Source organism: Nonomuraea sp. NPDC049421, assembly GCF_040677005.1.
Classification (GTDB): domain Bacteria; phylum Actinomycetota; class Actinomycetes; order Streptosporangiales; family Streptosporangiaceae; genus Nonomuraea; species Nonomuraea salmonea.
In genome coordinates, this window is record NZ_JBFAQA010000023.1 from 1 (window position 1) to 57,671 (window position 57,671).

Sequence of the window (57,671 nt, forward strand, 5' to 3'; positions counted from 1 at the left end):
TTCGCCGTCACCGACCTGCCAGGCCTGGTCCGGATCGTCAAACGCAAGCTGAAGAAGATCCAGTACCGGCCTCACCTGCTCACCGGCTGTCTGACCCAGACCGGGCTCACCCTCGATACCCCGGCAAAGCCATGACCGACTCTACGAATTCAACCTGTGTAGCAATCTGATCCTTCTTTGTAAAGGCCACCATAAGCTGATTGACACCGAACCTACTGCGAGCGAGTACACCGTTGAAATACTGCGCGGCTGGAAGGAGGAGCGCGAGGGGAACTATGTGTCGGAGCTCAATAGGCTGGGCTCCTTGACAGAAGAACGACTGCAAGAACTCATGCTCCAAGCGGTTAGTGACACCAGGCAAGATCTCTTGGCCGCTGTAGATGATCTAAGGTCCGTAAGTAGTGATACTGCAGAACGATAAGATCTCTACTGCTGGAATCCTTCGAGAGGCCATATATTCTTGACGCAGCTCAGCTCCTTAATGAAGCGGCCAGGAGGCTCGGGGATCTGGAATACAATGCCCATATGCTATACCGCGCTGCAGGAATGCTCGGAAATCTCGAACACAATACCCATCTCCTAGCGGATTCGGCAAATAAGCTTCGCCATCTAGAGGACAACGCGCAAACGCTCAATTGGGCCGCATCAAAAGTAGCGCACCTAGAAGAGAATTCTCACGCTCTCTCGCGGGCGGTGGACAAGATCGAGTGGGGCACGCTCAGGGCGATGTCGCAGCGCATTCAAGACGCAAACTATCTTATGCAAGGACAGCCAGAGCCGCCGACCACCAACGAAGCCTTTGCCTTGGTAGAGGTCGCACGAAAAGTGGAGCTTGCGGTAGGTGCACTTGAGGCCGAGAAAGCATCGTACGCCTCTGGAGGCGGTAAGCTTAGATGGCCTTCAAGTCGACTTGATTGGGATTTTCTCAAGCAGGGATTCTATTTTGGAGTAGGGTTCTCGGCGCTGGTGGCCCTTTTGGTCTTCCTCCTGGTGCGCCATAACCCTTGATTGGATTATTTAAGTTTCCTCCGTTTGGATATCGAATCAGTAAGATACTGGCATGTGGAAAAGCGGTTCTGTTCCGGACTCGGCCCGGCGTCCCTTCCCCTGCGTGCGGCGAGTTTGGCCGGGTGAGGGGCAGGCTGCCGCGCCGCTTCCGGTGCTCGGGCCTGGCGGCCCTGCGCTCCGGGTCGGCTTGCCACCGGATACGCGGGTTGCTGTGGTCTGCTGTACAGCAGGGAAGTACAGCAACGCCGTCTCACGCAGGTCCCGTACGGCGTCACACAGTTGAGCAGCGGCGCAGGCTCTCGACCACGGCTCTCCGCATGACTCGTAATAAAGTGATCACCTTCAATGCCCCGTGTCGCCGAATCTCCCGTAACCACGAATATGCGCACTGATCAGCCTCATGACCAGTCCTCCGCCGCCAATGGCGCCTCGTTGAGCTCATCGCGGCGAGCTTGCCAGTCGGGCATGAACTTGTCCATCAGCGCAACGAAGCGCTCGCTGTGAGTGCGCTCCAGGAAGTGGACCATCTCGTGGACAACGATGTACTCCAGGCAGCGAGGGTTCTTCTTGGCCAGTTCGGGGTTGATCCAGATTGCCCGTGTGACGGTTTGGCACGTACCCCACTTGGTCTTCATACGGCGGACGACGAAATTGGCGACATGCTCGCCGATGATTGGCTCCCACTTAGCAATGAGCTTGGGCAGCGCAGCCTTGAGCTCGCGTCGGTACCAGCGGTCAAGGATCGCGCGCTTGGTATCGCCATCGGCGCCGGCCGGGGCGGTCAACCAGAGGGTCTTGCCCTTGAGCTCGATGTGCGAGCGACCAACGCGTGACGAGTCGAGGCGGTAGCGCTCGCCCCATACGTAGTGGGTTTCACCGGAGACCATGCGGCGATCGGTCTGGCGGTCGGCGTCCTGGAGCTGCTGGCGCTGCTTCTTTATCCACGGCAGTCGCTGGATGATGGCGAGACGAATCGCGTCCTCATCCAGCCTCTGCGGGGCAGCAACACGAACCTGGCCCACCGGCGGGTAGACCGAGATGTGCAGGTTCTTGATATCCTTATAGACGACATCAACGGCGAGGCCAGCAACAGTGAGGTAGGCGTTAGCGGTACTCATTTCGCGCCTTTAGCAGGTCGAACAGTTCATCGAAGCGATCGAAGTCAGGCGGCAGAACTTTGTGCAGCTCGCGGGCAAGGGCACGCTCCTTCATACGGTTGCCGACCCAATCGTGCTCCTTCGCGTGACGTACAGTCTCATCAACTAATACTGCCAGGTTCGGGTCCAGGAAGTTGAAGTCGACCAGTGCCCGCTGCGCTCCATCCTTAACCCATTTCGGATACTTGGTGTCCCAGTCGCCGGTTCCGACCTTTTTGGCTATATCGAGGAGCCGAGCAAGGTACTCCTTGTAGTCTGTAGCTTCCTTGCGACGCTGTTCGATCAGAGCGTCGAGGAGTGCTGACATACGGTCGTAGTACTTCGGGTTCATCGCCCGCTCATCGACAATCGTCTTGCGGACATTGTTGACTATGGTCTCGGCTGCGGCATCGGGGTTCTTCCGAATGTTCGGAGGCAGGGTGTTGAGAGCACCCTCGCCTCGCTCGACGATCAGCTCGACTAAGCCCTTGTCAAAGGTCGCCACGACCTCAGACGGGTCGGCTTGGATGTAGGTATCGAGAAGGGCACGCATCCCAGCCTCGAACTTCTTCATGTCGATGTTCTCACGAGCACCCAACTTGACCTCGTCGCGAACCGCCACGTAGTGGGCGACTTCCGCCTTGATCGATAAGGCTTCGGCTGCCGCGTAGCCGGCCACTGCCATCTCGTTGGCAATGGCGCTGTAGGCACGGACCAGAGCCGAAACGGACTTGTAGAGCTCGACACGCTTCGGCTCATTGGCCTTGATCTGGGCAGCGTCACCCGGCACAGAGGCCACGAAGTAGTGCTGGTACTCCAGCGTTCCCTTCGGTGGTGCGACTGGCTCTACGAGGGCACGAATCCGCTCCAGTGCCTCGTCGAGATCCTTGCGACCCTGCTCTACGCGGTCCTTGAGAAGACCTTCGACGTCCCTCTCTTCGTAGCCGTCGAGGGCGCCTGAGGTGTAGTCAGTGATGGCGTTCTCAAGCGAGTTGAACAGGTCGCGGTAGTCGATGATGTAACCGTAGGTCTTGTCGTCGCCGTCGAGGCGGTTGACGCGACAGATGGCCTGGAAGAGCTTGTGGTCGCGCATCTTCTTGTCGATGTACAGATAGGTGGCGCTCGGAGCATCAAAGCCGGTCAGCAGCTTGTCGACCACGATGAGCAAGCGCATCTGGCCCGGCTCTTCGACGAAGCGTCGTTTGACCTCCTTCTCGAACTCCTCGATCCGGGCGACGCCCTCGTCCTCGCTCACGCCGAAGAAGTCGGCCAACATTTTACGGTAGATGTCGTACTGGCGGAGCTTCTCGGTAGCGCCTTCGCCTGAGTCCTCCTTGGAGATGTCGCCCGGGTTCGGCACGTAGCTCGTGACAATGGCAACCTTGTCCTTGAAGCCGGCATTGACGAACATCTCGTAGAACCTGCACGCCTGGTAGATGCTCTCGCCGACGAGCATGGCGTTACCCCGGCCGCTCATGAGGCGTGGCTCGGTCTCCATATCGAGCAGGATGTCCTGGACGATGTGCTTGGCCCGAGGCTCAGCAGATACGACCTTCTGCATCGTGCCCCACTTCTTCTTGAGCGTGGCCTTGCTGAGATCGGTGAGACCCTTGGTCTTGGCCTCGAACCACTTGTCGACCTTCTCGGGGCTGGTCAGGTCCTGGTCGATGTTGCGGGCCTCGTAGCGCAGGTCGACCACGACACCGTCGTCGACCGCTTCGTCGAACTTGTAGGTGTGGATGAACGAGCCGAAGGTCTCGATGCTGGTCGCCTTGTCAGCCTTGAGCAGCGGCGTACCGGTGAAACCAATGAACATCGCGCCAGGCAGCAGCTCCTTCATGGCTCGGTGCATCTTGCCCGACTGAGTACGGTGCGCCTCGTCGACGAAGATGAACAGATTACCCTTGGGCGCGAAGTTGGCCGGAAGGCGCGCGTGCAGTTCGGAGATGAATTCCTCGCCAGCCTCGTCGAGGTCCTTATCGTCATCGCCACCGCGGAACTTGTGGACGAGCGAACAGATCAGCCACGGGTCGTGCTTGTTGATCTGAGTGAGCAGATCCAAGCCCGAGGTGGTGCGGTAGATCTGTTCGTTGACCCCACCGAAGACCTTCTCGATCTGCTCGTCGAGTTCGGTGCGGTCGGTGATGATCAGGACACGGGGCTGGTCCTGCTGGTGCTCACGAATCCACTTGGCCAGCCAGACCATGGTCAGGCTCTTGCCCGAGCCCTGGGTGTGCCAGATGATGCCACCCTCGCGCTTGGCGATGCGGGCCTGAGCGGCCTTGACTCCGAAGAACTGGTTGTGACGCGCAGTCTTCTTGACCCCAGCGTCGAAGACCATGAAGTCGTGAATAAGCTCAAGGAAGCGGTCCTTTGAGCACATTTGCGCGATCGCCTGGTCTAGCCGGCCAGACACGCCCGCACCGACCGGGCTGTCCTCGGGTTCCTTCCACTCCAGCCAGTACTTCTCGGGCGTCTCGATCACGCCGTAACGCAAGCCCTCAACGTCGTTGCCCGCGAACACGAGCTGAACGGTCGAAAAGAACGGCCGGATGAAATGCTCGCTCTGATTGCCGATGCCCTGACGGATGCCCTCACTGACACTCACCCTTGAGCGCTTGAACTCAATGACGCCCAAGGCCAGACCGTTGACGTAGAGCACGACATCAGGGCGCTTGTTGTGCACGCCTGCTATCGAGACCTCTTCCGCCACGACGAAGTGGTTGGCCTGAGGATTGCCCCAGTCGATGAGCCAGACAGTCTCGAACTGCTCGCCAACACCACGCTTGACCTTCACGCCGTAGCGCAGCAGGTCATACACCTCATGGTTCGCCTCGTACAGCGAACGAGCACCACCGACCGATGCGGCCTTGCGTAGCTCGTTGACGGCTTTGCCGACGACCTCCTCATCGTAGCCACGAGCAAGCAGGGTCTGGCGAAGCAGAGCCTCCTCGATGTTCGAATTGTTGGCGCGATCCTCCCAGTTGCCGGCGTACTCGTAGGCGAGCTTCTCTCGGAAGAACTTGACGACGCGGTTTTGCGTCGCGCGCTCTAGTTGTCCTACGTCGCTCATGCTGCGCCCTCCGCTATCAGGCGAGTTCGTCCGGTCAGAAGCTCCTGCATCAAGCCCTGCTTGATGGCGCGAATGGCTTTGAGGCGGCGTTCAAGGGTTTCGATCTCGGCGTCGGCATCTTGAAGCACTGCAGCGATCGCACTCTGTTCGGCAACACCAGGAAGGTTTAGTTCGACGCTCGAGATGTAGCTTCTGGTGGTTGCGAGAACCTTGGTCCCTGCAGCCAACGCAAGGAGCTGTTGCCGGAAGATTTCAATGTTCTGCAAGTACGCCTTGAAGCCGTCAGCAAGGACACGCTTGTCGAACCGTGCGGCGATGGTGTGCAACCCCGGAACGACTCCGTCAATCGGGACCCCCGTGATCTCCACCGACTTGCCAACGCCGTCCGGGTCCTCTGATGCATCTGCGAACACGAGGTCGCCGACCTGAAGGAACCCAGCATTGCGAGCGAGTGCCTTCGGGGCACGCGGCATCTCCTCCTCTGAGGCGTTGAGTACAGGGGTGCTACGAGTGTGGATATCTCCATAGTGGAGGCAGCGCAGCGGTGATGACGAGTCAAGTTGAGCGCGCGAAAGCGCCACGTTCTTCACATAGCTGACGTGGTGCCCAAGCCTGACCACTCGCCACGGCTCCGAAAAGCCAGAAAGGCGTGTTCGGCCAGCAAGGAGTTCCTGCATCAAGCCCTGCTTGATCGCACGCTTCTTGACTATCAACGCGCCCAACGACTCGAGGAGCGAGTCCGCGTCTGCCAGGACACGCGCGATAGCGAGCTGTTCGGATTCGGGAGGGAGCGGGACTTGAATCTCCCGAATGAGGCTCGTGTTGAGGTTCGGCTGCCCATTTCCGGATGCGACTACGTCACGCAGGTACGTTGTCTGAGTGTTGAGGTAGTAGCAAAGGAAATACTTGTCGCCAGAGTGCTGATCAACGATTGCAGCGATGCCGTCGTTCGCACAGCACTTGATTCCTAGGACCTTTGCCACACCAAGGGTTGCGCCGCTATTCGATATAACCACAGTTTCCGGCTGAAGCGTGCGACTACGCTTTGCGCCTTCCTCAGTAAGGCCGCTCGCGGTTCGTTCGACACGCAATTGGCTCGCTGGGATCGCCGTGAGCGAAGCAACCGTGAGCCACGGTATGAACGTTCCGTTGAAGTACCGTGGGTCTCCTGCAGGTCTGGGTGAGGCCCCACGCACAACGCGGCCGAGTTGTCCGAGACTCTTGACTTCCCAATCCGCAGGCAACTTCGTGAGAGTCATCTTGCGATCCCCATGGCTGCCAAGTGCTCGGCGACCTTGGCACTGAGGTTCTCGACCTCGGCGTCCAGGTCGCTGAGGGTCTCGGCGTAGCGGTCGGCGAGCACCGTCAGGCGGTCTACGAGCTTGCGGATCAGAACGTCCAGCTCGGCCTGGGCGCCACGCACGAAGCGGGCCCCCCACTTGTCGTCGATGACGAGACTCTGGATGTCGTCGGTGCTCAGCTCGGCATACTGCTTGAGCGTCGCCTCGTCGAGCTTGGCCTGGGCTTCCTTGGCAGCCGTCTTGGCTTCGGCCTCGGCGTTGTACAGCCTGATGAGCTCCTGGAGTGCCTTGACCTCATCACTCTTCGGGTCCTCGTACTTCGCAACCTTCAGACGATCGGCAGCCAGCTTCTTGCTGATTTTGTCGTCGTCCATGGCGTCAGCAAGCAAGCTCTCTTCACCCGAGTTTTCTTCGATGAAGTCCTCGACGGCCTGGCTAGCCTGCTCGGTGAGGGCGTTCAGCTCGTCGACCTCGGCCTGCTCGCTGGCGAAGTAGCGCGCCACGATGAGGGTCGGCGGGACCAGGTCCATCTTGTACTTCTTGGCGCTGCGACCACTACCGATGACGAGGTCCGGCGTCTCGTTGAGCTTGCGCTCCTTGTGCTCGATGGTCGGGCGTGGCTTGGCTGCGTCGTACCAGCCCTCGGCCATGATCAGGGCGACGTCGTCATGCATAACGTCGTTCCAGTAGCTCATGAGCTGCTCGTACACGCCATACTCGTCGATGAGCGGGCGCTTGCGGAAGGCTTCAAGCAGGGTTTCGCCGAGTTCGTAAATCAGGTCTGCTGGTCGGGTGGTGGCCGTGATGCCCTCGAGCAGCTGGCGCTGGATGCTCCACCAGTGCTTGACCGTGTCTGTCGTGGTCGAGGCAAACGCCTCGTACTCGGGCGAGCCGTTGACCGTGCTCTGGATCTCCGTGCGCTCGACGGCCAGCTCACTGTAGCCCTCGCGCAGTGGCTTGAACAGCTCGGTGCGCAGGCCCGGGAAGGCATCCCAGTACGGCTGCAGGGCGTCGAGGTCGCGGTTAGGCACACCGCCCTTGATGTGCGCGCTAAGATCCTGGATGTCCTCGGGCTCTGAGCCGTCGATATAACGCGGGATGTTGAGATTGTAGTTGTTCTTGCTGTTGGCGATCTCGCCCAGCGGCACCATCCGACTGTAGCGCTCAATCTCCTTCTGGTTCACGAAGGCGTCGATGATCAGGTGCATGTCGCGTGGACGCAGGCGGTTCTTCGGGCCGTCCTTGGCGAAGCCCTTGCTGGCATCGATCATGAAGATGCCTGTGCGAGCCTGAGCATCATGCTTGTCGAGCACGATGATGCAGGCCGGGATGGTGGTGCCATAAAACAGGTTGGCCGGAAGACCGATGATCCCCTTGATGTAGCCCTTCTTAATCAGGGCCTTGCGGATAGTCGCCTCGACGTTTCCGCGGAAGAGCACACCGTGCGGCAAGATCACCGCACCACGGCCGGTGAACTTTAGGCTCTTGATCATGTGCAGCAGGAAGGCGTAGTCGCCGTTCTTCTCGGGTGGGCGACCATAGCCGTCGAAGCGCCCGTATTCGTTCTCCAGCCCGCTCGTCCAGCTCTTGACGCTGAACGGCGGATTCGCGACCAGGAAGTCGAAGGTACGCAGCTCGTCGTCCCGAATGAATTGCGGATTGGTCAGAGTGTCGCCCTGGCGGATCAATGCCGTCGCGTTGCCATGCAGAATCATGTTCATAACGGCCAGCGCCCGAGTGGCGTTGTCCTTCTCCTGGCCGTAGATCGTCAGGTTATTTGGCGCGGCATCAGCAACCTTGAGCAGCAACGAACCGGACCCGCACGTGGGGTCGTAAACGGTCGTCGAGCGTGGCGCGTCCTTCGGGATCTGTAGGAGTGCCGCCATCACACGCGAGACCTCGGCCGGCGTATAGAACTGCCCCTTGCTCTTGCCTGACTCGGTGGCGAAGTGCCGCATCAGGTACTCGTAGGCGTCGCCGAGCAGATCGTCGCCCTCGGCCCGCGAGCCCGTGAAGTCGAGATTCTGGAAGATGCCGACCAGCTTGGTCAGGCGGTCAACGAGCTCCTTACCACGACCAAGCTTGTCGGGGTCGTCGAAGTCAGCGTTGTTGATGATGCCCTGCAGGTCGTTGGCGTCTGCCAGCTTGCGGATGGCGATGTTGATCTTCTCGCCAATGTCCGGCTTGCCCTTGAGCTCGACGAGGTCGTCGAACGAACCACCCTCAGGCACCTCTATACTCGCGTACGGGTCAGCCTTGGCCTTGTCCGACACATACTTCACGAAGAGCAGCGTCAAGACGTAGTCTTTGTACTGGCTCGCGTCCATGCCGCCGCGGAGCTCGTCAGCACCAGCCCACAGCGAGCTGTATAGGTCCGACTTCTTCAGTGCCAACGCCACTACTCCAAGCTCTCGTGCGCGGCCCAGGTGCGCCGCCCTGCGTACTGTGCGTCGAGTTGGCTCATTGTAGTGCGCACCATCGTGGCCGTGGATCTCGTTTAGTGCGTCGCGTAGGTCGCCGGCAGAGGGCCGGCGCGGTCAGGAGGTGGTCGCCGGATCGCGGACTTCGGCGCCTATCTCACGGCCTGGGGCGATCGCCGCTAAGGCCCTCCTACGTCGGGCCTCGGCACTAAATATGGCGGGTGCTGTCGGCAACGCTGACGTCACTGAGCTTCCCGGCCCTGTTCCGTCGCTGTTCCGTGGGAGCGCCGAAACCGGCGAGAAGTGATGAGAGGCATCCGGAGACCTAATCCCTGCTCAACTCCATGATCGCCGTATCGCCGCAGGGTGCCGGATTGAGCATCGGAGAACACCCAGATCTACGAGGGCACCAACCAGATCCAGCGCATGGTCATGGCCCGCCAGCTCCTGAAGTGATGCGGGAACCCGGCGCTTCCTGCGGGGTGGGCCGGGTCCGTGATCTTTACACGGTGGTCCAGGGCTGCCAGCATCGCGGGGCATGGATCTCGACGAGTTCTGGGACCTGATCGAGCGTTCCGGACGTGAGACCGACACGCAGGAAGCGCGGGTCGCTTGGTTGGTGGACGAGCTCTCACGCCGCCCGGTCGAAGAGATCATCGACTATGACGTCTGGTGGAGGACGACTCAGAACCGCGGCTGCACCATCGATCTCTATGCGGCGTACTGGTTCGTGTTCGGCAGGGGATCTCTGGACGGCTTCGAGTACTTCGTGAGCTGGCTCATCAGTCTGGGGCGCGAGACGTTCGAGACCGTCGCCGAGTGCCCGGATCGGCTGATCGAGCAGCCTGAAGTGCTTCGCCTGCTGGACCGGGTGGCCATGTTCGTCGCCGTCATGAAGCGCCGGCAGCGGAATCTGGATGAGGAGTGGGAGGAGCATCCTGAGTTCGAGTTGCTCGCCTACGTGGGGTTCTACGCTTATGAACGGGTGACCGGGAAGGACGCGGACGGCCTCGGCGAGGCCGTGGCTGCTCGGGGCGTCTCAGGCGACTTTCTCCTGATCCCGGCGCTGGGCAGCGTTCCCCATGGAGAGCAGTGGGACTTCGACGACGAACGGGAGCTGGCTCGCAGGCTTCCCCGGATAGCCCGTTATCGGGATCAGCGATGATCCATTTTTGGAGGAGCTCTTCTCAACAGGCGCTCAACGGGTTCTCAACATCGGCCTGGCTACCTTCGCGGTGTCCGGTACGACGAGCACCAAGGAGAACGCGATGCGAACGCTCAACACGATGGTCCTCGGTGCGGCGGTGACCGCCGCGGCTCTGACTGCGGGCGCCCCCGCGCAGGCCTCCGTACAGACCGGTGCCCAGACCTCGTCCGCTGCCGTCACCACGGCCGCGGCGACCGGCTCGGCGGCCCTGGCCTGCCGTCAGGTGCGGGTGTACCGTCCCGAGATGCGCAAGGGGCACGTGGCCGCGACCGGCTGGGCCATCGGCTGCTCCCGCAACCAGCGCGTCAAGATCATGCTTCAGCGCAAGCGCTGGTACGGCTGGCAGACCATCTCCAGCGCCACGTGGTACGGGGCCGGCAAGAAGACGCTGTACAAGGGCTGCAAACGGGGGACCACCTTCACGTACCGCCTCCAGGGCCAGGTCGCCTACTACTCGGGAAGCAAGTACGTCGTCCACAACGGCTACAGCCCCAAGCGGCGCGCGAAGTGCCCGTGACGTGAAGGGAGACGGCCACTGCACGATCCTGTGTGCGGTGGCCGTGACCCACGCGGATCTTGGTTCTCCTACGCCGGCTGACCTGGCCGGAGAGATTTCCGGGCGGGTGGGGTCAGGGTGGCGATGGTTGCGGTGAGGACGGGGAGGGCCAGCAATAGGGCGGTTATGGTTGGCCAGGGGGTGTTGAAGGGGGCTCTTGGGGGTGGGTCCCAGGCGGAGGAGGTGGTTGCGGGCCAGAGCAGGAGGAGGCCGATGACCACGCCCGTCACGGCGCCCAGTGCGGTCGCGCACAGGGATGTGGTCAGGGTGCGGGTGGCCGTGAGGAGGCGCGGGGAGCTGGCGTTGCTCTTGCGGATGATGCGGTAAGCGGTGGGTGCGCGGGACGCCCATACCGTGGCGGTCGCGGCGGTCAGGAGGAGGGCGGCGACGGCGTACGTCCAGGTGGTCGTCGGGTGGAAGCCGCGTTCGACGTGCACGGTCGCCAGGCCGGCCAGGCGGGCTTGGAGGCGTTGCTGTTCCGCCGGTGTGAGCCGGTGGTGGGCGGGGTCGATGATGAAGCGGTCAGGGGCCGGGGTGACGCCCCGCTGCTGCGCCAATTCCTCGGGTACGAACAGCACCTCCCAGCGCGGCTCTGGCGGGGGTACGGCGATGACACGGAGGTCCGAGGCGGGGCCGGTGCTGCCGACCTGGGCTGTCGTTTCTCCCTTGACCTGCGACGACACCAGCACGGCCGCGGTGGCGTCGTACGTGATGGCGGGGTTTCCCGTGAGGTGGTGGAGCAGGGCTTCGTCGCCGACGTAGGCGTCGGGCGAGAACTCGAGCTCGCTGACGGAGAGGAAGAGGTCGTCGGTGTCGGCGGGCAGGAGGGGTAGGCCGGGTAACTCCTGTTCGATGGCCGCTCGTACGGATGTCGCCTGCTCGCCCGCTGAGACGTCGATGGTCGTGGCGCCTGCGCGGGCTTGCGGGCTGTAGCGGGCACTGTCCTGGGACTCCACCCCAGGGGCGACGATCAGCAGCGCTGTGGCGATGGCGGTGAGGGTCATGGCCGCCGTCATGCCCGCCGACGTACGGGCGAGGTCGCCGCCGAGCTGGCGGGTCGCCGGGCGGAGGGCGGGCGGGAAGCGGCGGCTGTGGCGGTCGAGGGTCGCGAGAGTCAAGGTGAGGAACGGGGCCGCGCCCCGCAGCAGCAGGGCGCCGGCGAACATGGCGACCAGCTCGGTCATCGCTGAACCGAAGTCGTCGTGGTGTCCGTCGTGGTGGGTCATCCAGGCGGCGCCCGAAAGGATCACCAGGCCTACCGCTGCGGTCAACGCTCCGTTGCGGAGGGGTTCCTTATACAGCTGGTACGGGCGGCGCACCGGGGCCGAGCGGGCGGCGAAGCGGATCCCCGATAACGCGAGGAGCACCGGCAGACTGAGGATCGATAAGAGGGCCACCATGCGCACATCGTGTCGCGTCAGGCCCGCTGGTTCCACCGAGCACGACCAGCCGCTCAGGCGTAGGGTCTCCCGCATGGTTGCGGGGATGGTGCATCACATCGAGGTCTGGGTGCCTGATCTGAAGCGGGCGGTCAGGAGCTGGGGGTGGTTGCTGGAAGCGCTTGGGTACGCGGTCTTCCAGGACTGGCCTGATGGGCGGAGCTGGCGGTTGGGGGAGACGTACCTGGTGCTTGAGCAGTCGCCGGCCATGACGGCCGATCGGCATGAGCGGCTGCGGCCGGGGCTCAATCACCTCGCCTTTCACGCGGGGAGCCGGGAGCGGGTGGATGAGTTGGTGGCCGGGGCAGTGGCGCATGGGTGGGTGGTGATGTTCGCCGAGCGGCATCCGTACGCGGGGGGTGAGCAGCACTATGCGGCCTACCTGGAGAACGAGGATGGGTTCGAGGTGGAGCTGGTCGGCTAGAGTGCGCGGCCGGTCGCCAGGGTGCGGGCCCCGGCGACCGGGGCGCTCGCGGCGTCAGCGGGTCCAGACCGAGGCGTACACGCCGTCCTCGATGTTCACCTGCACCGGCCGCAGGCCGCGGGCCGCCAGGCTGTCGAATCTGCGCTGGTAGGCGGAGGCGGAGGTGTCGATGTAGTGGTACCAGGGGCGGACGCCGTCCTTGCGGTAGACCGCGGCGAACCGGGTCCCGCCCGGGCCCACCGCGACCGCCGTCGGGCGGTAGCCCTCGGCGGTGCGCTGGTTGAAGAAGCTCTTGTGGCCGGCGAACGACTTTCCGTACGAGTAGTACCAGCCGCCGCCCCCGCTCTTCCGCCAGACCGCGACGTACCGGGGATCCGACGGTGTGCCGTACATATCAATCGAGACCGGTACGTATCCGTCCGCGTGGGCCTTCCGGTTCTGGGCGGCGAACTGGGCGCCGGTGAGCCCCATGCGGGAGAAGAACCGTTCTGAGCGCTTCTCCCACAGCGCGGCGAACGTCGCGCGGCCCGCAGGACCCGTCGCGGACACCGAGATCGGCTGGTAGCCCTGTGCGAGGTACTCGTCGAACCGCGCCTTGAAGCTCGCTTCCGACAGCCCGCTCCTGGAGATCCAGGCCGAGCCGCCGCTCTTGACCCAGACGGCCGCGTACTTCGGCCCTGCCGAGACGCTCACCGTGATCGGCCGGTAGCCCCGGCTGCGCAGGCTCTCGAAGTGGGCCTGGTGCGCGCTCGGGCTCGCGCCGGAGTACGCGCGGAAGGCCACCCCTACCACCCCCGCCATCCCCGTGGTGGCGTGCGCCGGCGCCGCGACGCCGCAACAACCCAGGGCGACCGCGACCGCCGCCGCGAACATCGTCTTCACTCGTTCCTCCTCAAACGGCCGACTTGTTCGGCACGGCTCATCCTTGTCACGCTTTGATTGATCACCACCGATCAGCCATTTGATCAACGAGGCAGGACGAATGGGCAGGCCAGAACGGAAACTCGATCCCGAGGGCGGGTTGATCGAACGCTTCGCGCACGACTTACGCCAGTTGCGCGTCGCGGCGGGACAACCGACGTACCGGATCATGGGCTCCCGGGTCGGCTGCTCCCCGAGCCGGCTCTCGGAGGCCGCGAAGGGGCTCAGGCTGCCCAGCCTGTCGGCGACCCTGGATTACGTACGCGCCTGCGGCGTGACGGACACCGCCGGCTGGGAGCGGCGCTGGCACGAGATCAACGACGAGGTCGAGCAGCATGCCCAGCCCACCGGCGAGCCCGCGCCCAGCGAGCCGGACACGGCGGAGGCTTCCCCTCGGCCACGCGTCGTGTACAAGGTCGCCGGTACGGCACTGGCGTTCCTCGTGGCCGGCGCGGCGTTCTTCTGGGGCTCGGGCGAAGTCGTGCCGGACGTCCCGACGCGGTGCCGCTCGCCGCACACATCCCCGCGCGTGCCGATCTCGATGCAGCCGTGTGTCGCGCTGACCGGCGGCGACGTGGTCGCGTCGCTCGACCTGCGCGCGGTCGGCGCGGTGGACGGCGCGGTCGCCTACGTCTGGTTGCACGACGCCGCATCCCGCGTGCCGCTGGCGCAGACCCTCCGTACGTGCGAGCTCGGTGCGCTGAGGGGAAACCAGGCGCGTACGTGCGGACCGTTCGCGCACGAGGTGCCGCCCGGGCGCTACACCACCGCGGTCGCGGTGGAGCCAGGCCCGCGTCGGAGCGAACCCCCGCTGTGGCGCCGCGGCGCGACGGGAACGCAGAGCCCGCAGCTCGTCCGCACGCCGTAGGCACCGGTGAGGTGGGCGTGGGGTGGCCGACATGAAACGCCCGGGGCGTCCCGCAGGCCGATCAGGGCGGTGACCGGGACCAGAGCATGGCGGGCCGCCTCCCGCCTGGACGACAGCGCTCGGTCCGAGCCGTGCCGGGGCCCAATTCGTGAGGGCTTCGCCGTCCGTTCAGGTGGCAGTCAGACAACTTCACAAACGCGGTATACCGTCGGAAATCGGATTGATCATCGAGCCCCGAAGCGAGTACCGCACCATGCGCAAGGTCCTGATCCTCACCCTCGCCGCCGCCGTCACCGCAGTGTCCACCCCCGCCTACGCGGCCGCCCACCCCCCGCAGCGCTTCCCGGCGGAGATCTCGGGCGGGGCCTGGACGGAGGGTCACGTGCAGGGGATGGCGATCGACGAGCGGAAGGGGTACATGTACTTCTCCTTCACGAACGTCCTGGTCAAGACCGACCTCCAGGGCAACCTCGTCGGCTCCGTCAAGGGCTTCACCGGGCACCTGGGCGACCTCGACTTCAACGCGGAGGACGGCCGCGTGTACGGCTCGCTCGAGTACAAGGAGCAGGAGTCGTTCTACATCGCGATCTTCGACGTGGACCGCGTCACGCGTCCCGACATGGACGCCCAGACCAGCGACGTGGTCAGCACGGTCTACCTCAAGGAGGTCGTTGACGACTACACCGCCGACATGAACGGTGACGGCGTCTTCGACGGCAACGTGGCCGACACGCCCGACCACCGCTACGGGTGCAGCGGCATCGACGGCGTGGCGTTCGGGCCCGAGTTCGGCAAGAAGGGCGGGCCGCGCAGGCTGACCGTCGCGTACGGCGTCTACGCCAACACCGGCCGCCAGGACAACGACCACCAGGTCCTGCTTCAGTACGACATCCGCCAGTGGAAGAGGTACGAGCGCCCGCTCACCGAGAGCGCCCCGCACAAGAGCGGCCCCGACCGCGTCACCGGCAAGTACTTCGCCTACACCGGCAACACCAGGTACGGCGTGCAGAACCTCGAGTACGACGAGCACACCGGCGACTGGATGCTGGCCGTCTACCAGGGCTCCAAGCCGCAGTTCCCCAACTACCCCTTCTTCGTCGTGGACGGCCGCGCCCGCCCGAGGACCGGCGACGTCACCGGCCAGCCGCAGCCGGAGCGCGGCAAGCTGCTCACGCTGGCCAAGGGCGGCCTTCAGGACCCGGCCTCCGGGGTCAGGGGCTGGCAGTTCAACGGCGAGTACGGCCTGATCTCGCTCGGCCGCGGCCTGTTCTACGCGGCCGAGGCCGGCAAGGTCACCGAGGACGGCGTCTCCAAGAACACCGGTACCGCCCGCCTCTGGCGCTGGACCGGCCAGTCGCCGACCCCGTTCGAGCAAGTCCGCTGAACCTGCTGCGGTCTGTCTGGAATGACTGTTATGGTCATCCGCCTGACACGAAACGGTCAAGAAATCTTCATGGGGGATCTATGCGGACCACCGGAAAGCTCGCGATCGTCGCGGCCGTGGTGGCGGGGGCTACCGTACCGATGACGGTGCCGGCGAGCGCCGCCGTCGCCTGGGAGGCCTATCACGGCCTGACCGCGCAGCAGAGCGTCGAGCGGGCGACCAGGCTGATGAAGCAGGGGTACCGGCCGATCACGGTGAACGTCTCGAACGGGGAACGGTACGCCGCGGTCTGGGAGAAGGGCGGCTCGCCGGACAAGTACGGCATCTGGCAGGGCATGTCGGCCTCCGGCTACCAGAAGCGGTTCGACGCCGCGCTGAAGCAGGGCGCGCAGCCGGTGTCCGTCTCGGCCACCGGGCCGGCCGGCTCGGCGGTGTTCGCGGCCGTCTTCGAGAAGAAGCGCGGCGCGTTCCTCGCCAAGTCGAACCTCAAGGGCAGCGCCTTCGCCGCCTACAACAAGCAGGCGGAGGCCAAGGGGCTGGCGCTGACCAGCGTGGACGCGTACGGCACCCCGGGCGACGTGCGCTATGCCGCCGTCTGGAGCGCCAACACGGGGGGCGAGTGGTACTACTCCTACGGCAAGAACAAGCAGCAGCACGCGGCCGAGTTCAAGGCCAAGAAGGCCAAGGGGTTCCGGCCGGTCAGGGTCGCGGTGGCGCCTGACGGGACGTACACGGCGGTGTGGCGCAAGGACGGCGTCAAGTCCTGGGCCCATTACGTGGACATGACCGCCGCCGACTACCAGACCCGCACCACCGCACTCAAGGCGAAGGGCCTGCACCCGGTGCAGGTCAACGCCGAGAACGGCGTGTACGCCGCTATTTGGCAGTAAATCCGGATAAATCGGGTGCGGGGGGCGGCGAGAACCCGCCCCCCGCACTCGCCATGTCGCGTCGCCCGCGCCCCCGCGCCGTGCGTCGCGCCCCGCGCCCCCGCGCCGTGCGCCGTGCCCCCGCGCCGTGCGCCGTGCCCCCGCGCCGTGCGCCGTGCCCCCGCGCCGTGCGCCGTGCCCCCGCGCCGTGCGTCGCGCCCCCGCGCCGTGCGTCGCGCCCCCGCGCCGTGCGCCGTGCCCCCGCGCCGTGCGCCGCGCCCCCGCGCCGTGCGTCGCGCCCCCGCGCCCCCGCTCCGCTGCGGCCCCGGCCCCCGCGGCCCCGTTCGGCGGTTACTTCTTCAGGATGCGGACGTCGCCCGTGTTGCTGCGGGCCACGATGGTGGCGTCGCTCTTGCGGTCCTGCTCGACCTCCGTTCGCCGGCTGCCGTCCTGGCTGACGGCCGTGACGGCGTACGCGCCCGACGGCACCCGAGCCGTCACCCGTCCGTCGTGTGACCGCAGGTCGAGGTCCTTGGGCCGGGTGGCGAAGGTGAGGTCGATGGCGCCGTCGGAGGTGCGGACGCGGACGTCGGGCGACTTCAGGTTCACGCCCAGCACCGAACCCTCGGCCCGTAACCGAAGGCGGCCGGACGAGCCGGTCACCTGGATGCGCTCACGGCTGACGGCGTCCACGTCCTGGGCCAGGTCGTTGAGGACGACGCCGTCCGGGGCGTCGACCGAGAGCCGGACGCCGGGCGGCACCCTGACGTGGTAGCGGGCGCCGCAGTCGCCGAACACCATGTTGCAGTCGGCGCTGAGCCGCAGGGTGCCGTCGCGCAGGGACCACGAGGATTCGCTGGTGGCCGCCTTGCCGCGCAGCCACCGGTCCACCTTCACGGTGTCGCCGGTGCCCCGGAGCACGCGGACACCGCCCACGGAGACGTTGATGGTCAGGGCGGTGCCCGGGTGGGGGAACGCCCGGGTCGTGTGGACCTCCTTGGCGTCCAGGTCGATCCCGCAACCGACGGTGGCCGCCGCCAGGAGCGTCGTACTTGCCGCAAGTGCCGCGATCTGCCTCATGCCCTCGATGCTGGCCGAACGGCACGCCGGGGCCATCAGCCGTCCGGCCGAACGAACCGCCGCAGGCATCGACCATTCGGCCATTCGGCCAAAGAAGGTCAGAGGGCGGACAGCAGGGTCCTCACCTGCCCCAGTGGGTCGGGACCGAGCGGCCTGACCGCGACCGTGGTGGCGCCGGCCGCCCACAGCTCCTTGACGTGCGCCGCAGCCTGTTCGGGCGTGCCCTCGGCGGCCGCCACCTCCGACGGCTCGACCCCGAGGAACCCGGCCTGCCCCTCGACAAGAGCCTGGGAGTCCGCGGTGGTGGCGCCGAGCCGCAGGTAAGCGAACACGACCACCTCATGCGCGGAGGAAGCACCGATCCGCGAGACGTAAGGGGGCAGGTCGGCGGGCGCGATGCCCTCGGGCAGGATCGTCCCGTCGGCCACCCGCCCCGACAGCGCCAGCGAGCGCGGCCCCTTCACCCCGGCGAGCACGGGCGGCACGACGACGGGCGGGTGCACCAGCGACACCCCGTCAAGGCGTACCTCCTTCCCGGCGAGGGTGACGGTCTCGCCGCGCAGCAGGGCGCGTACGGACGTGATCGTCTCCTCCAGGAGGGAGAGCGGCGACGGGACGGCGGCGCCCACCTGGCGCATCCAGTCGCCCACCCCGTGGCCGATGCCGGCGGCCAGCCGCCCAGGATGCAGCCGCGCGAGGTTGCCCAGCTCCATGGCCAGCAGCGCCGGGTTGCGCAGCGGCGCGGGCGTGATGCCGATGCCGACGCGCAGCCGGGAGGTGACGGCGAGCGCGGTGGCCGCCGCCGAGACGCCGCCGGTCCAGCCGAGGTCCTCGACGACCCAGAGGTCGTCCACGGACGTCTCGTCGAGCGCCCGCGCGAACGGGACGAGCTGCTCGGGCGGAAGGTCCCGGTCGTACATGACCCCGAGTCTCACGATGTCCTCCAGTAATAGCGGAACAACCGGCCGATCTCCGAGTATCCAGCACGGCGCAACGCGGCGGCAGTGGGGGCGTTCGCGACGTCGGTGGCGGCCACGATGCGGCGCAGGCCCTCGGCGGCGAGGGTACGGGTGCCGTACGCGAGGAGGTCGTCGACGTAGCCGCGCCCGCCCTTCGTCGAAGGCGGCCATGAACTGCGATCGCGGGCACAGGCGTTCAGCAGATTTCACGAAAAAAGGGAGTCAGGCGGCGCTGCCGAGCGCAGCGCGTGCCGCGTTGAGCGAATCGCTGGTCTCGAAATGGCGGTCGAGATGGGTGATCGTCAGCAGATGGCGGATCATTCCCGGCGCGACGACGAGGATCATCCGGCCGTTCATGTTCTGGATCATGTTGTACGCCGCCACGAGCACCCCGAGCCCGACGGAATCGCAGAAGGGCACCTCCGTCAGATCGACCACCAGATTGGGCGGGCCAGCGGCGGACAACGCCTGCTCCAGCTCCGCGCGGAGCCTGGGCGCTCCGGCCACGTCGAGATCGCCCACGACGTGCAGAACCGTGCAGGGTTCCTCGCGCCAGCAATCGACCACCATGGGCCTCACCTGCCCGTCACCTAGATTGTTATACCTATTTCTTACATATGTTCTCCATTGCCGTTTTAGTGGTTGGTGTAACGCTCGGCTTGGCACTTGGGCTGGCCGTTGACTTCCGTTGCTGGACTTTCGGCTGGTCGCTGCCCAGAATCAGCTCGATGCCGTCGATGTCGGCCGTGCGCAGCTCGGCGCCCGGCATGGCGGTGGCGACCAGTTTCGCCGATTGCTCCATGCCCGCGCCGTACCTGATGAAGGTCTGCTTGTAGTCCTTCTTGTCGGTGTTGCCGGGCTTGCCGGGCACCTTGAACCCGTACGCGACGAGCGCCTCCTTCGTCCGCGCCGCCAGGCCCGTGATGAGCGTGCCGTTCTTGACCTTGAGCGAGACGTCGCCGGGCGCGAGCGCCGTCGGCTTGGCCGACGGCTTCGGGGACGTGGACGCGGTCGGCTTGGCCGGGTCCTCGTCCGCGCCGATCTTCCTGAACATCTCGCGGGCCGCCGCCTTGTCCCACAGCACCGCCGACTCGCCGGTGGGCGTCTTGAAGTCGACATCGGCCAGCGGCACCTCGGCGAACTTCACGTCGCCCAGCGACACGTCGCGCAACTGCGTGGCCAGGCCCAGCAGCCCGTCGTCTGGATCGACCTTCACCGTGCTGAGCGTCGAGTTGACGAACGAGGCCAGCTTGCCCGGGTTGGCCAGCGTGTCGGCGCTGAGCGCCCGGTTGAGCAGCGCCGAGATGACCTGCTGCTGGCGGTCGATGCGGTCGAGGTCGGAGCGGGCGGTGGCGCGGGTGCGGGCGTAGCCGAGCGCCTGCACGCCGTTGAGCTGGTGGGTGCCGGCCGGGAGGTTGAGGGCGATCTTGGTGTCGTCGATCGGCACCGGCGTGCACACCGTGACCCCGCCGAGCGAGTCGACGACGTCGATGAAGCCCAGGATGTTGACCTCGATGTAGCGGTTGATCTCGAGCCCGGTCGCCGCCTCGACGGTCTGCTTGGCCAGCTTCGGCCCGCCGAACTGATACGCAGAGTTGATCTTGTGGTCGCCCTTGCCGGGGACCGTCAGCCACGTGTCGCGCGGCAGGCTCACCACCGTCACCTTCTTGTGGTCCTCCGACAGGTGGATGACCATCATGGTGTCGGTGCGCTGGCCGGACTCGCGGCCCAGCTTGAGCCGGTTCTGCTGCTGGCGGGTGAGGTCGTCGCGCTTGTCGACGCCGACCAGCAGGATGTTCTCGGCGCCGCTCGACGAACGCGCGGTCACCCCGGCGTCGACCGTGCCGATCTGGCGCGGCGTCGCCCACACCACGCCCGTCGTCACCAGCACGCAGGAGGACAGGAAACCGGCGAGGATGACGTTGCGGCGGCGGGCCTTGGCGCTCCTGCGCGGCTTGCGGGTGCGTGCGGGTGAGAGCTTGACGCCGCCGTAGGCGTCGCCGCCCACGAGCACGCCGCCGTCCTCCTCGCCCGGGTCGCCCATCCCGTCCCCCTCTTGCTCACGCCGGAGTATCGGGCGTTGGATTGCCCTCCTGCCTCGGTCGTACAGTAGCGTGAGCCCCGCCATGAAGCAGTTCCCCGACTCGCCGCACGCGCCCGCGGAGACGCGCGGCTGGCCCCCCATCTCCGTCATCATGCCGGTCCTCAACGAGGAGCGGCACCTCCGCGAGGCCGTCGATATGGTGCTCGCCCAGGACTACCCCGGCGAGATCGAGGTCGTCCTCGCCGTGGGGCCGTCACAAGACCGCACCCAAGAGGTCGCCGACGCCATCGCGGCGGCCGACCGGCGGGTGACGGTCGTGCCCAACCCGACAGGACGTACGCCCAACGCGCTCAACGCGGCCATCGGCGCCTCACGCAACGGCATCGTCGCCAGAGTCGACGGGCACGCCATGCTGCCCTCCGACTACCTGCGCGTCGCCGTCCAGACGCTGGCCGAGACCGGCGCCGACAACGTGGGCGGCATCATGGCCGCCGAGGGCATCACACCCTTCGAACAGGCCGTCGCCTGCGCCATGACCTCGAAGATCGGGGTCGGCGCGGCGGCCTTCCACGTGGGCGGCACCTCCGGCCCTGCCGACACCGTCTACCTCGGCGTCTTCCGCCGCTCGGCGCTCGACCGGGTGGGCGGCTACGACGAGCACTTCCAGCGGGCCCAGGACTGGGAGATGAACCACCGCATCCGCCAGACCGGCGGGCTCGTGTGGTTCCAGCCCCGCATGCGGGTCACCTACCGGCCGCGGCCCAACGTCAAGGCGCTCGCCAAGCAGTACTTCCACTACGGGCGGTGGCGCCGGGTGGTGGCCCGCACCCACGAGGGCACGATCAACCTGCGCTACCTCGCGCCGCCGGCCGCCGTGCTGGCGATGCTGCTCGGGCTGGTCGTCTCGCCGTTCTTCCCCCTCGGGCTGATCATCCCCGGCGGCTACCTGCTCGCCATCGTCGCCGGCTCCGTCCTCACGGGCGGCGGCCTCCCGATGAGCGCCCGGCTCCGGTTGCCGCTGGTGTACGCCACCATGCACTGCTCCTGGGGCTGGGGCTTCCTGACCAGCCCGAAGAAACTCTCCCGCCCCCTTCGCTGACCCCCCGTACGCCAAGGACCCCGCCGCACTCCGGCGGGGTCCTTTTAGGGAGAAGAGGGGGTACGACGCGCCCCCGCTACGGGCCGCCGACGCGTCCCGCAAAGTCCCACACCCCAAAGCACCCGCGTGGTACGGCGCCTCCTGCGTGGTGCGGCGGAGGATGGCCTTGCCCACCCCCACACCCCAAAGGACCCGCGTGGTACGGCGCCTCCTGCGTGGTGCGGCGGAGGATGGCCTTGCCCACCCCCACATCCCAAAGGACCCGCGTGGTACGGCGCCTCCTGCGTGGTGCGGCGGAGGATGGCCTTGCCCCCCACATCCCAAAGGACCTGTTTTGTGTGGTTGGTGGTCAGGAGTCGGTGAAGTGGCGTTCTATGGCGGCGTCGAAGCGGGTCAGGGCGTCCGGGTACTCCGGGCCGAACAAGTAGCTGCGGAGCTTGACGCGGGCCCTGGCCAGGGTGTCCTCGCCGTCCAGGAACTCCGTCAGGCCCGACAGGTCGGCGTCGATCAGCATGCCCGCCTCCGTGCTCGGGTAGCGCTCGTGGAAGGCGGGCTCCGGGAGGCCGGCGACGTTGGTGACGGCGTACGGTTTCTCGCTGGCCAGGAAGTCGGCCACCACGCTGGAGATGTCGCTGATCAGCAGGTCGCACTCGTTGAAGCAGTCGTACAGGTGCGGCTCGGGGCCGGTGACGATGAGGTGGCGGACGCGGGGTTCCTCGGCGGCGGCGCGGGAGGGGTGGCGGGCCTTCGACGCGGCCAGCTCGGCGGCCTCGATCATGGTGACGATCTTGCGGTGTGCCCGGGTCGCGGCCTTGTCGCGCTGCCCGGTGAGCGGGTGCGGCTTGTAGATGACGCGCAGCGGCGGCTGGTGGTCGAGCAGCGCCCGCACGATGCGCGGCCCCATGGTGACGAGCGAGGTGTGGAACAGGTCGTCGTTCCAGCCCTCCCAGGTGGGCGCGTAGAGGACGGTCCGGTACGGCCGCCCTGGCCCCTTCGTCGAGATGCCCTCCAGCTGCGGCCTGCCGACCTCGTGGATGTTCTCGTCCCTGACGCCCACCTTGGCCCGCCGGTAGCGGTCGCGCCCGGCGGGCCCGGCCACCCACACCTCGTCGTACACCCGCGAGAACGGGTTGAACGACGCCTCCTTGTCGCTGTCGCCGTGGTTGAGGAAGGCGCTGCGCAGGGTGGGGATGCGCAGCATGTGGACGTTCCTGCCGACGTTGGAGACGTACAGGCAGAGCTTGGCGCCGGCCAGGGCGCGGAAGCTCATGAGGTCGGCCGACGACGGGATGCACACCATCGGCAGGCCGGTGCCCTCCAGGTGGGCGGCCATGCCGCGCTCGCGCAGGACGACGATGGCGCGGCGGCGGATGCGTTCGAGGGTGGGCAGCCACATCCTGGCCTGGTAGGCGGCGGCGGTGGCGCCGGAGAAGTACAGGATGACCTCGGGGGCGTACCGTTCGATCTGCTCGCCGACGACCTCCAGGACGCGGGCGCGGTCGGTGAGGGGGGCGGCGCGGCGGACGTACGGGATGAGCGCGAGCGCCCCGGCGAGCCCGGCCGTGAGCGCCAGGGCGCCCCCGATCGTGGCGGGCGCGGCCCCCTGGACGGCGCCGAGCACGGGCAACGCGTCGAGGTAGAGGAAGACCACACTGCGGCCGTCACGCAGCGGCCCTGGCGGCAGCTTGGGGATGCGCAGCGCGGAGACGTCGAGGTTGCGGGTGGTGACCGGCATCCTGCTGAGCATCTGCCGCAGCCGCAGGGCGAGCCCGGTGTGCAGGGCGCGGACGCCGTGCACGGCGAGCATCCCGGCCGCCAGCGCCACGAACCACGGCGAGTCGGCGCCCGTCGTCCGCGCGACCAGCAGCAGTGCCAGGGTCTCGCGGACCGCGAAGCGCAGCGTGATGCCGAGGTGCACCTTGGCCAGCGCCTCGGTGAGTGGGCGGGCGGCGCGCGGTGCGGCGTACTCGACGGCGTAGGACGCCAGAGCCGCCGCCCCGAACAGCACCGGCGCCGGCCACAGGGCCGCGACCAGCAGGACGGGGTAGCAGCCGAGCAGCGCCGCGCTCACGATGAGTCTCCTCATGCGAACGCACGGTAACAAGGTGTGGGTCAAGCGCCGTCAACGCGCACGTCTATGACTTGCCCTGATAGGTCGGAGATGAGAATGTCCAGCGAGGTCTGAGCGACCAGCAGCGGAGAGGCACCGGTATAGACGCAGTTGACCCGGATGCCGTCAGAGGCCCATTCGAGGGCCAGCGCCCGGGTCAGTGCGGCCACCGCCGCCGCGCCGGAGGCGTGCAGCGCGCCCGAGCCGGGCGGCACCTGGAACAGCAGGCTGCGTCGCAGGTGGGGCCGGGCGGCGCGGGCCACGTTGAGCGCGCCGAGGTGGCCGGCCGCGACCGCGTCGGCGACGGTCTCGCCGCCCGCCCGCGCCAGCTCGCCCCGGTGGCCGGGGGCCGCGAAGACGACGTGATCGGCGGGGCCGACGTCGCCGAGCGCCTTGGCCACGGAGTCATAATCCTCGGGCCGCACCCCGTCGGCCCTGCTGAGCACGCGGACGTCGGCGCCGCGCGAAGGACCGGCCGGCGCCGCGTCGCCCACCACGACCACGACCTGCCCCGCCAAGGCGTCGTCGCCGCCGCGCGGCACCGGCGCGGGCAGCTCGAAGAGCAGCTCGGCGATGTGCAGGTCGGCCGGATGGGTGACCTTGATGTTGCGCTCGCTGCCCTGCACCAGGTGGATCGGCACCTCGGGCAGGTAGCGCAGCACCACCCCGCAGTCGTCGGTGCCGCCGGCGAAGCCGGGGTCGGCCATCGCCAGCTCGTAGGCCCGCCTGATGACCGACAGGCGGAAGCACTGCGGGGTCTGGCTGCGCCGCAGCCGCGACCGGTCGAGCACCTCGCCGATCACCTCGCCGCCGTCCTCGGGCACGGCCGTGAAGATCGTGTCGGAGCTCGGGATCGCCACGTTGACGGCCTCGTGGGTCTCCAGCGCGCGGACACACTCCGTGATGATCCGGGGCTCCAGAAGCGGGCGTACGGCGTCGTGCAGCAACACGTTGCACTCCTGCGCGCCGATCGCCTGCAGGGCCCGCCACGTGCTCTCCGTACGGCTCGACCCGCCGTCCACGACCTTGCTCACCTTGCGGTAGCCGCCGGCCGCCACGATCTCCCGCACCCGGTCGGCGTATCCGGGCGTCATCAGCACCACGACCTCGTCGATCTCCGGCGCGCGCTCGAACGCGGCCAGCGAGTGCTCGATGATCGTCCGCCCCGCCACCTCGATGAGCTGCTTGGGCGTGGCCGCCCCGACCCGCTGTCCGACACCGCCCGCGAGGAGCACTCCGACCGATCGCAGCCGTGAATTCATACGGGCAGCGTAACGGTGCCGGTCCGTGATATCGCGTTGACCTGTCGCTACGCTGTGTCTACGCACCCCCCAGTCCACGCACTCCACCCCGACCGGGAGGAGACCTGCGCTTTGCCCGACTCATTGACCCGCGAAAGCACGGCCACGTCGGTCGTGCTGCTCGCCACGACGCCCGCCGGCAGGCTTCTCAGCGGCGACGGCACCCTGCTCGACCGGCTCAACGACCAGCTCGCCACCCTGCCCGTCCGCGAGGTGCAGGTGATGAGCGCGGGCGGCGGCCTCGCGGCCGACCTGCGCGGCATCGCCAAGATCGTCCGCACCACCACGGGCGCGGTGGCCGTGCTGCCCGCCGACCTGGTGGCCCACACCGAGGCGCTCGCGCTGCTCCTCGAACATCCCGCGCGCTGCACCGCCGCGCTCATCTCCCACGACGCGACCGCCGCCCCGATGCGCCCGCCCGTCCGCGTCGAGGGCGGCAAGGTCGTGGCCGCGGGCAGCTCGTTCCACCTCGTGCCCGAGTCCAACGCGACCTTCCGCGGCGTGCTGCAGGCCGGCGAGGCCGACCTCGGCACGCTCGCCGACGTCGCCGAGGAGCTGGCGGAGCTGGCCGAGGAGGGCAGGCTCGGCCCCGTCACCCCGGTGGAGGCGGTCGACCTGCTGCTCGTCGGGCTCGTCAGGTCGGGGGTGAGCGTGCGGGCCGCGGCGATCGGCTCGCTGCACGCCGACCGGGTCACCGGCCAGAACGCCGCCGACGCCGCCGTACGCCGGCTGGCCGAGGTCGACGAGGCCAAGGTCAGGCTCGACACCTCGGTCAAGGCCGACGACGGCTTCTTCGCCACCTTCTTCGTCTCCACCTGGACCCGCCACCTGATCAAGCCCGCCGTACGGCTCAAGCTCACGCCCAACACCGTCACCGGCATCTCGGCGGGGCTCGCGGTGCTGGCCGCCGTGTGGTTCTCGGGCGGCACCCGCGGCGCGCTCGTGCTGGGCGCGGCGCTGCTCTACCTGTCGTTCGCGCTCGACTGCCTCGACGGGCAGCTCGCCCGCTACACGCGCAGCTTCTCGCCGCTCGGCGCGTGGGCCGACGGCATGTCCGACCGGCTCAAGGAGTACGCCGTCTACGTCGGCCTGGCGGCCGGCTACGCCGGCCCCGGCATCTGGTACCTCGCCGTGGCCGCCATGGTCCTCCAGGTGGTCAGGCACGGCATCGACGCCACGTACGCGGGGGCGGTCGAGGACGGCGCCCGCGTCGGCGCCTCCTGGGGCCGGCCCACCCGCAGCCTGCTGGAGACCCAGGACGTGCGCAGCGCGCCGGGCGGGGTGCTCAAGCTCGCCCACCGGCTCGAACGCGACACGATCGCCCGCTGGCTGAAGAAGATGATCGTGCTGCCCATCGGCGAGCGCATGGCGCTGATCGCCGTCACCGCCGCGTTCTGGAACGCCCGCGTGACGTTCCTGGCGCTGCTCAGCTGGGGCGGCGTGGCCGCCCTCTACCAGCTCGCCGGACGGATCGCGAGGTCGGCCAGGTGATATCGGTGCAGATGACCCCCGTACCCAACAGCACCGTCGTCGCCTACCGCGACGACGGGCCGCTCTCGCGCGCCATGGGCCTGCTCGTGGCCGGGCAGCTGCCGCCGCTGCCGCCGGTGCTCGCCGGCACGTTCGTGACGGGCGTGCTGCTGGTCATCGGCGTGGCGGGGGCCGACGGGCTGGCCGTGTTCGCGCCCGCCGTGACGCTGCTGCTGGCGGGCCCGGGCAGCACGCACCCGCACGACGGCAGGTTCGACTGGCTCGTGCCGCCGATCCTGCGGCTCATCGAGTACACCTTCATCGCCGCCTGCGGCTTCGCCAACGGCGTGCACCCCGTGCTGATCTTCGTGCTGCTCGGCGCGCTCGCCTTCCATCATTACGATCTGGTCTACAGGCTGCGCCAGCGCGTCTATCCACCGCCGTGGCTGGCCACCCTCGGGCTCGGCTGGGACGGCAGGATGATGGCGATCTCGCTGATCGCCCTGTCAGGGTGGCTGAGCAGCGGTTACGTCGTGCTCGCGATCTATCTCTGGGGCTTGTTCGGCTGGGAGAGCCTCACGTGCTGGCTCGCCGCACCCCGATCCGGGGTGGAGGCCGCCGAGGCGGGAACGCAAGACTAACGCCGGATTACCCGCACGGGGTCCAAAGACGAATACTCTTTGGGCCACGGAAGTCATGCCGACTGAGGAGTGCACGTTGCTGGGAATGGTTCTGGCCGCTGGGGCCGGACGACGCCTGCGGCCGTACACCGACACGCTGCCCAAGGCGCTCGTGCCGGTCGACGGCGAAACCACGATCATGGACATCTCGCTGCGCAATCTCGCCGAGGTGGGCCTGCGCGAGGTCGTGGTCGTCGTCGGTTACGCGGCGCAGGCCGTGCAGGAGCGTAAGGACGAGCTGGAGGAGCGCCACGGCGTCCGGCTCACCCTCGTGCACAACGACAAGGCCGAGGAGTGGAACAACGCCTACTCCCTGTGGTGCGCCCGCGACTACTTCGCCCAGGGCGTGCTGCTGGTCAACGGCGACACCGTGCACCCCGTCTCGGTGGAGAAGACCCTGCTGTCGGCTCCCGAGACGAGCGACGTGCTGCTCGCCGTCGACAACGTGAAGAAGCTGGCCGACGAGGAGATGAAGGTCACGCTGACGCCCGAGGGCGCGCTGCGGCGCATCACCAAGCTGATGGACCCGGCCGACGCCTACGGCGAGTACATCGGCGCCACCCTCATCCGCCCGGGCGCGGCCGACCGGCTGGCCGACGCACTGAAGACCACGTACGAGCGCGACCCCCAGCTCTACTACGAGGACGGCTACCAGGAGATGGTCGATCGCGGCGAGCTGATCCACGCCGCGCCCATCGGCGAGGTCGACTGGGTCGAGGTGGACAACCACGACGACCTGGCCAAGGCCCGCACCATAGCCGTCCACTACTGAGGGGGCGCGCATGCCGCTTCTCGCGAGGATGTTGCCGGCGCCCTTGACGATGGACGTCAGGCGGGGCGCGGTGGCCGAGCTCGGCGCCCTGCTGGCCGACAGCCGCGTGGCCACCTCCGGCCGGGTCGCCGTGGCGGTCGGCCCCGGCCAGGGCGACCACATCGAGAGTCTCATCGCGCCCACGCTGGGCGAGGCCGAGGTGTTCAGGGTGGCCGACGGCACGGTCGACGCGGCCGTCTCGCTGGGCGCCGACCTGCGCAAGGGCGCCTACGAGGTGGTGGTGGGCGTCGGCGGCGGCAAGACGATCGACGCGACCAAATACGCCGCGTCGCTGGCCGGCATCCCCATGGTGGCCGTGGCCACCAACCTGTCCCACGACGGCATCTGCTCGCCCACGGCCTCGCTGGTCTACGAGGGCGGCAAGGGCACGTTCGGGGTGCCGATGCCGCTCGCCATCCTCGTCGACCTCGACTTCGTGCACAGCGCGCCGAAGTCGCTGGTGCGGGCGGGCGTCGGCGACGTCATCAGCAACCTGTCGGCGATCGAGGACTGGCAGCTCGGCAACGTCGAGCGCGGCGAGCCCATCGACGGGCTGGCCTGCTCGATGTCGCGCACCGCCGCGGAGGCGCTCATCGGGCGCAAGGACTCCATCGAGTCCGACGCGTTCCTGACCGTGCTCGCCGAGTCGCTGATCCTGTCGGGAATCTCCATGGTGGTAGCGGGCTCATCCCGGCCCGCGAGCGGTGGAGACCATGAGATCCTTCATGCCGTGGATCAGCTCTTCCCCGGCACCTCCAACCACGGCGAGCTCGCCGGCATCGGTGCCGCCTTCTGCTTCTTCCTGCGCGAGGACGCCGCCCGCGTCGAGCAGGTCGTCGGCTGCCTGCGCCGCCACGAGCTGCCCGTCGTGCCCGGCGACATCGGGCTGAGCGCCGAGCAGTTCGCCGAGGTCGTCGCGCTGGCCCCGGCCACTCGCCCCGGCCGTTACACGATCCTGGAGCACCTGCGGATGCAGGATTCGGAGATTCGCGATCGGGTGGGGGACTATGTCCGGGCCTTCGGTAGCTGAGCTGAGGCAGGTGGCCCAGCCCCCGGGCCACCTGGAGCGCCGTAACGGCGAGCACTGGGCGGGCGTGCTCTACATGCGCCGGCTGTCCATCTACGTCACCTGGGCGATGACCAAGACCCCCGTCACGCCCAACCAGCTCACCTGGGTGATGACGGTGGCCGGCGTGGCGGCCGGGTTCGTGCTGGCGCTGCCGGGGCTGTGGGCGGCCGTGCTCGCCGCCCTGCTCATCCAGGTCTACCTGCTGCTCGACTGCTCCGACGGCGAGCTGGCCCGCTGGAGGGGCACGACCTCGCCGGCCGGGGTCTACCTCGACCGGGTGGGCGCCTATTTCGCCGAGGCGGCCGTGCTGGCCGGGCTCGGCTGGCGGGCCTCCGAGGTGCTGCCCGACTGGTACACCGTGCTCGGCTTCGCGGGGGCGCTCGGCGCCATCCTCATCAAGGCCGAGAGCGACCTCGTGGAGGTGGCCAGGGCCAAGGGCGGGCTGGGCGCGGCCACCGAGGCGGCGGCCGTGCAGTTCCGCTCGGGGCTGCTCGGGCTGGGCCGGCGGATCCTGGCGGCGACGCAGTTCCACCGCATCATGCAGCCCATCGAGCTGTCGCTGCTGGCCGTGGTGACCGCGGTCATCGACGCGGTCATCGGCGTGCCGACGGCCACGCGGGTGCTCGTGGTGGCCTGCGCCATCGCCGCCGCCGTGCAAGTGGTGCTGCATCTGATCAGCATCATGGCATCGAGACGACTTGCTTGATCTCCACCGGAACCGCCGAGGCGTCTTGTCCGTCGTATTGATCGGACGTCCGCGGTTCGGTGGGGGTTCACTGTCGGTTCCGATACGCTTAGCTTCACCATCCAGGACCATGCAGACCAGCAGACTCGGTGATCATGAAAGAATGCTCCGCTCGTGTTCTCAACGCGTCAGGACGATGATTCGTTGAAGATCTCGTGCGTCATCCTCACCATGGGCAACCGGGTTGCGGAGCTGAACCGGGCGGTCGAGTCCGCGCTCAACCAGGTCGACGGCGACGTCGAGGTGGTGATCGTAGGCAACGGAGCCGACGTGCCCCAGCTGTCGGCGACGCCACCCGAGGGTTCGGCCGCGGTCGTGAAATCGATCCGGCTCGACCACAACACCGGCATCCCGGCCGGCCGTAACCGGGGCGTCGAAGAGTGCTCAGGCGACGTCGTGCTGTTCCTCGACGACGACGGCTGGTACGCCGACCAGAAGGTCGTCTCCCACGTGCGCGACCGCTTCGCCACCGAGCCCGACCTCGCGGTCATCTCCTTCCGGGTGATGGACCCCGACGGCGGCATCGGCCAGCGCCGCCACGTGCCGCGCCTGCGGGCCGGCGACCCGCAGCGCTCGTCGCCCGTCACCACGTTCCTCGGTGGCGCGTCGGCGATCAGGCGCTCGGCCTTCCTCCAGGTCGGCGGGCTGCCGGAGCGGTTCTTCTACGCCCACGAGGAGACCGACCTGGCCTGGCGGCTGCTCGGCGAGGGCTACCGCATCGAATACGACGCCGAGACGGTGATGTACCACCCGCAGGTGCCGCCGACCAGGCACGCGGAGTTCTACCGCCTCAACGCCCGCAACCGGGTCTGGCTGGCCCGCCGCAACCTGCCGTGGCCGCTGGCCTTCCTCTACCTCACCAACTGGGTGGTGCTCACGCTGGTGCGCGAGCGCGGCTCGTCGGCCGCGCTCAAAGCCTGGTTCTCCGGCTTCTTCGAGGGCCTGCGCACCCCGGCCGGCGAGCGGCGGCCGATGGCGTGGCGCACCGCGTGGCGCATGGTCAAGCTGGGCCGCCCGCCCATCGTCTGACGTTCGCAGCTCGACGGTCACGGCCCGACGGTCATAGCCCGACGGTCACAGCCGCCTGGCCTCGCCGAAGCACATCGCGGCGTGCGCGACCGTGCTGCTGAACATCGCCCGCTTGGGCAGCCCCAGCTCGCTCAGCTCCTTGGCGATGGGGTGGTTGCCCAGGCGGATCAGCGCGCCGCTGGGACGCACCTGGGCGCCGCGGGCCCGCACGGTCCACGGCACGACCCTGGTGACGCCGTCGCGGTGCGTGTAGGCGTCGAGCGGCGCCATCACGCTCGCCCCCGGCACCGGCGCGCCCGGTTTGACCAGCAGGTCGAGCACCAGCCGCCCGTCCTTGCGCAGGATGCACCGCTTGTACGGCGACCGCAGCCGCAGCTCGATGTCGGCCAGCTCCTTCGGGAACCCCCACAACGACCGCCCGGCCTCCAGCGTGAACGTCTGGTCGACCGGCAGCCAGTGCACGAACACCCCCGCGTGCCGCAGCTCGCCAGGGCCCACGCTCGCGGGGACGCCCGGCCTGCGGACCAGGAAGGCCATGCCGAACTCGTGATAGGCGTCGAGGTCACCGTCGCGGTAGTCGACGAACACCAGCACGCACACGGCCTTGCCGGGCAGCACCTCGGCCACGTCGAGCCCGGAGTAGGCGATCACCGCCCGGGCGGCGTCGGCACGCACCGGGTAGAAGGCACTGCACACCTCGGCGTCCCTCACCCGCACGGGCATGTCCAGCGTCCGGCCCTGGATCAGATGCGATGCCATAAGACCAGTACATCAACCGCCACGTCCTGTGGCCATTCCCGCGCCGGGTGGCGTCCGGCTGTGTCGGGGCAACGGAAACCAGCCCGCGGCGCCATCGTGGCCCGCCCTGGACGGGCGCGCCGCCCACGTCTCGGCCCGCTGGACGAACGCGGCCGCGTGGTCGGGCCAGTGGTGGTGCAGGCGGGCCTCCACGTGCCCGAGCGCGCCCAGCTTCAGCCGCAGCGCCGGGTCCTCCTTGAGGTCCAGGACGGCGTTCAGCACCGCGTCCACGTCCAGCGGCACCACCAGCCCGCAGCCGGCCGCCTCGACCGTCGCCGCGCCCTGCGGGGTGGTGACCACCGGCAGGCCGCGGCCCATGTAGTCGAGGATCTTGGTGGGCGGCGTGGGCACCGTGGCGTCGGCCAGCGACAGGCCCGCCAGCGCACCCTCCGCCATGCGCAGGGCGTGGCGGAGCGGGACGTGGCCGTACCAGTCGAGCAGGCCCACCCGTTGCGCGTCGCGCAGCAACGGGCGGACGCCGGGGGCGGCGGCGCCGATCAGGTCGAGCCTGATGCCGTGCGGCACCAGCCGCTCGGCCAGGCCGATCAGCTCCATCACGCCGCGCTCCACCGACAGGCGGCCGAGGTGCACGACCCTCGTGTCGCCCGGCGCCGGCGGGGCGGAGGAGACCAGGGTCGCCTCGGGCACCTCGGCGGCGGTGATCACCTCGTGGCGCCGCCGCGCGCGGGCCAGCCGCCTGGGGGAGACCTGCTCGCGTACGTCCCAGACGACGTGAGGGCGCCGGTGGGGCAGCGTGCGCAGCAGCCGGTACTCGTGCACGATCAGCAGGTCCGCGCCCCGCAGGCCGCGTCTGAGCGCGGCCCGCGCGCGGCCCGGCGAGGCGAGGTGCGCCACGTCCACCGCGGTCAGCTCCATGGCGGGCGTCACGTTGAAATGGGTGAACGGCGCCACGTAAGTCACCTCGTGGCCCGCGTCGAGCAGCGCCCGGATCTGCCGGTGCATGATCCGGGCGTCCTCGGGATGATGGACGGTCGTGGCGACACATGCGCGCATGGGTCGATGCTCCGCGCCCACCCGGTCAACGGCGTTAATGCGGGGGGAACGATCGCTTAACTTCGTGAGGGGCGGCGATAGAGCCAGGTCAGGCGGGGTTCGAGCACCCACTTGAAGAGCGTGCGGGTTTCGGCCAGGCACAGGATGATGGCCAGCGCGAAACAGCTCGACGCGATCGCGAGCACGCCCAGCGGGCCGTACAGCCACGGCACCGACAGCCAGCCCATCTCCTTGGCGATCAGCACCGGGATGCCGTGCAGCAGGTAGCAGTAGAGCGTGCGGGTGCCGAGGTCGGTGTACCAGGTCTCCTTCCTGGGCACCAGCGCCAGCACCGCGAAGCACATCGCGAGCGCGCAGATCAGCAGGCCCGTACGCACGCCCAGGCCCATCCACCAGGACAGGTGCAGGTCCTGGTAGCTGTTCTTGTAGTAGAACGGGCCGAGCGGCGACTTGGGCGCGATGTAGATGGCCACCGCCGCCGCGCCCAGCACGGTGAACACCGAGAGGACCTTGATCCAGCGGCGGTTGAGCATCTCGAAGTGCTCGGGCTGCATCACGAGGCCGATCACGAAGAACGGCAGCAGGCCGAAGAAGCGGTCCATGCTGAAGTCGCCCGAGATCTGGGAGAACCCGGCGAACAGGTAGATGGCGATCGCCACCGGGACGGGGTATCTCATCCGCTTCCACACCGGTGTGGACAGCCGCCAGAACAGCAGCGCCAGCAGGTACCAGTTGAGCCACGCCGGGTCGATGATCGTCAGGCTCCACTTCTGGCCCAGCGCGAAGCGGAGCGCGGCGTAGCCGACCTCGACGATGACGTACGGGATGAGGAACGTGTCGACCAGTTTGTTGGTCTTGGCGTTGGAGTTCCAGAAGTTTCTGGACAGGTAGCCGCTGATCAGCACGAACAGCGGCATGTGGAACGTGTAGATGAAGATGTACGCCGCCCGCGCCGAGTCGGCGGCCAGCGTCGGCACCAGCGAGTGGCCGATCGGCACCAGGGCGATCAGGACGAACTTGACGTTGTCGAGGAACGGGTCGCGCTTGCGCTTCGGCTTGTCGGGCTGCTGCTGCGGCTCCGGCCGCTCCTGGGCGCCCGAGCCCGGCGTCGCCGCGTGCTGCTGCCCGGCGCCCGCTGCCACCGGAACGGCGGGCTGCTCGGCACGTCGCCCGGCGGTCCGCCCCGCAGGTTGTCCGGCCGGCTGCCCCTCGGGCTGTCCGGAAGGCACGGACTGTCCCGGCCCAGGGCCTCCCGCCACCAGGACCCCGTCAGGCCCCGCGACCGGCTCCTTGGCCCGCCGCCCGCGCGGCGCCACCACGGGCTCGTCGCCCGCCACGGCCCGAGCCCGCCTGCCCCCAGGGGCGGCGGCGTCGCGGCCTTGCGCACGCCGCTCGCCGATCTCGGGGGCGGCGGCGCGGGCCTGCCCGGCCTCTGCACCACGATTACGGGGTTGTCCGGCCTCCGGAGCACGACCGCGAGCTTGTCCGGCCTCTGCACCACGACTGCGGGCCTGTCCGGCCTCGGAGCCGCGGCCACGAGCCGGACCGGCTTCCGGTGCGCGGCCACGGGGCTGGCCGGCCTCCGGGGCCAGGCCGCGGTGCTGTCCGCCCTCGGGGGCGTGGCCTCGGTGCTGTCCTGCCTCCGCGCCACGGCCGTTGGCGAGCGGCGAGCCCGGGTCGGCGCGCCGGTCGTCGGCGAGCGGCCGGGCCGGCTCGGAGCCGTGGCCGTTGGAGTAGGGGTGGCCGGCGTCGGCGCCTCTGCGGCCACGCGAGCGTCCGGCCTCGGGGCTCGTGCCGCGAGACCGGGGGGCGGGAGCGTCCGGGGTGATGGCCGGCTGGGGCTGCGTCAGCTCGCCTGGCGCCACCCCGTGCGGGTCGGTGGACTCGCTCCAGAAGGTCTCTTCCGGCAGCGGCCAGCGGGATCCCGTGTTGGCAGGTCCCTCCTCTTCGGGACGCCGCGGGGTCGTGGCCGGTCGGGAGGAACTGGTGTCAGACACAGAAGGAAGTCGCTCAGCTTCGCTCGGGGCCGGGGAACACGACGGCAGCGCGGTGATGGACTGTTGCGGGCCCGTTCAGCGCTGCGTCGCCGACCGCCACAGACTATCCCGCCTTCAGACTCCTGTCTCTCGTAGCGAGCCAGAACGGCTCGTTACACAGGGAACTTGGAGCCTCAGGTGCACACGTTCTTCTGCTCGGACGCGGTGATGGTGCTGTTGTTGACGCTGTCGGGCAGCTTGGTCACCTTGACCGAGTCGAAGTCCTCGCCGACCACGAGCTGGATCACCGGCGTGCCCTTCGCGGGCGCCCCGGCACCGGTCGTGGTGGCCACGGCCCCGGTGTACGGCTGCGCGCCGACCGCCTTCACCTTCCCGGACGCGGCCTGCGGCTTCGGCAGGACGGACCCGCCCAGAGTAAGGGCGTGGTCGGCGGCGGTCTCGGCGGTCTTGGAGTAGTGGATCTCGCTCTTGGCCAGGCTCACGCCGCCCGGGGCCTCGTAGTTGCCCAGCCCCACGACCGTGAAGCCCTGCTTGGCCAGCTCGTCGGCCACCTCGCGGGCCTTGCCGACGGTCTTGGTGCCATTGAGCACCTGGACGCGCACCTGCTCAGGCTTGATCTTGGCCTTAGGCTTGGCCGGCGTGTCGGCGCCCGCCTCGGCGGTCTTGGTCACCTCGGTGTCGGTCTTGATCGAGGTGAACAGCTCGTTGGCGTCGGGCTGCTTCCAGACCACCCGGTTGGTGTCCTCCGGGTCGGGGACCCAGGGCACGGTGGTGAACTTGACGCCGTTGGCGGTCATCTCCTTCGCGCTCAGCGCGATCTGGATGAGCTGCTCGGTGTCGTTGGCGAGCTCGGGGTCCATGGTGACCGATCCGGCCGCCGCGGCGATGAAGTCGCGCAGCCGGCCCACGTCGGTCAGCAGCTCGCTGCTGGTGGCCTTGGCGACGACCTTGCTGAGGAAGATCTGCTGGCGCTTGATGCGCTGGATGTCGCTGCCGTCGCCGTATTTGCGCAGGCGTACGTAGCCGAGCGCCTTCTCGCCGTTGAGCAGGCTCTTGCCGGGCGGCAGCACCAGCTTGGACGCCTTGTCGTTGACGCCCGACTTGAGGCAGATCTCGATGCCGCCGAGCGCGTCGACGATGTTCTTGAACCCGCTGAAGTCCACCTCGACGAAGTGGTTGACGCGGATGCCGGTGAGGGTCTCGATGGTGGAGATCGTGCAGGCGATGCCGCCCGAGTTGTACGCCGAGTTGATCATGTCGCGGCGCGGCGGCATCTCCTGCTTGGTGGCCTCGTTCTTGCACTTGGGGACCTGCACCATGGAGTCGCGCGGGAAGCTGATCAGCCGTGCCTTGTCGCGGTCGGGCGACAGGTGCAGCAGGATGATCGTGTCGGTGCGCTTGCCGCCCGCGTCGGCCTCGCGGGCCAGCTGCTGGCCGTATTTCGCGTTGCCGGCGCCCGCGCGCGTGTCGGAGCCGACGAGCAGCACGTTGAGCGCGCCCGTGTCGGGCGGGCGGGGGTTGATGATGTCTTCCTTGACGCTCTTCTCGTTGATGTTGCCGAAGGCGTCGCGATAGGCGGTGTACGCCGTCAGCGCACCCGCCACCATGACCGTGGTGACGCCGATGCTCACGTACGCCAGCACGCGCATCTTGGTCTGACCGCCGCCGGAGCCGCCCGAGCGGTGGCTGCGCGGGGGACGGTCGTCGGGCGGCGGCGGAGGCGGCGGGGCGGCGGCGGCCGCCCTGCGGGCCATCCTGCTGCCCGGCTGGGTGGAGGCCGATCGGCGGTCGTGCACGGAATCGACTACCGGCACGCTCCTGTAGTCAGTCATACGCCCCCCGACCTCACTCCTTGCGCCGCCGGCATGGTCGCTCCGCGCCACGAGACTAGGTCACGTACGGCGTGCCACGGGTCATGAACGTGGGGAACGGCCGTGACCCGGGTGTGATGTTTCCGCCGCACAGCATACTCAGAGCCGGACATTGGGTGGAATATCATCGCCAAACTCTTTCTCCGCGACCAGGGCGTCCTCGCTCGTCACGTCCCCGGCCGCGTCGTTCTCGTTCGCGTCCTTGTTCGCGTCCTTGTTCGCGTCGTCTCCGTTCCGCGGGCCCGATGGCGAGGGCCGCCGCCAGACAGGCCACCGGCACGGCCGGCAGGACGTACCGGTAGTCGAATTCGGCGGCCGCGGCCGGCGTGATCAGCAGCACGACGGCCACCGACCAGGGCGCCAGCCAGGGCGGAGGCGTCGTCAGGCGGATGCCCGGGCGCTCACCCGCGCGTCTGCGGGCGATCGCCGCCACCGGTGGCACGAGCAGGACTGCCAGCAGCAGCGTGCCGGGCAGGCGCGCCACGCTCTGGTAGGCCCGCAGCCAGCCGGCATATGGCTCGACGATCTCCGTGCCGATCGCACCCTGCTCGTAGAGCTTGGCATACTCGGCGCCGACCTGCGCGGGATAGCGGCCAGGTGGCCCGGGGCGCTCGTCGGGGAACTGGTAGTAGCCGTAGATCTCGGCGTCCGGATAGACCGGGCGGTCCCAGCGGAAGGTGCGGGCCAGCTCCGACAGCACCGACCCGGCGTAGTCGAGCGGCTGCTTGGTGATCGCCAGCATCGCGAACCTGGCCGCCAGGTCGTCGGTCTCCTTCGTGAACGTGATGCCGGGCCGCCGCACCAGCGGGGAGTCCTGGGCCCAGATGTACTCCTGCGAGGGCGGCCGCTGGTCGGGCGGGCGCGCGTCGCACAGCTCCCGCAGGTCGGGCGGCGGGTCCATCTCGGCGCAGTCGGCGAAGGACATCGTGCGGGCGTACAGGAAGACGCCGTTCGCGCCGATCAGGCCCACCCGCTGGTACGTGGCGTAGAACCAGGCCCCGTATGCGAGGAGCGGCACCAGCGCGACCGCCACCAGCACACCGGCCAGTCTGATCCGCCCGCGCAGCACGAACCAGGCCGCCAGCAGGACGATCAGCGGCTGCCCGACGGTCCTCGTCAGCGTGGCCGCCGCCAGCAGCAGGCCGATGCCCGCCACCGTCGCGGGGCGGGCCGTCGTGGCCAGCACGACCGCCGTCGCCACGAGGAACATGAAGAGCGTGTCGGAGACGAGCAGGTGCTCCAGCTCGATCTGGTACGCGTCCAGCAGCACCGGCACCGCCGCCAGCGTCGCCGCCCACCTGGGTGCTCTGCGCGCCGCCCGGTAGATCAGCACCCCGGTCGCCAGGCCCAGCAGGTGCTGCGCCACCGTCACCGCGCCGAACGCGTGCAGCGGCTCCAGCAGCTTGAGGAACATCGAGTAGCCGGCCGGGCGCACCAGGTCGGGGCGGGGCCTGAAGACGGTGACGATGTAGGTGTAGGAGTCGGGGAACCACAGCGCGGGCCGGTACCCCAGCATGGCGAGCAGCCGCATCACGGCCCCTAGCCCCAGCACGGCGAGGAACCACCGATGCCGCCGCACCCGCTCCCGCGCCCCGGCCCCCCTCCGCCGCCGCCCGCCCCGCTTCACCGCCCCCGCGGCCTCCTCCGTCTCTGCGGCCTCCGTGCGCTTCGCCTGGTCTGTGGGCGTCGCCTGGCCGTCCGCGTGCGGCTGTGGGCTCGTGGGCTGTTCTGAAGGTGTGGGGTTCGCGGGCCTTTCGGCGTGCGGGCCCGCCATCAGAGTCTCCCGAGGGGACCGTCGCCTTGAGGCGACGGGGGAGCCGGGAGCGGGAGGGCCGTCGAGGCCCGGGCGTGCAGTGACCCGCCTGGTCTGCACATGAGAGGTCTCCGTTTCGTCGCGCGTGACCTGGACAGCGCTGTTATAACGATCGTGTGATTCGGCAGGTGCGCGCTTTCCCGGGCGCGGCGTACGACCTTGGATACCACGTGGTGTGGTGTCCGAAGTACCGCTGCCGGGTCCTTGGCGGCCGGATGAAGGACCACCTGGAGGAGTTGATCCGTGCCGAGGTCGGCGAGCACGGCTGGGAGGTCGTGGCGCTTGGGTGATGCCCGGCCACGTGCACCTGTTCGTCAAGCCCTGCCGAAGAATTCGCCGTCGTCCATGGCCGGCCAGTTCAAGGGGCTCACCTCCCGCCACCTGCGCGCCGAGTTCGGGCACCTGCGTTCCCGGTTGCCCACGCTGTGGTCGCGGACCTGCCGCGTGGCCACGGCCGGCGCGGTGCCGGCCGAGACGGTGCGGCGCTCCACCGAGACGCGGGACGAGCGGCCGTCCACGGGCGGTGGCGGTGCGTAGGTCGTTCACGTTCCTGCTGCGCCCCACGGTCAAGCAGGCCGCCGCGCTCGCCGCGTGCCTGGAGGACCACCGCACGGTGTACGACGCCGCCCTTGAGCACCGCCCGCGCGTTCTTCGACCGCGTCAAGGCCGGGCGTACGCCGGGTTCTCCGCGGTTCAAGGCTGGTCACCAACCGCTGGTCCTTCTCCGGCACGTCGCGTACGCTACCGGCGTTTTCGCCTCTCCCGTGCCTCCGGGCCGTCTGGCGGCTCCCGTGGCCGCGAGGGGTGTGCGGGGTTGGATACGCTCGGTCTCCGATGGAACACGATCATCGTCCCGGCCGGTGGCTCGCCGCGCTGTCCGTGCTCCCCGCGCTGGCCGTGGCGGGCTGGTTGCTGGCCGGGCTGCCGCTCTTGCTGCTCGGCCGGTTCACGCCGGTGCTCGTCACCGTGCTCGGGGTCCCCATGGCGGTGCTGCTGTGCTGGGCGGGCACCCGGGGCATGTGGGCCGGAGCGCTGCGGGCGGCTTGGTGGCAGCTCGGCGGGGTCGTCGGCGTGGCGGTGGCGTCCGGGGTGTTCAACGTGCTCCTGCACAGCGAGCAGCTCGCCGTCAGGCGCGACCCGGCCACCTACGCCCAGTACGCCGCCTGGATCGCCGCCCACGGCTCGCTGCCGATCCCGGCGCAGGCCGAGGCGTTCGGCGGCCCCGACGCGGGGCTGGAGTTCGACAGCGTCGGGTTCTACGCGGTGGACGGCGGGGTGCTGCCGCAGTTCATGCCGGGGCCGCCGATGCTGTTCTCGATCGGCGACTGGCTGGGTGCGCCGTTCGTGGTGCCGGCCGTGCTGGGCGCGCTCGCGGTGCTCACACTGGGCGGCGTGGTGGCGCGGCTGGCGGGGGCGCGGTGGGCGATCCTGGCGGCGACGGCGTTCGCGGTCTGCATGCCGGTCCTCTACACCTCGCGGACCACCTTCAGCGAGATCCCGTCGATGATCCTGCTGTTCGGCGGGCTGGCCCTGGCTCACGACGCGCTGGCGCGCGCCCGTGACGGCCGGCCGAGCCTGGGCACGGCGGGGCTGGCCGGGCTGGTGTTCGGGCTGGCGGTGCTGGTCAGGATCGACGGGCTGCGCGACGTGCTGCCGGTGCTGGCGTTCGCCGGGCTGCTGATCGCGCTGCGCCGGCTGGGCAGGCCGGTCGGGCGGCTCGGGCCGCCGCTGCTCGCGGGACTGGTCGTCGGGGCCGGCGTCGGGCTGGCGGCGGCGTATCTGCTGGCCAGGCCTTACCTCGACTATCTGAGCGGTTCTGTGCGGCCGCTGCTGCTCATCTGCGCCGCCGTCCTCGTGCTCACCCTCGCGGGCACGGCCGCCGCCCCTGCCCTGGCCCGGATCAGCCTGCCGAGCTGGCTGCCGAGGACCGGCGCGGTGCTGACCGTGCTGCTGATGGCCGCCCTGTACGCCCGCCCGTGGTACCAGACCGTGACCAGGGACCCGGCGAACCCGGAGGACTGGCGCACGTACGAGATGATCCGGCAGATCCAGCGCGCCAACGGCCTGCCGGAGGACGGCACCCGCCTCTACTTCGAGAACTCCCTGCACTGGCTCACCTGGTACGTCGGCCCGGCGACGCTCGCGCTGGCCACGATCGCCGCCGCCCTCCTGGTGCGCAGGCTGCTGCGCGACGGCTCGTCGTTCGCCTGGCTGCTGCCGCTCGCGGTGGTCGGCTGGACGACGGTCACGACGCTGCTGCGCCCTGAGATCACCCCCGACCATCCGTGGGCCGCCCGCCGCCTGGTGCCGGTGGTGATCCCCGGGGTGATCCTGCTGGCCGCGTACGGGCTGGCCCGGCTGCGCCGGCTCATGGACCGGCACGGCCCGCTGGTGCTCAAGTGGGGCACGGTGATGGCGGTGCTGCTGGTGCTGGCGCCGCCGGTGGTGACGTCGATCGGCACCGCGTTCACGCCGGTCGAGCGGGGTGAGGCGGCGGCGGTCGAGGAGATGTGCGGGCAGTTGCCCGACCGGGCGTCTGTGCTGTTCGTGGAGCGGGTGACCGGCGACCGGTTCGTCCAGGTCGTACGGGGAATGTGCGGAAAACCGGCCGCCAAGGTCAAGCGTGCGGGCACCGACGTCGCGCCGGAACGCGAGGTGCGCCGCCAGATCGGGCGGGTGCGCGCGGCCGGCCGGGTGCCGGTGCTGCTGGGCGCCGAGGAGTCGCAGGTCGCGCCGTACGGGCGGGCCACGCAGGTGATGCGGCTGGTCACCCGGCAGGACGAGCGCTCGCTCATTGAGGCCCCCGATGCCACCTGGTCACTGCGGATCAACGTGTGGATGGCCGTCGCTTGACCGGGATGGGTCACACTGGAAGGAACAGCCCTGGAATCGGGAGCGCCCGCTGGAGTGATGTGCACTCGCCTTCCGGTGGGGCAGAGTAACCTCGACCCCCGTGAGCACGCCTGAGATCCCCAAGAGTGGAACCGCCGTGGAAGAAGCGCCGTACGTCACGATCGTCCTGCCCTGTTACAACGAGCAGGACCACGTCATCGACGAGGTGGAGCGCATCACCAAGGCGATGGACTCGAGCGGCTACACCTACGAGCTCGTCGCCATCGACGACTGCTCCACCGACGACACGCTGGCCAGGCTCAAGGAGGCCGCGCCCGACTATCCCCACCTGCGCATCCGCGCCTTCCACCGCAACGGCGGCTCCGGCACCGTGCGGCGCATCGGCACGCAGGAGGCCAGGGGCGAGATCGTGGTGTGGACCGACGCCGACATGTCCTACGCCAACGAGCGCATCCCCGAGCTGGTGCAGATCCTGGAGAAGGATCCCTCGTTCGACCAGGTGGTCGGCGCCCGCACCAGCGAGGAGGGCTCGCACAAGCTGCTGCGCGTGCCGGCCAAGTGGGTCATCCGCAAGGTGGCCGAGATGCTGGCCGGCCAGAAGATCCCCGACCTCAACTCAGGACTGCGGGCCTTCCGCAAGTCGGTGGCGCGGCCCTACCTGCGGCTGCTGCCTCCCGGGTTCTCCTGCGTCACGACGATCACGCTGTCGTTCCTGATGAACCAGCACGACATCTACTACCTGCCGACCGACTACGCGAAGCGGGCCGGCAAGTCGAAGTTCAGCTTCGTCTCCGACGCCTACCGCTACATCCTGCAGGTGCTGCGGATGATCATGTACTTCAACCCGCTCAAGGTGCTCATGCCGCCGGCGCTGTGGCTGGTGGGCATCGGGTTCGTCAAGGGTGTCTGGGACATGATCGAGCACCCGTTCTACTTCCCCGCCAACACCGTCATGATCTTCCTGTCGGGCATGCTCATCGGGTCGGTCGCGCTGCTCGCCGACCTGATCGTGCGCTCGCGGGGAGAGTGACCGGTGCGCATCGCGATCGTCGGGCCGACGTATCCGTACAAGGGGGGCGGGGCCCAGCACACCACGGAGCTGGCGCACCGGCTGGCGGCGCTCGGCCACGACGTGGTGATCGAGTCGTGGCGCGCCCAATATCCGTCGTTCCTCTATCCGGGGCAGCAGACGATCTCCGCGCCTGAGGGCACCCCCTACGACAGGACCGTCCGGCGGCTCGACTGGCGGCGGCCCGACGGCTGGGTGGCCGCCGGGCGGCGGCTGCGCTCGGCCGACCTGGTCGTGCTCGCCGTGCTCAGCCCCGTGCAGGTGCCCGCCTACCTCGGCATCCTGTACGGACTCAAGCGCCGCACCAAGGCGATCGCCCTGTGCCACAACGTGCTGCCGCACGAGCGCAAGCCCTACGACGAGCCGCTGATGAAGGCGCTGCTCAAGCGGGTCGACGGCGTGCTGGCCCACTCCGAGCAGCAGGCGGAGCTGGCCCGCGGGCTCACCTCCAAGCCGGTCAGCGTGGCCGGCCTGCCGCCCCACCTGCCCTCGACGACGGCGGAGCGCTCGGCCGAGGTGCACCGCAGGCTGCTGTTCTTCGGCATCGTGCGGCCGTACAAGGGGCTCGACCTGCTGCTTCGGGCGCTGCCCGAAGGTGTTGCGCTGACCGTGGCCGGTGAGTTCTGGGGCGGGCTCGACGAGACCAAGGCGCTGATCGCCGAGCTGGGCATCGGCGACCGGGTAGAGCTGCGGCCGGGCTACGTCGCCGCGGGCGAGGTGCCGAAGCTGTTCGCCGCCGCCGACGCGCTCGTGCTGCCCTACCGCAGCGCCACGGCCAGCCAGAACGTCTGGCTCGGCCACGAGCACGGCGTCCCGGTGATCGCGACCAGGGTGGGCGCGCTGGCCGAGCACGTCACCGACGGCGTGGACGGCCTGCTGGTCGAGCCCGGCGACGTGGACGCGCTGCGCGCGGCGATCGAGCGGTTCTACGCCTCGGGCGAGCCCGAGAGGTTGCGGTCGGGAGTCAAGGCGGTCGATCCCGAGCCGTTCTGGTCGGCGTACGCGGGCACGCTGCTGGCCGCCTGACGCCCGAGCAGCACGAACAACCCCGCGAGTGCCGCGTCGGCCAGCGTGAACGCCACCCGCGACACGATCGCCACCGCGAGCGCCGCCGGCGTGCCGATGACCGGCCCGAGCACGAGCACCAGCGCGCCCTCCCTGACGCCGACGCCGGCCGGCACCACGACGGTCAGGATGCCGGTGGCCCAGGCGAACGCGTAGGCGCCCGTCGCGATCACGTAGAGGTCGGCGCTCCCGGCCACCAGCCAGATGTGCAGGCCGTAGACGAGCCAGCCGAGCGCCGTCCAGCCCACCGCCACCAGCACCGTACGGCCGGGCAGCACGCTCTCCAGCGGCTCCTTGCGCGCGATGCGCAGGGCCAGGTTGAGCCCCCAGGTCAGCACCTTGGGATGCAGGCAGACGATGATCACCGGCACCAGCAGCACGAGGTACCACGCCTGCCGCACCGCCTCCAGCGTGCCCAGCGTGGCCGCGGCGATCGAGATCGCCACCCCGAGGTTGATCACCAGGCCCAGCGAGATCGTCGCGAACGTGCGCCGCGGCGGGCTGCCGTGGTCGCGGCCGAGGTCCATCATCGCCGCGTACGCCCACACCGCACCCGGGATGTACTTCCCGAGCTGCCCCACGAACATGATCCGCCCGGCCACCCGCACCGGCACCCGCGTGCCCAGCCCCGCGAGGATCTCCCGCCAGGCCACCAGCATGAAGAACTGGCCGAGCAGCACCGAGCCGAACGCCCCGAGCACCGCCCAGGGCGACATGCGCGCGAGCGCGCCGGTGGTCTCTTCCCAGTTGGCGGCCAGCCCGTAGCCCAGGAAACCGAGCGCGACCAGGGCGAGGAGGAGGCGCAGCAGGCGGCGGAGCATTGGGTCAGGTTACGCGCGGTACGCCTGGTAAAGCCAGACGACGGCGGCCACCAGCGCCAGCGCGCCCCACGCCCTCCCCGGTCCCGCCCGCGTTCTCCAGCGCGTGGTCGGCCACCGTGCCAAAGCGGTTCGACGTCGGATGGGCGCAGAGGTCGGTACGGTTGGGAGTCGTGGTGAAAGAACGGGTCGCGCAGCTCGAATACTCGGAGTTCCAGTCCGCCATGCTCGACGAGGAGAAGCGCCGGCGGAAGGCGGCGAAGATCATCGCCGTCCTCGAGCACTTCCACGGGCCGCTCGACGGGCTCACGGTGGGCGACGTCGGCTGCTCGGCCGGCTTCATCGCCGACGAGCTGGCGCAGGCCGGTGCCCGCCACACGCTGGGCATCGACATCGACGTGCCGGGGCTGCGCAAGGCGGCCGACCGGTTCGGCGAACGGGTGGCGTTCGTCTGCGGCGACGGCACGGCGCTGCCGTTCCCCGACGGCTCGATCGACGTGCTGGTCTTCAACCACATCTACGAGCACGTCGTCGACCCCGACGCGGTGGTGGCCGAGATGCACCGGGTGCTGTCCGACGACGGCGTGCTCTACCTGGGGCTCGGCAACCGGCTCGGCATCATGGAGCCCCACTACAAGTTGCCGTTCCTGTCCTACCTGCCGCCGGCCCTCGCCGACCGCTACGTCCGCGCGTCCGGCCGGGCCGACCACTACTACGAGCGGTTCAGGACGCGGCGCGGGCTGCGCAAGATGCTGCGGGCCTTCCACGTCTGGGACTACACCTTCCCCGTGCTCGCCACGCCGACCAAGTTCGCGGGCGGCGAGCTGTTCCCGGGTGTGCTCGGCAAGGTGGTCAAGGCCGTCCTGTCACGTACGCCGCGCGGAGTGCTCAAGCTGCTGCTGCCGGTCGTGCCGACGTACCTGTGGGTGGCGACCAAGCGGGCCCGCCGCCCGGTGGGCGCGCACCTGCCGCAGCCGCCCGAGCGGGTGCGGCCGCTGTGACCACCGACGAGGCCGCCTCCGAGGCCGTGCCCCGGCGCTCACCGGCTCGCCGGTTGGTGAGATACGGCTTCCTGGCCGTCGCGCTCGGCTTCGGCGCGTGGGCGGTGATCAGGGAGTGGGACGCCGTGGTGGCCGGGTTCGCCAGGCTGTCGGTCCCCGCGCTCGCCGGCTCGCTGGTCGCCGTGGTCGCCGCGCTGCTCGGAGCCATGCTGACCTGGCGCACCCTGCTGGCCGACCTCGGCTCGCCGCTGCGCCTGCGCCCGGCCGCGAAGGTGTTCTTCGTCGGCCAGCTCGGCAAATACATCCCCGGCACGGTCTGGCCGATGCTCGCCCAGATGGAGATGGGCCGCGACCTCGGCGTGCCGCGCTCGCGCAGCGCGACGGCGTTCTTCCTGATGATGCCCGTCCAGCTCGCCACCGGCCTGCTGGTCACGCTCGTCACGCTCGGCTGGGACCGATACGGCTGGCTGCTGCTGTTCATCCCGCTGCTGCTCGTGCTGCTGGAGCCCAGGGTCGTCAACGCGGTGATCGGCTTCGCCCTGCGCAAGCTGAAGCGCGAGCCGCTCGAACGGCCGCTGACCAGGCGCGGCATGCTGACCGCGCTCGCCTGGGCGCTGGCCGGCTGGGTGTCCTACGGCGTGCACCTCTACTTCGTCGTCCCGCAGGGCGGCCTGGTCTTCGCCATCGGCGCGTTCGCGCTGTCCTGGTGCCTCGGCATCATGACCTTCGTGATCCCCGCGGGCGCGGGCGTCAGGGAGCTGGCCATGGTCGCGGTGCTCGCCCCGCAGCTCGACCGGGGCTCCGCCATCGCGGTCGCCCTCGCCTCCCGGATTGTGATCATCGCCGGTGACCTGATCTGCGCCGGAACCGCTGGAATCGCAGCTCGTCGCGACTCGGTGTGATTTGGCCCACGATTTAGGGGAGGCTGGTCATAAGCTGAAATTTCAAGAGGGGGACGCCCGTCCCACGTTGATCTTGAGGGGAGAAGATCTTCGTATGCCTCGTGTGCTCGTCGATGCGGCGGCGGTCCCCGCGGACCGCGGCGCGCTGATCAGATACGTGGACGGGCTCGTGGCCGCGCTCGACCGCGCCGGCGCCGAGCTGTCCGTCGTCTGCCAGCGTTCCGAAGCCGAACGCTACCGGCGCCTCGCGCCGTCCGCCCAGATCATCCCCGGCCCCGTCGCCATCACCAACAGAGCCGCCAGGCTCGCGTGGGAGCAGAGCGGCCTGCCGCTGCTGGCCCGCAAGGCGGGCGCCGACGTCATCCACGCCCCCTACTACTCCATCCCGCTCGGCTCCGGCGTGCCGACCGTGGTGACCGTGCACGACGCGACCTGGTTCACCGAGCCCGACCAGCACAGCCCGCGCGCCTCCTTCTTCCGCTCGGCCACCCGCACCGCCGTCCGACACGCCCGGCGCATCATCGTGCCGTCCAAGGCCACCAGGGACGAGCTGGTCCGCGTGCTCGCCGCCGACCCCACCCGCATCGACGTCGCCTACCACGGCGTCGACCTGGCGCAGTTCCACCCGCCGACCGAGGAGGAGATCCAGCGGGCGGCCACGAGGTGCGGGCTGCACGGCCAGCCGTACGTCGCGTTCCTGGGCGCGCTCGACCCCCGCAAGAACGTTCCCAACCTCATCCGCGGCTTCGCGGCCGCCGTCAAGCGGCTCGACCGGCCGCCCGCGCTGGTCATCGGCGGCGGCGTGCACGAGGACGACGTGGACGCCGCCTGCCGGGAGGTCGAGGCCACGGTCAGGGTGATCAGGCCCGGCTACCTCAGCGCGCCCGACCTGCCGGGCTTCCTCGGCGGCGCGCTCGTCGTGGCCTTCCCCTCGCGCGGCGAGGGGTTCGGGCTGCCGGTGCTGGAGGCCATGGCCTGCGGCGCGCCGGTGCTGACGACTCACCGTTCGTCGCTGCCCGAGGTCGGCGGCGACGCCGTCGCCTACACCGAGCCCGACGCCGACAGCATCGCCACCGCGCTGGGCCAGCTGCTGGCCTCGCCCGAGCGCAGGCGGCAACTGCGGGAGGCGGGGCTCGCCAGGGCCCGCGAATTCACCTGGGACGCCTCGGCAGAGGCGCATCTCAGCTCCTATCAACGCGCGATCGAATAGTTCGGTAACCTCACGGAGTGATGGAGAGCTCTTTGCCAGACCTCGAGGCGATCCTCCTGGTCGGGGGGCAGGGCACGCGCCTGCGTCCGCTGACACTGGGCACGCCGAAGCCGCTGCTGCCGACCGCCGGAGTGCCGTTCCTGGCCCACCAGCTGGCGCGGGCGCGATCGTTCGGCGTGCGCCGGATCGTGTTCGCGACCTCCTACAAGGCGTCCATGTTCGAACCGGCCTTCGGTGACGGCTCGGGGTTCGGGCTCACGCTCGAGTACATGACGGAGGAGACCCCGCTCGGCACCGGCGGCGCGATCCGCAACGCCGCGGAGGCGCTCACGTCGGGGCGCGACGACCCGGTGCTCATCCTCAACGGTGACATCCTGTCCGGCCACGACATCGGCGAGCAGATCCGCCTCCACCGCGCGCGCGAGGCCGCTGTAACGCTCCATTTGACGGAAGTGGACGACCCGAGCCGGTTCGGCTGCGTGCCGACCGACGACGAGGGCCGCGTGACGGCCTTCCTGGAGAAGACGCCCAATCCCGTCACCAACCGCATCAACGCCGGCTGCTACGTCTTCACCCGCTCGGTGATCGACTCGATCCCGCGCGACGAGGTCGTGTCGGTCGAGCGCGAGACGTTCCCCGGGCTCATCGAGTCGGGCCGGCTCGTGCTGGGCTACGCCACCCGCACCTACTGGCTCGACGTCGGCACGCCGGCCGCGTTCGTGCAGGGCTCGCGCGACCTGGTGCTGGGCCGGCTGTCCTCGCCCGCGCTGCCCGGCCCGACCGGCGAGTACCTGGCGCTCGACGGCGCGCGGGTCTCGTCCGAGGCGAAGGTGCTGGGCGGCACGGCCGTCGGCGCCGGAGCGGTGATCGAGGCGGGCGCCACGGTGGCCGGCTCGGTGCTGAGCGACGGCTGCGTGGTCGAGGCGGGCGCCTCCGTCACCGACTCCGTGCTCGGCCAGGGCGCGCGCGTCTGCGCCGGCACGGTGGTGCGCGACGCGGTCATCGGTGACGGCGCGATCGTGGGGCCCGGCAACGAGCTGCAGCACGGCGTACGCATCTGGCCGGGCGTCGAGCTGCCCGAGCGGGCGCTGCGCTATTCCAGCGACGTCTGAGCACACGGCAGACTGGACGTGTGAAAGAGCGCAGGTGGGTGCCCGGCGGGCCGCTCGACGTCGAGCTGGCCCTGCACCCGCACCGCAGGGGCGGCGGCGACCCCACCTGGCGCAGGGGCAATGACGGCTCGGTCTGGCGCACGTCCAGGACCCCCGACGGGCCCTGCACGCTCCGGGTGAGCGTCGCGGCCGGCACCGTGCTCGGGCGGGCGTGGGGGCCGGGCGCCGACTGGGCGCTGGAGACGCTGCCCGCGCTGCTGGGCGCGGACGACGACCTGTCCGGGTTCAGCGTCCGGCACGAGGTGCTGGCCGACGCCGTACGCAAGCATCCGGGGGTGCGCATCGGGCGGACCGGCCGCGTCATGGAGGCGCTGGTGCCCGCCGTGCTGGAGCAGAAGGTCGTCGGCAGGGAGGCGTGGCGGGCCTGGCGCTGGCTGCTGACGCACTACGGCGAGCCCGCGCCTGGCCCGGCGCCCGAGGGCATGCGGGTGGTGCCGGAGCCCGTGGTGTGGCGGCAGATCCCGAGCTGGCACTGGCATCGGGCGGGCGCGGAGGCCGTCCGCGCGCGGACCATCGCCACCGCGGCCTGGCATGCCGACAAGCTGGAGGCGGCGGCCACCACGCAGGAGCTCGACCGGCTGTTGCGGGCGCTGCCCGGCGTCGGGGTGTGGACGTCGGCGGAGGTGCGGCAGCGGGCGTTCGGCGACCCCGACGCGGTCAGCGTGGGCGACTTCCACCTGGCCAAGCTGGTCGGCTACGCCCTGACGGGGGAGAAGACCGACGACAGGGGGATGCTGCGGCTGCTGGAGCCGTACGCGGGGCATCGGCACCGGGCGACCGTGCTGGTCTGGCTCACCGGGCTGCGCCCGCCGGCCAGGGGGCCGCGGATGCCGGTGCGCGACTACCGGTCGTTCTGAGCCGACCCTGGGTGCGTACGGCGAACTCAGGCCGACGTACTGTGCACCTTATGAGTTCTGACTCCGCGCTCCGCCGCGCCCTCGCCCGCGCCAGGGACGGCAAGACGCTCGACGTCACCGAGGCGACCGTCCTGCTGCACGCCCGTGACGGCCACCTCGACACGCTCCTCGACCACGCCTCCCGGGTGCGCGACGCCGGGCTGCGGGCCGTCGGCCGCGAGGGGATCATCACCTACAGCAAGAAGGTTTTCATCCCGTTGACCCGGCTGTGCCGGGACCGCTGTGGTTACTGCACGTTCGCGACTGCGCCCCACAAGCTGCCCGCGCCGTTCCTCAGCCCTGACGAGGTCCTGGAGATCGCCCGGCAGGGGGCGGCGATGGGCTGCAAGGAGGCGCTGTTCACGCTGGGCGACCGGCCGGAGGACCGCTGGCACCAGGCGAGGGAGTGGCTCGACGCCCATGGCTATGACGACACGTTGTCCTACGTACGGGCCATGGCGATCAGGGTGCTGGAGGAGACCGGCCTGCTGCCGCACCTCAACCCAGGGGTGCTGAGCTGGCGTGACCTGCAGCGGCTGAAGCCGGTGGCGCCGTCGATGGGAATGATGCTGGAGACCACGTCGCGCCGGCTGTACGAGGAGAAGGGGCAGCCGCACTACGGCTCGCCCGACAAGGACCCGGCCGTGCGGCTGCGGGTGCTGGAGGACGCCGGGCGCTCCAACGTGCCGTTCACCACGGGCATCCTCATCGGCATCGGCGAGACCGTCGAGGACCGCGCAGAGTCGATCTTCGCGATCAGGAAGGTGGCCAGGGAGTACGGCGGTGTCCAGGAGGTCATCGTGCAGAACTTCCGCGCCAAGCCCGACACCGCGATGCGCGGCCTGCCGGACGCCGACCTGCAGGAGCTGGCCGCCACGATCGCGGTCGCCAGGCTCGTGCTCGGCCCCCGCGTCCGCCTCCAGGCGCCGCCCAACCTGGTGGACGCCGAGTACGAGCTGATGATCAGGGCCGGCATCGACGACTGGGGCGGCGTGTCCCCGCTCACCCCCGACCACGTCAACCCGGAGCGGCCGTGGCCGCAGATCGACGAGCTGGCGGCACGTACGCGCGATGCCGGGTTCGCGCTCAGGGAACGCCTGACCATCTACCCCGAGTACGTCCGCGCCGGCGAGCCCTGGCTCGACCCCCGCCTGTTCGCCCACGTCGCCGCGCTCGCCGACCCCGAGACCGGGCTGGCCCGCGAGGACGCGGTGCTCGAGGGCCGCCCGTGGCAGGAGCCCGACGGCGGGTTCGCCGCGTCCGGCCGGGTGGACCTGCACGTCGAGGTGGACACGACCGGCCGCACCCACGACCGCCGCGACGACTTCGACCACGTCTACGGCGACTGGGACGCCCTGCGCGAGCGGCTCGGCACGGTCGCCGCCGCGACGCCGAGCGACGTGCGGCAGGCGCTGCGGCGCGCCGGGTCCGACCCGGCCGGGCTGACGGACGCCGAGGCCGTGGCCCTGCTCGGCGCCGACGGTGAGGCGCTGGACGAGCTGGCCGCCATCGCCGACGGGCTGCGCCGTGAAGCGGTGGGCGACGACGTCACCTACGTCGTCAACCGCAACATCAACTTCACCAACGTCTGCTACACCGGCTGCCGCTTCTGCGCCTTCGCCCAGCGCAGGACCGACGCCGACGCCTACACCCTGAGCCTCGACCAGGTCGCCGACCGGGCCGAGGAGGCGTGGGCGGCCGGGGCGACCGAGGTGTGCATGCAGGGCGGCATCCACCCCGACCTGCCCGGCACCGCGTACTTCGACATCGCGCGGGCGGTCAAGGAGCGCACGCCGGACATGCACGTGCACGCGTTCTCCCCGATGGAGGTCATCAACGGCGCAAGCCGGACGAACCTGTCCATCCGCGACTGGCTGGAGGCCGCCAAGGAGGCCGGCGTGGACTCGCTGCCCGGCACCGCGGCCGAGATCCTCGACGACGACGTGCGCTGGGTGCTCACCAAGGGCAAGCTGCCGGCCAAGGAGTGGATCGAGGTCATCACCACCGCCCACCGGGTGGGCATCCCCACCACCTCGACCATGATGTACGGCCACGTGGACAACCACCTGCACTGGGTCAGGCACATCAAGCTCATCCGCAGTCTGCAGGAGGAGACGGGCGGTTTCTCGGAGTTCGTGCTGCTGCCGTTCGTGCACACCAGCGCGCCCATCTACCTCGCGGGCGTGGCCAGGCCGGGCCCCACCGCACAGGAGAACAGGGCCGTGCACGCGCTGGCCAGGATTCTGCTGCACGGCGCCATCGCCAACATCCAGTGCTCCTGGGTCAAGCTCCAGGACGACCTGTGCCGCCAGGTGCTCCAGGGCGGGGTCAACGACCTCGGCGGCACGCTCATGGAGGAGACGATCAGCCGGATGGCCGGGTCGGAGAACGGGTCGTACAAGACGATCAGCGAGCTGCGCGCGATGGTCGAGGTGAGCGGCCGCCCGGTCAGGCAGCGCACCACCGAGTACGGCGTCCCGAGCGCGGAGCGGCTGGCGGCCTCGGCGGCCAGCGACGGCGTCTGCCAGAGCGTCAGAAGGGTCCTGCCACTGGCCTAGTTGTAACATGTTCTAACAACGCCTTGCGTGCGCCAGGTGAGGCGCTGGGAGAATCGTCACTCCCCCGGGAGAGAGGTTCACCGTGCGGTTGGGTCGGCACCACGCCGCGCTGTCCCCCGAGCAGCGCCGCAGGAAAGCGCTCAGGCGCGGCATGCTGGCGGGGCTGACGGCCGTGGCGATCGTCGCGGCCGGTCTCGTCGTCGTCTTCGGCGGCGGCGGCCTGCTGTGCCGCACGCGAGAGCCTGTTCTGGTCGACGTCGCGGCCGCCGTGGACATCGCGCCGGCCGTCATGGAGGCGGCCGACGCGTTCAACGCGACCAAGACGGCCGCGGGTGGCCGGTGCGTGCTCGTCCAGGTGACCGAGCAGCCGCCGGCCACGGTTCTGCGCACGCTCATCGGCGACCGGGCCGGCGTGCTGCGCGAGCGGCCCGACGGCTGGATCGCCGACTCGTCGGCCTGGATCAGGCTGGCCCGCCAGCAGGGCGCGAGCGCGCTGCCGGCCGAGGAGAGCGTGGTGGCCAGTTCGCCGCTGGTGTTCGCCACGCGGTCGTCGCTGGCCAGGCGCTTCTCGGTGGGCGGCACGCAGATGAACTGGCGGATGGTCTTCCCCTCGACCGTACGCGGGCGGCTGGCGCCCACCGCCGACGAGCCCGACGTCGTCCGCGTGCCCGACCCCTCGCTGGCCGGCGCCGGCATCGCGACCGTGGCCGCCGCGCGGGACGTCGTCGGCTCGGGGCCCGACGCCGACAAGGCGCTGACCGCGTTCGTCCGGTGGGCGCAGGCCGGCTCCGCGCCCGACTACCGCAGCATGCTGGCCGCCGTGGACGACCGCACGTTCTGGCAGCGGCCCGTCGTGATCGTGCCTGAGCAGTCGGTCTTCCAGCACGGCCTGCGGCCGTCGGCCGACCCGGTGGTGGCGCTGCACCCGCGCGAGGGCACGATCAACCTCGACTACCCGTACGTCGTGACCGCCGGCGACCCGGCCGTGGCCGAGGCGTCCAGCGCGTTCGCCGCGTGGCTGAGCGGCCCGCGGGCGCAGGAGATCGTCAGGCGGGCCGGGTTCAGGTCGGGCGACGGCCGCCAGGGCCCGATCTCGCCGGGACCGCAGCTCCCCACCACCGCGCCCCTGACCAGGACGTCGGTCTCACCGGACGACATCGACGAGGCCCTGCGCGCCTGGAGCCGCCTGGCCCCCGCCACGAACATCCTCGTCCTGGCCGACACCTCCGAGCACATGGCCGAGCGGCTGAACGGCCGCCCCCGGCTGGACGTCGCCCTCGAAGCCGCCAAGATCGGCCTGCGGCTCTTCCCCGACTCCACGCACATGGGCCTGTGGGAGTTCGCCGACGGCATCGGCGGCATCAAGGGCTACCGGCAGCTCGTCGGCCTCGGCCCGATCAGCGAGCCGGAGCGCGGCCAGGTCGTCCGCAAGGGCCGCCTCGACGAGCTGACCAGCACGATCACCGCGCATCCGCGCCGCGGCAGTTCCCTGTACGACGCGGTGCTCAGCGGCTTCCGCAGGGTGACGAGCGACTACCGGGAGGAGATGAACAACTCACTCCTGGTCATCACCGCGGGCAAGGACGACGGCAAGGGCGTCAAGCTGCCCGACCTCGTACGGCGGCTGCGCGAGGAGTGGGACCCCGACCGGCCCGTCCAGATCATCGTCATCGCCTTCGGCAAGGGCGTGGACCGCGACGGACTGGCGCAGATCGCCGCCGCCACCAACGGCTCGCTGCACGAGGCGCAGGAGCCCGGCGAGATCATCGACGTGTTCCTCGCCGCGCTGGCCCGCCGCCTGTGCCACCCCACCTGCAAGCCGACGACCTGACCGTCAGCGGACGACGATGAAGTCGGCCGGGTCGCGGGGCGCGCGGTCGCGCGGCGGCGCGGCTGCGTGACCGACGGCCACGCAGCCCATCGGGTCCCACGACTCGGGCAGGTCGAGCACCTCGCGCACCACCGGCCGGCAGAACATCGTGGACGACACCCACGCCGAGCCCAGCCCCTCGACGGCGAGCTGGATGAGGAAGTTCTCCACCCCCGCGCCCGTCGCCACCACGAACATCTCCCGCTCCGAGGCGTTGCGCCGGTCGTCGCGGTAGGTGTGGGAGCCCTCCATGACCAGGCAGGGCACGACCAGGTAAGGAGCGTTGCGCAGCACGTCGCCGCGCCTGACCCGCTTGGCGATCGACTCCTCGGAGAAGCCGTCGCCGCGCAGGTCGGCGATCCACGCCTCGCGCATGGCGTCGAGCAGCTTCGTCCTGGTCTCGGGCGACTCCAGCAGCACGAACCGCCACGGCGTCGTGTGGTGCGGCGCGGGCGCCGCGATGCCCGCCGCGACCGCCCTGCGCACCGCCGCCGGATCGACGGGCTCGCCGGAGAACTCCCTGATCGTCCGGCGGGCGAACACCACGTCACGCGAGCCGTGACGGAACAGGTCCTCGTCGGCCGGGCGCACCAGCGGACGGACGCCTGGCCCGTCGTCGTCGGTCACCAGATGGGCGAGCCCGCGCACGATCGCCACGGGGACGCCGTCGAGCTTGCCCTTGACCAGCTCGGCCGCGCTCGCGATCTCGTCGGCCAGCGCGGTGACCGTGGCGCTCAGCTGGTTGCCGTAGGAGTCGGCGCGGCCGCGGTAGTCGTCGAGCGGGCGCAGCCCGGCCACGCCGATCGCCACGTCGGTCAGCCCGTTGCGCCACGGCCGCCCGAACGTGTCGGAGACGATCACCCCGGCGCGGCGGCCGATGCCCGCCCTGATGCGCCGGGCCGAGGCGTCGGAGTCCTCGGGCAACAGCAGTACCGTGCCGGCCTCGGTGTTGGAGGCGTCGACCCCGGCGGCGGCCATCACGAAGCCGTGGCGGGTCTGCGTGATGACGGTGTCGCCGCGCCGCGCGACCACCCGCGCGGTCTCCTCCGCGATCGCCGCCGTGCGGTCGGGCGCGTTGCGTACGCGGCCCTCCGCCTTGCTCACGATCTTGGACGTGACCACCACGATGTCGCCGTCGCGCACGTCCGCGCCGGCGAGCAGCGCCGCCACGTCGTCGCCCGGCCGCACCTCGCCGATGCCGGTCACCGCGATCACTTCGACGTGCTGGGGAGTGGTGGTCATCGGGTGAGCTCCTGGGCGAGGTCGAGTGCGGTACGGGCGATGCCGGCCGCGGCGTCGGCGTCGTGCATGAGAATCGGCCCGGCGACCACCTTGACGCCGTCGAGCGCGACCCCGGCGTCCTCCTCGGCCACCAGCCAGCCGTCGATCAGCTCGGCGCCGTACAGCCCGAGAACGGCCTGCGCGGTCGTCTCGACGCCGATGGCGGTCAGGCAGGCGTCGGCCATGCCGCGCACCGGCGCGCCGCCGATGATCGGCGAGACGCCGACGACGGTCTTGGGCAGCAGCGCCTCGCGGATGCCCGGCACCTGGAGGATCGTGCCGATGCTCACCACCGGGTTGGACGGCGGCAGCACCACCACGTCGGCCTGCTCGATCGCCTCCAGCACGCCCGGCGCGGGCTTGGCGGTGTCGGCCCCGACCAGCGCGAACGACTGCGCCGGCACCGAGGCGCGCAGGCGTACCCACCACTCCTGGAAGTGGATCGCGCGCCTGCCGTTGTCGTCCTCGATCACGACGTGGGTCTCGCAGCGGTCGTCGGTCATCGGCAGCAGCCGCACGCCCGGCTGCCAGCGCGCGCAGAGCGCCTCGGTGATCTGGGAGAGCGGGTAGCCGGCCTCCAGCATCTGCGAGCGCACGATGTGGGTGGCGAAGTCGCGGTCGCCGAGCCCGAACCACTGCGGCTCGACGCCGTACGCGGCCAGCTCCTCCTTGACGACGTGGGACTCCTTCGCCCTGCCCCAGCCCTGCTCCTCGTCGATGCCGCCGCCGAGGGTGTACATGACGGTGTCGAGGTCGGGGCAGACGCGCAGGCCGAACAGGGTGATGTCGTCGCCCGTGTTGCCGATGACGGTGATGGAGGCGTCGGGGGCGGCGGCGCGCAGGCCGCGCAGGAACCGGGCGCCGCCGATGCCGCCGGCGAGGGACACGATATGCATGCGGACCAGTCTTCCACCGGCTCGCGGCGAGCCCGTCGCGGGATCTGTTTTACGGAAGCGGTCCGCCTTATATGTCGAGGTATTAGCCGATTTGATAGGCAAGTGCTTTCTGTGACTCCCGGCGGCTGAGTCGGTGATGTGGCAAACTCCCTTCGGACCAATGGGTCTGATGGGGGTACTTGTGAGCAAACTTGACGTAGCCCGGCTGAAGGAGCCGGCCGCTTGGATCATGCTCGTCGCCGGGTTGATCAGGGTGTTGCTGGCGATCGGCCACCTTCTGGTGGGGTCGTCGGCCTTGTCGTCGTTCACGGAACGCGCGGCCACCAACCTGTCGAGCCTGACCAACCCGGTGGTGACGGCGCTGCTGCTCGGGTCCGTGCTCCTGATGACCAAGGTGGGCGAGCCGTCGCCCAAGGCCAAGCCCATCGCGTACGGCGCGGCGGCCGGTCTGGGCCTCGCCGCGCTGTTCGGGCTCGTGGCGTTCTTCGCCGGGCTGGCCGCGGGGCTCGGCGGGCGCGGCGTGATCGAGTTCGTGCTGACCGGGCTCACCTCCCTCGCCCTGACCGCCATCGCCCTGGTCTACCTCCTTCCGCAGGTGCTGCCCGAGCGGCCGGCGGCGCAGGTCTACCACGGCCAGTTCGGGCCGCAGCCCGGCTTCTTCGACCAGCAGCCACCGTACGGGCAGCCCGGACAGCCTCAGGCGGGGCCCGGCCAGCCCGGCTTCCAGCAGCAGCCCGGCTACAACCAGCAGGCCCCCGGCGGGCCCGGCTACAACCAGCAGGCCCCCGGCGGGCCCGGCTACGGCCAGCAGGACCCGGCGTACGGCCAGCAGCAGCCCTCGGCGCCCGGCTACGGTCAGCAGCCGATGAGCGGCCAGCAGCCCGGCCCCGGCCAGCCCGGCCAGCCCGCGCAGGCCCAGCAGCCCGCCCAGCCCGCTCAGCAGCCGGTTCCCGGCCCGCACCCCGGTTACGGCCAGGAGCCCCCTTCCACGCCCGGCTTCGGCCAGCAGGACCCGGCCTACGGCCAGCAGCCCCCTTCCACGCCCGGCTTCGGCCAGCAGGACCCGGCCTACGGCCAGCAGCCCCCTCCCACGCCCGCTTACGGCCAGCAGCCTCCCTCGACCCCCGGTTACGGCCGGCAGCCCCTCTCCACGCCCGGCTACGCCCAGCAGCCGATGAGCGGCCAGCAGCCCGTTCAGGGCCAGGAGCAGCCCCCCGCTCCCGCCTACGGTCAGCAGCCGCCCTCCACGCCGGGCTACAGCCCGCAGCCGCCCAGCTTCGGCGGCCAGCCGGAGCCGCCGGCGGCCCCGCAGATCAGGGGCGCCCTGCCGGCCGCGCCGTCGGACCAGCAGCAGCCCGAGCCTCAGCCGTTCGCCCCCCAAGGTTTCGAGCAGCAGGCCGAGCCGCAGCCCTTCGCCTCTCAGGGCTTCGACCAGCAGCAGTCCTACGCTCCCGCGGACACGACCCCTTCGGTTCCGCCGGCCGGTGAGTACACCCCGGCCCCTTACGTGCCGGCCGACAGCACGCCGAACGTGTACGGCCAGCCCAGCTCGAATCCGTACGCTCCGCAGCCCGAGCAGAGCCC

Annotated in this window: 45 protein-coding genes and 1 pseudogene (1 of these 46 running past the window's edge); 26 read left to right on the plus strand and 20 right to left on the minus strand. The window is 69.7% G+C overall.

The window, feature by feature from the left end:
* Window positions 1-525: 525 nt before the first annotated feature.
* Entirely contained in the window at window positions 526-1,008 is a 483-nt protein-coding gene (locus AB0K18_RS32760; protein ID WP_364922110.1) for a hypothetical protein, read from the plus strand.
* A 398-nt stretch (window positions 1,009-1,406) separates the two neighbouring features.
* Here the strand turns inward: AB0K18_RS32760 and AB0K18_RS32765 are convergent, their stop codons facing one another.
* The 4 genes from AB0K18_RS32765 to AB0K18_RS32780 are packed head-to-tail and all read right to left on the minus strand — an operon-like array spanning window position 1,407 to window position 8,911.
* The gene (locus tag AB0K18_RS32765; RefSeq protein ID WP_364922113.1) at window positions 1,407-2,126 is read right to left on the minus strand and encodes a SprT family zinc-dependent metalloprotease; all 720 of its coding nucleotides are present in this window, start codon (window positions 2,124-2,126) and stop codon (window positions 1,407-1,409) included.
* Entirely contained in the window at window positions 2,113-5,217 is a 3,105-nt protein-coding gene (locus tag AB0K18_RS32770) for an HsdR family type I site-specific deoxyribonuclease (RefSeq protein ID WP_364922116.1), read from the minus strand. Before AB0K18_RS32770 ends, AB0K18_RS32765 begins: the two co-directional genes overlap by 14 nt.
* Entirely contained in the window at window positions 5,214-6,476 is a 1,263-nt protein-coding gene (locus tag AB0K18_RS32775; RefSeq protein ID WP_364922119.1) for a restriction endonuclease subunit S, read from the minus strand. The genes AB0K18_RS32770 and AB0K18_RS32775 overlap by 4 nt, the downstream gene beginning before the upstream one ends.
* The gene (locus AB0K18_RS32780; protein ID WP_364922122.1) at window positions 6,473-8,911 is read right to left on the minus strand and encodes a class I SAM-dependent DNA methyltransferase; all 2,439 of its coding nucleotides are present in this window, start codon (window positions 8,909-8,911) and stop codon (window positions 6,473-6,475) included. The genes AB0K18_RS32775 and AB0K18_RS32780 overlap by 4 nt, the downstream gene beginning before the upstream one ends.
* A 565-nt stretch (window positions 8,912-9,476) precedes the next feature.
* Here AB0K18_RS32780 and AB0K18_RS32785 point away from each other — a divergent pair.
* Together AB0K18_RS32785 and AB0K18_RS32790 are read left to right on the plus strand one after the other, a co-directional pair.
* The gene (locus AB0K18_RS32785) at window positions 9,477-10,103 is read left to right on the plus strand and encodes a DUF4240 domain-containing protein (RefSeq protein WP_364922125.1); all 627 of its coding nucleotides are present in this window, start codon (window positions 9,477-9,479) and stop codon (window positions 10,101-10,103) included.
* A 103-nt stretch (window positions 10,104-10,206) separates the two neighbouring features.
* Window positions 10,207-10,662: a hypothetical protein gene (locus tag AB0K18_RS32790; protein ID WP_364922128.1), complete on the plus strand. Its 456-nt coding sequence runs from the start codon at window positions 10,207-10,209 to the stop codon at window positions 10,660-10,662.
* Window positions 10,663-10,730: 68 nt separating this feature from the next.
* On the opposite strand, the gene AB0K18_RS32795 is transcribed toward AB0K18_RS32790, so the two are convergent.
* Window positions 10,731-11,972, minus strand: a complete 1,242-nt coding sequence (locus AB0K18_RS32795; RefSeq protein WP_364922131.1) for a hypothetical protein — start codon at window positions 11,970-11,972, stop codon at window positions 10,731-10,733.
* Between the two features lie 214 nt (window positions 11,973-12,186).
* On the opposite strand from AB0K18_RS32795, the gene AB0K18_RS32800 reads away from it, so the two are divergent.
* A complete protein-coding gene (locus tag AB0K18_RS32800; RefSeq protein ID WP_364922134.1) occupies window positions 12,187-12,564 on the plus strand; it encodes a VOC family protein in 378 nt (125 codons plus the stop codon).
* Window positions 12,565-12,618: 54 nt separating this feature from the next.
* Here the strand turns inward: AB0K18_RS32800 and AB0K18_RS32805 are convergent, their stop codons facing one another.
* Complete coding sequence (locus AB0K18_RS32805) at window positions 12,619-13,437, minus strand: hypothetical protein (RefSeq protein ID WP_364922461.1); 819 nt, start codon at window positions 13,435-13,437, stop codon at window positions 12,619-12,621.
* 109 nt (window positions 13,438-13,546) lie between these two features.
* On the opposite strand from AB0K18_RS32805, the gene AB0K18_RS32810 reads away from it, so the two are divergent.
* The 3 genes from AB0K18_RS32810 to AB0K18_RS32820 all read left to right on the plus strand — a co-directional run bounded on the left by AB0K18_RS32810 (window position 13,547) and on the right by AB0K18_RS32820 (window position 16,627).
* Complete coding sequence (locus AB0K18_RS32810; protein ID WP_364922137.1) at window positions 13,547-14,353, plus strand: helix-turn-helix transcriptional regulator; 807 nt, start codon at window positions 13,547-13,549, stop codon at window positions 14,351-14,353.
* Between the two features lie 253 nt (window positions 14,354-14,606).
* Complete coding sequence (locus tag AB0K18_RS32815; protein ID WP_364922140.1) at window positions 14,607-15,737, plus strand: hypothetical protein; 1,131 nt, start codon at window positions 14,607-14,609, stop codon at window positions 15,735-15,737.
* 80 nt (window positions 15,738-15,817) lie between these two features.
* The gene (locus AB0K18_RS32820) at window positions 15,818-16,627 is read left to right on the plus strand and encodes a hypothetical protein (protein ID WP_364922143.1); all 810 of its coding nucleotides are present in this window, start codon (window positions 15,818-15,820) and stop codon (window positions 16,625-16,627) included.
* A 330-nt stretch (window positions 16,628-16,957) separates the two neighbouring features.
* Here AB0K18_RS32820 and AB0K18_RS32825 read toward each other — a convergent pair whose 3' ends face one another.
* The 4 genes from AB0K18_RS32825 to AB0K18_RS32840 form a co-directional block, all read right to left on the minus strand.
* Complete coding sequence (locus AB0K18_RS32825) at window positions 16,958-17,686, minus strand: DUF4097 family beta strand repeat-containing protein (protein ID WP_364922146.1); 729 nt, start codon at window positions 17,684-17,686, stop codon at window positions 16,958-16,960.
* A 98-nt stretch (window positions 17,687-17,784) separates the two neighbouring features.
* A complete protein-coding gene (locus tag AB0K18_RS32830; protein ID WP_364922149.1) occupies window positions 17,785-18,621 on the minus strand; it encodes an LLM class flavin-dependent oxidoreductase in 837 nt (278 codons plus the stop codon).
* A 246-nt stretch (window positions 18,622-18,867) separates the two neighbouring features.
* Window positions 18,868-19,215 carry an STAS domain-containing protein gene (locus AB0K18_RS32835; protein WP_364922152.1) on the minus strand — a complete coding sequence of 116 codons (348 nt, stop codon included), beginning with the start codon at window positions 19,213-19,215 and terminating at the stop codon, window positions 18,868-18,870.
* 34 nt (window positions 19,216-19,249) lie between these two features.
* Complete coding sequence (locus AB0K18_RS32840; protein ID WP_364922155.1) at window positions 19,250-20,689, minus strand: LCP family protein; 1,440 nt, start codon at window positions 20,687-20,689, stop codon at window positions 19,250-19,252.
* Between the two features lie 82 nt (window positions 20,690-20,771).
* Here AB0K18_RS32840 and AB0K18_RS32845 point away from each other — a divergent pair, with 82 nt between their 5' ends.
* Complete coding sequence (locus AB0K18_RS32845) at window positions 20,772-21,788, plus strand: glycosyltransferase family 2 protein (protein WP_364922158.1); 1,017 nt, start codon at window positions 20,772-20,774, stop codon at window positions 21,786-21,788.
* Window positions 21,789-22,137: 349 nt separating this feature from the next.
* Here the strand turns inward: AB0K18_RS32845 and AB0K18_RS32850 are convergent, their stop codons facing one another.
* Both AB0K18_RS32850 and AB0K18_RS32855 read right to left on the minus strand, forming a co-directional pair.
* Complete coding sequence (locus tag AB0K18_RS32850) at window positions 22,138-23,874, minus strand: CDP-glycerol glycerophosphotransferase family protein (RefSeq protein ID WP_364922160.1); 1,737 nt, start codon at window positions 23,872-23,874, stop codon at window positions 22,138-22,140.
* 26 nt (window positions 23,875-23,900) lie between these two features.
* On the minus strand, window positions 23,901-25,160 hold the full coding sequence (locus AB0K18_RS32855) for a bifunctional cytidylyltransferase/SDR family oxidoreductase (RefSeq protein ID WP_364922163.1): 1,260 nt from the start codon (window positions 25,158-25,160) through the stop codon (window positions 23,901-23,903).
* Between the two features lie 111 nt (window positions 25,161-25,271).
* Here AB0K18_RS32855 and AB0K18_RS32860 point away from each other — a divergent pair, with 111 nt between their 5' ends.
* From AB0K18_RS32860 to AB0K18_RS32885, 6 genes are all read left to right on the plus strand, one after another.
* Window positions 25,272-26,690 carry a CDP-alcohol phosphatidyltransferase family protein gene (locus tag AB0K18_RS32860; RefSeq protein ID WP_364922165.1) on the plus strand — a complete coding sequence of 473 codons (1,419 nt, stop codon included), beginning with the start codon at window positions 25,272-25,274 and terminating at the stop codon, window positions 26,688-26,690.
* An 11-nt stretch (window positions 26,691-26,701) separates the two neighbouring features.
* A complete protein-coding gene (locus AB0K18_RS32865; protein WP_364922167.1) occupies window positions 26,702-27,310 on the plus strand; it encodes a DUF5941 domain-containing protein in 609 nt (202 codons plus the stop codon).
* Window positions 27,311-27,386: 76 nt separating this feature from the next.
* A complete protein-coding gene (locus AB0K18_RS32870) occupies window positions 27,387-28,121 on the plus strand; it encodes a phosphocholine cytidylyltransferase family protein (protein ID WP_364365206.1) in 735 nt (244 codons plus the stop codon).
* A gap of 28 nt (window positions 28,122-28,149) precedes the next feature.
* Window positions 28,150-29,190, plus strand: coding sequence for an iron-containing alcohol dehydrogenase family protein (locus AB0K18_RS32875; RefSeq protein ID WP_345409547.1), 1,041 nt, complete (start codon window positions 28,150-28,152; stop codon window positions 29,188-29,190).
* Window positions 29,168-29,935, plus strand: a complete 768-nt coding sequence (locus AB0K18_RS32880; protein ID WP_364922170.1) for a CDP-alcohol phosphatidyltransferase family protein — start codon at window positions 29,168-29,170, stop codon at window positions 29,933-29,935. The genes AB0K18_RS32875 and AB0K18_RS32880 overlap by 23 nt, the downstream gene beginning before the upstream one ends.
* A gap of 183 nt (window positions 29,936-30,118) precedes the next feature.
* Window positions 30,119-31,003, plus strand: a complete 885-nt coding sequence (locus AB0K18_RS32885) for a glycosyltransferase (RefSeq protein ID WP_355411320.1) — start codon at window positions 30,119-30,121, stop codon at window positions 31,001-31,003.
* 45 nt (window positions 31,004-31,048) lie between these two features.
* Here AB0K18_RS32885 and AB0K18_RS32890 read toward each other — a convergent pair whose 3' ends face one another.
* The 5 genes from AB0K18_RS32890 to AB0K18_RS32910 form a co-directional block, all read right to left on the minus strand.
* On the minus strand, window positions 31,049-31,762 hold the full coding sequence (locus AB0K18_RS32890; RefSeq protein WP_364922172.1) for an acetoacetate decarboxylase family protein: 714 nt from the start codon (window positions 31,760-31,762) through the stop codon (window positions 31,049-31,051).
* A gap of 12 nt (window positions 31,763-31,774) precedes the next feature.
* Window positions 31,775-32,815, minus strand: a complete 1,041-nt coding sequence (locus AB0K18_RS32895) for a glycosyltransferase (RefSeq protein ID WP_364922175.1) — start codon at window positions 32,813-32,815, stop codon at window positions 31,775-31,777.
* Window positions 32,816-32,871: 56 nt separating this feature from the next.
* Complete coding sequence (locus AB0K18_RS32900; protein WP_364922178.1) at window positions 32,872-34,812, minus strand: acyltransferase family protein; 1,941 nt, start codon at window positions 34,810-34,812, stop codon at window positions 32,872-32,874.
* 173 nt (window positions 34,813-34,985) lie between these two features.
* Window positions 34,986-36,644: an LCP family protein gene (locus AB0K18_RS32905; protein ID WP_364922181.1), complete on the minus strand. Its 1,659-nt coding sequence runs from the start codon at window positions 36,642-36,644 to the stop codon at window positions 34,986-34,988.
* A 163-nt stretch (window positions 36,645-36,807) separates the two neighbouring features.
* Entirely contained in the window at window positions 36,808-38,310 is a 1,503-nt protein-coding gene (locus AB0K18_RS32910) for a hypothetical protein (protein ID WP_364922183.1), read from the minus strand.
* 302 nt (window positions 38,311-38,612) lie between these two features.
* Between AB0K18_RS32910 and tnpA the strand changes: the two are divergent.
* From tnpA to AB0K18_RS32930, 4 genes and pseudogenes are all read left to right on the plus strand, one after another.
* Window positions 38,613-39,033, plus strand: a pseudogene (tnpA, locus tag AB0K18_RS32915) (IS200/IS605 family transposase).
* 297 nt (window positions 39,034-39,330) lie between these two features.
* Window positions 39,331-41,349 carry a hypothetical protein gene (locus AB0K18_RS32920; RefSeq protein ID WP_364922187.1) on the plus strand — a complete coding sequence of 673 codons (2,019 nt, stop codon included), beginning with the start codon at window positions 39,331-39,333 and terminating at the stop codon, window positions 41,347-41,349.
* Window positions 41,350-41,449: 100 nt separating this feature from the next.
* Window positions 41,450-42,379, plus strand: a complete 930-nt coding sequence (locus tag AB0K18_RS32925) for a glycosyltransferase family 2 protein (RefSeq protein ID WP_364922190.1) — start codon at window positions 41,450-41,452, stop codon at window positions 42,377-42,379.
* Window positions 42,380-42,382: 3 nt separating this feature from the next.
* Window positions 42,383-43,444 carry a glycosyltransferase family 4 protein gene (locus AB0K18_RS32930; protein ID WP_364922193.1) on the plus strand — a complete coding sequence of 354 codons (1,062 nt, stop codon included), beginning with the start codon at window positions 42,383-42,385 and terminating at the stop codon, window positions 43,442-43,444.
* Here the strand turns inward: AB0K18_RS32930 and AB0K18_RS32935 are convergent.
* Complete coding sequence (locus AB0K18_RS32935) at window positions 43,345-44,304, minus strand: lysylphosphatidylglycerol synthase transmembrane domain-containing protein (RefSeq protein WP_364922196.1); 960 nt, start codon at window positions 44,302-44,304, stop codon at window positions 43,345-43,347. The two genes, AB0K18_RS32930 and AB0K18_RS32935, sit on opposite strands and share 100 nt — an antisense overlap.
* Before the next feature lie 170 nt (window positions 44,305-44,474).
* Here AB0K18_RS32935 and AB0K18_RS32940 point away from each other — a divergent pair, with 170 nt between their 5' ends.
* The 7 genes from AB0K18_RS32940 to AB0K18_RS32970 all read left to right on the plus strand — a co-directional run bounded on the left by AB0K18_RS32940 (window position 44,475) and on the right by AB0K18_RS32970 (window position 53,871).
* Window positions 44,475-45,302: a methyltransferase domain-containing protein gene (locus AB0K18_RS32940; protein ID WP_364922198.1), complete on the plus strand. Its 828-nt coding sequence runs from the start codon at window positions 44,475-44,477 to the stop codon at window positions 45,300-45,302.
* The gene (locus AB0K18_RS32945; protein WP_364922201.1) at window positions 45,299-46,204 is read left to right on the plus strand and encodes a lysylphosphatidylglycerol synthase domain-containing protein; all 906 of its coding nucleotides are present in this window, start codon (window positions 45,299-45,301) and stop codon (window positions 46,202-46,204) included. Before AB0K18_RS32940 ends, AB0K18_RS32945 begins: the two co-directional genes overlap by 4 nt.
* A gap of 94 nt (window positions 46,205-46,298) precedes the next feature.
* Window positions 46,299-47,414 (plus strand): glycosyltransferase family 1 protein, encoded by a 1,116-nt coding sequence (locus AB0K18_RS32950; protein ID WP_364922203.1) that lies wholly within the window; start codon window positions 46,299-46,301, stop codon window positions 47,412-47,414.
* A 20-nt stretch (window positions 47,415-47,434) separates the two neighbouring features.
* Window positions 47,435-48,526, plus strand: coding sequence for an NDP-sugar synthase (locus AB0K18_RS32955; protein WP_364922205.1), 1,092 nt, complete (start codon window positions 47,435-47,437; stop codon window positions 48,524-48,526).
* 20 nt (window positions 48,527-48,546) lie between these two features.
* A complete protein-coding gene (locus AB0K18_RS32960) occupies window positions 48,547-49,443 on the plus strand; it encodes a DNA-3-methyladenine glycosylase 2 family protein (RefSeq protein ID WP_364922208.1) in 897 nt (298 codons plus the stop codon).
* A gap of 50 nt (window positions 49,444-49,493) precedes the next feature.
* The gene (locus AB0K18_RS32965) at window positions 49,494-52,040 is read left to right on the plus strand and encodes a bifunctional FO biosynthesis protein CofGH (RefSeq protein WP_364922210.1); all 2,547 of its coding nucleotides are present in this window, start codon (window positions 49,494-49,496) and stop codon (window positions 52,038-52,040) included.
* An 82-nt stretch (window positions 52,041-52,122) separates the two neighbouring features.
* Window positions 52,123-53,871, plus strand: coding sequence for a substrate-binding and VWA domain-containing protein (locus AB0K18_RS32970; RefSeq protein ID WP_364922212.1), 1,749 nt, complete (start codon window positions 52,123-52,125; stop codon window positions 53,869-53,871).
* 3 nt (window positions 53,872-53,874) lie between these two features.
* Here AB0K18_RS32970 and AB0K18_RS32975 read toward each other — a convergent pair whose 3' ends face one another.
* Together AB0K18_RS32975 and cofD are read right to left on the minus strand one after the other, a co-directional pair.
* Entirely contained in the window at window positions 53,875-55,152 is a 1,278-nt protein-coding gene (locus AB0K18_RS32975; protein ID WP_364922214.1) for a coenzyme F420-0:L-glutamate ligase, read from the minus strand.
* Window positions 55,149-56,087, minus strand: coding sequence for a 2-phospho-L-lactate transferase (cofD, locus tag AB0K18_RS32980; RefSeq protein ID WP_364922217.1), 939 nt, complete (start codon window positions 56,085-56,087; stop codon window positions 55,149-55,151). Before cofD ends, AB0K18_RS32975 begins: the two co-directional genes overlap by 4 nt.
* Before the next feature lie 181 nt (window positions 56,088-56,268).
* Here cofD and AB0K18_RS32985 point away from each other — a divergent pair, with 181 nt between their 5' ends.
* Window positions 56,269-57,671: the 5' portion of a hypothetical protein gene (locus AB0K18_RS32985; protein ID WP_364922218.1), read on the plus strand. Its footprint extends 487 nt past the window's final position; 1,403 of the gene's 1,890 nt are visible here — the first part of the coding sequence; it begins with the start codon at window positions 56,269-56,271; its stop codon lies beyond the right edge, outside the window.

Excerpts from the sequence above, each read along its gene's own strand:
- AB0K18_RS32865 (WP_364922167.1), top strand. The coding sequence starts at position 26,702 with ATGACCCCCGTACCCAACAGCACCGTCGTCGCCTACCGCGACGACGGG.
- AB0K18_RS32835 (WP_364922152.1), bottom strand. The coding sequence starts at position 19,215 with ATGGTGGTCGATTGCTGGCGCGAGGAACCCTGCACGGTTCTGCACGTC.
- AB0K18_RS32775 (WP_364922119.1), bottom strand. The coding sequence starts at position 6,476 with ATGACTCTCACGAAGTTGCCTGCGGATTGGGAAGTCAAGAGTCTCGGA.
- AB0K18_RS32895 (WP_364922175.1), bottom strand. The coding sequence starts at position 32,815 with ATGCGCGCATGTGTCGCCACGACCGTCCATCATCCCGAGGACGCCCGG.
- AB0K18_RS32770 (WP_364922116.1), bottom strand. The coding sequence starts at position 5,217 with ATGAGCGACGTAGGACAACTAGAGCGCGCGACGCAAAACCGCGTCGTC.
- AB0K18_RS32760 (WP_364922110.1), top strand. The coding sequence starts at position 526 with ATGCTATACCGCGCTGCAGGAATGCTCGGAAATCTCGAACACAATACC.
- AB0K18_RS32905 (WP_364922181.1), bottom strand. The coding sequence starts at position 36,644 with ATGACTGACTACAGGAGCGTGCCGGTAGTCGATTCCGTGCACGACCGC.
- AB0K18_RS32950 (WP_364922203.1), top strand. The coding sequence starts at position 46,299 with ATGCCTCGTGTGCTCGTCGATGCGGCGGCGGTCCCCGCGGACCGCGGC.
- AB0K18_RS32785 (WP_364922125.1), top strand. The coding sequence starts at position 9,477 with ATGGATCTCGACGAGTTCTGGGACCTGATCGAGCGTTCCGGACGTGAG.
- AB0K18_RS32965 (WP_364922210.1), top strand. The coding sequence starts at position 49,494 with ATGAGTTCTGACTCCGCGCTCCGCCGCGCCCTCGCCCGCGCCAGGGAC.
- AB0K18_RS32850 (WP_364922160.1), bottom strand. The coding sequence starts at position 23,874 with ATGAGGAGACTCATCGTGAGCGCGGCGCTGCTCGGCTGCTACCCCGTC.
- AB0K18_RS32855 (WP_364922163.1), bottom strand. The coding sequence starts at position 25,160 with ATGAATTCACGGCTGCGATCGGTCGGAGTGCTCCTCGCGGGCGGTGTC.
- AB0K18_RS32820 (WP_364922143.1), top strand. The coding sequence starts at position 15,818 with ATGCGGACCACCGGAAAGCTCGCGATCGTCGCGGCCGTGGTGGCGGGG.
- AB0K18_RS32890 (WP_364922172.1), bottom strand. The coding sequence starts at position 31,762 with ATGGCATCGCATCTGATCCAGGGCCGGACGCTGGACATGCCCGTGCGG.
- AB0K18_RS32810 (WP_364922137.1), top strand. The coding sequence starts at position 13,547 with ATGGGCAGGCCAGAACGGAAACTCGATCCCGAGGGCGGGTTGATCGAA.
- AB0K18_RS32920 (WP_364922187.1), top strand. The coding sequence starts at position 39,331 with ATGGAACACGATCATCGTCCCGGCCGGTGGCTCGCCGCGCTGTCCGTG.
- AB0K18_RS32975 (WP_364922214.1), bottom strand. The coding sequence starts at position 55,152 with ATGACCACCACTCCCCAGCACGTCGAAGTGATCGCGGTGACCGGCATC.
- AB0K18_RS32955 (WP_364922205.1), top strand. The coding sequence starts at position 47,435 with ATGGAGAGCTCTTTGCCAGACCTCGAGGCGATCCTCCTGGTCGGGGGG.
- AB0K18_RS32880 (WP_364922170.1), top strand. The coding sequence starts at position 29,168 with ATGTCCGGGCCTTCGGTAGCTGAGCTGAGGCAGGTGGCCCAGCCCCCG.
- AB0K18_RS32800 (WP_364922134.1), top strand. The coding sequence starts at position 12,187 with ATGGTGCATCACATCGAGGTCTGGGTGCCTGATCTGAAGCGGGCGGTC.
- AB0K18_RS32765 (WP_364922113.1), bottom strand. The coding sequence starts at position 2,126 with ATGAGTACCGCTAACGCCTACCTCACTGTTGCTGGCCTCGCCGTTGAT.
- AB0K18_RS32840 (WP_364922155.1), bottom strand. The coding sequence starts at position 20,689 with ATGGGCGACCCGGGCGAGGAGGACGGCGGCGTGCTCGTGGGCGGCGAC.
- AB0K18_RS32815 (WP_364922140.1), top strand. The coding sequence starts at position 14,607 with ATGCGCAAGGTCCTGATCCTCACCCTCGCCGCCGCCGTCACCGCAGTG.
- AB0K18_RS32935 (WP_364922196.1), bottom strand. The coding sequence starts at position 44,304 with ATGCTCCGCCGCCTGCTGCGCCTCCTCCTCGCCCTGGTCGCGCTCGGT.
- AB0K18_RS32875 (WP_345409547.1), top strand. The coding sequence starts at position 28,150 with ATGTTGCCGGCGCCCTTGACGATGGACGTCAGGCGGGGCGCGGTGGCC.
- AB0K18_RS32805 (WP_364922461.1), bottom strand. The coding sequence starts at position 13,437 with ATGTTCGCGGCGGCGGTCGCGGTCGCCCTGGGTTGTTGCGGCGTCGCG.
- cofD (WP_364922217.1), bottom strand. The coding sequence starts at position 56,087 with ATGCATATCGTGTCCCTCGCCGGCGGCATCGGCGGCGCCCGGTTCCTG.
- AB0K18_RS32845 (WP_364922158.1), top strand. The coding sequence starts at position 20,772 with ATGAAGCAGTTCCCCGACTCGCCGCACGCGCCCGCGGAGACGCGCGGC.
- AB0K18_RS32825 (WP_364922146.1), bottom strand. The coding sequence starts at position 17,686 with ATGAGGCAGATCGCGGCACTTGCGGCAAGTACGACGCTCCTGGCGGCG.
- AB0K18_RS32790 (WP_364922128.1), top strand. The coding sequence starts at position 10,207 with ATGCGAACGCTCAACACGATGGTCCTCGGTGCGGCGGTGACCGCCGCG.